At 69.5% G+C, this 45,949-nt stretch carries 25 protein-coding genes (1 of these 25 only partly in view); 16 read left to right on the top strand and 9 right to left on the bottom strand.

All coding sequences use genetic code 11. The features are described from left to right. From DAT35_RS47680 to DAT35_RS47655, 6 genes are all read left to right on the top strand, one after another. Positions 1 to 13,193: non-ribosomal peptide synthetase (locus DAT35_RS47680; RefSeq protein ID WP_108076009.1), on the top strand; the 13,193-nt coding region annotated here is incomplete at its 5' end. Next, complete coding sequence (locus tag DAT35_RS47675) at positions 13,190 to 14,833, top strand: cyclic peptide export ABC transporter (RefSeq protein WP_108076008.1); 1,644 nt, start codon at positions 13,190 to 13,192, stop codon at positions 14,831 to 14,833. The genes DAT35_RS47680 and DAT35_RS47675, both read left to right, overlap by 4 nt. Then, a complete protein-coding gene (locus DAT35_RS47670; RefSeq protein WP_108076007.1) occupies positions 14,830 to 16,350 on the top strand; it encodes a glycosyltransferase in 1,521 nt (506 codons plus the stop codon). The genes DAT35_RS47675 and DAT35_RS47670 overlap by 4 nt, the downstream gene beginning before the upstream one ends. 6 nt (positions 16,351 to 16,356) lie before the next feature. Beyond that, positions 16,357 to 17,700 carry a glycosyltransferase gene (locus DAT35_RS47665; protein WP_108076006.1) on the top strand — a complete coding sequence of 448 codons (1,344 nt, stop codon included), beginning with the start codon at positions 16,357 to 16,359 and terminating at the stop codon, positions 17,698 to 17,700. 74 nt (positions 17,701 to 17,774) lie between these two features. After that, positions 17,775 to 18,581 (top strand): aspartyl/asparaginyl beta-hydroxylase domain-containing protein, encoded by an 807-nt coding sequence (locus DAT35_RS47660; RefSeq protein ID WP_108076005.1) that lies wholly within the window; start codon positions 17,775 to 17,777, stop codon positions 18,579 to 18,581. 39 nt (positions 18,582 to 18,620) lie between these two features. Continuing rightward, a complete protein-coding gene (locus DAT35_RS47655) occupies positions 18,621 to 20,210 on the top strand; it encodes an MBL fold metallo-hydrolase (protein ID WP_108076004.1) in 1,590 nt (529 codons plus the stop codon). 7 nt (positions 20,211 to 20,217) lie between these two features. On the opposite strand, the gene DAT35_RS47650 is transcribed toward DAT35_RS47655, so the two are convergent. After that, a complete protein-coding gene (locus tag DAT35_RS47650; RefSeq protein ID WP_146210172.1) occupies positions 20,218 to 21,672 on the bottom strand; it encodes a hypothetical protein in 1,455 nt (484 codons plus the stop codon). A 48-nt stretch (positions 21,673 to 21,720) separates the two neighbouring features. Between DAT35_RS47650 and DAT35_RS47645 the strand changes: the two genes are divergently transcribed. The 6 genes from DAT35_RS47645 (at position 21,721) to DAT35_RS47620 (ending at position 32,067) form a co-directional block, all read left to right on the top strand. Further along, positions 21,721 to 22,569, top strand: a complete 849-nt coding sequence (locus DAT35_RS47645; RefSeq protein WP_146210171.1) for a hypothetical protein — start codon at positions 21,721 to 21,723, stop codon at positions 22,567 to 22,569. Between the two features lie 11 nt (positions 22,570 to 22,580). Next, entirely contained in the window at positions 22,581 to 23,486 is a 906-nt protein-coding gene (locus DAT35_RS62000) for a type VI immunity family protein (RefSeq protein WP_108076001.1), read from the top strand. 56 nt (positions 23,487 to 23,542) lie between these two features. Beyond that, complete coding sequence (locus DAT35_RS47635) at positions 23,543 to 24,646, top strand: alpha/beta fold hydrolase (RefSeq protein WP_233262132.1); 1,104 nt, start codon at positions 23,543 to 23,545, stop codon at positions 24,644 to 24,646. A gap of 220 nt (positions 24,647 to 24,866) precedes the next feature. Next, positions 24,867 to 29,690 (top strand): OmpA family protein, encoded by a 4,824-nt coding sequence (locus DAT35_RS47630; protein ID WP_108076000.1) that lies wholly within the window; start codon positions 24,867 to 24,869, stop codon positions 29,688 to 29,690. 353 nt (positions 29,691 to 30,043) lie between these two features. Next, a complete protein-coding gene (locus DAT35_RS47625) occupies positions 30,044 to 30,535 on the top strand; it encodes a hypothetical protein (protein ID WP_108075999.1) in 492 nt (163 codons plus the stop codon). A gap of 266 nt (positions 30,536 to 30,801) precedes the next feature. Continuing rightward, positions 30,802 to 32,067, top strand: a complete 1,266-nt coding sequence (locus DAT35_RS47620; RefSeq protein ID WP_108075998.1) for a hypothetical protein — start codon at positions 30,802 to 30,804, stop codon at positions 32,065 to 32,067. Positions 32,068 to 32,118: 51 nt separating this feature from the next. Here the strand turns inward: DAT35_RS47620 and DAT35_RS47615 are convergent, their stop codons facing one another. Together DAT35_RS47615 and DAT35_RS47610 are read right to left on the bottom strand one after the other, a co-directional pair. After that, positions 32,119 to 33,060 (bottom strand): phosphotransferase, encoded by a 942-nt coding sequence (locus DAT35_RS47615; RefSeq protein ID WP_158502172.1) that lies wholly within the window; start codon positions 33,058 to 33,060, stop codon positions 32,119 to 32,121. A gap of 38 nt (positions 33,061 to 33,098) precedes the next feature. After that, positions 33,099 to 33,707, bottom strand: a complete 609-nt coding sequence (locus DAT35_RS47610; protein WP_233262131.1) for a TetR/AcrR family transcriptional regulator C-terminal domain-containing protein — start codon at positions 33,705 to 33,707, stop codon at positions 33,099 to 33,101. 113 nt (positions 33,708 to 33,820) lie between these two features. On the opposite strand from DAT35_RS47610, the gene DAT35_RS47605 reads away from it, so the two are divergent. Further along, a complete protein-coding gene (locus DAT35_RS47605; RefSeq protein WP_108075995.1) occupies positions 33,821 to 34,801 on the top strand; it encodes an NAD(P)-dependent alcohol dehydrogenase in 981 nt (326 codons plus the stop codon). Positions 34,802 to 34,900: 99 nt separating this feature from the next. Further along, a complete protein-coding gene (locus DAT35_RS47600; protein ID WP_158502171.1) occupies positions 34,901 to 36,571 on the top strand; it encodes a WD40 repeat domain-containing protein in 1,671 nt (556 codons plus the stop codon). Positions 36,572 to 36,623: 52 nt separating this feature from the next. On the opposite strand, the gene DAT35_RS47595 is transcribed toward DAT35_RS47600, so the two are convergent. From DAT35_RS47595 to DAT35_RS47580, 4 genes are read right to left on the bottom strand one after another with little or no spacing between them, the layout of a single operon-like run. Then, positions 36,624 to 37,775 carry a VWA domain-containing protein gene (locus tag DAT35_RS47595; protein WP_108075993.1) on the bottom strand — a complete coding sequence of 384 codons (1,152 nt, stop codon included), beginning with the start codon at positions 37,773 to 37,775 and terminating at the stop codon, positions 36,624 to 36,626. After that, a complete protein-coding gene (locus DAT35_RS47590; protein ID WP_108075992.1) occupies positions 37,762 to 40,023 on the bottom strand; it encodes a DUF5682 family protein in 2,262 nt (753 codons plus the stop codon). Before DAT35_RS47590 ends, DAT35_RS47595 begins: the two co-directional genes overlap by 14 nt. Further along, positions 40,020 to 41,105, bottom strand: coding sequence for an AAA family ATPase (locus DAT35_RS62240; RefSeq protein WP_108075991.1), 1,086 nt, complete (start codon positions 41,103 to 41,105; stop codon positions 40,020 to 40,022). The genes DAT35_RS47590 and DAT35_RS62240 overlap by 4 nt, the downstream gene beginning before the upstream one ends. Next, entirely contained in the window at positions 41,102 to 42,619 is a 1,518-nt protein-coding gene (locus DAT35_RS47580; protein WP_233262130.1) for a DUF5691 domain-containing protein, read from the bottom strand. The genes DAT35_RS62240 and DAT35_RS47580 overlap by 4 nt, the downstream gene beginning before the upstream one ends. Before the next feature lie 214 nt (positions 42,620 to 42,833). On the opposite strand from DAT35_RS47580, the gene DAT35_RS47575 reads away from it, so the two are divergent. Continuing rightward, positions 42,834 to 43,376: a MarR family winged helix-turn-helix transcriptional regulator gene (locus tag DAT35_RS47575; RefSeq protein WP_233262129.1), complete on the top strand. Its 543-nt coding sequence runs from the start codon at positions 42,834 to 42,836 to the stop codon at positions 43,374 to 43,376. Between the two features lie 22 nt (positions 43,377 to 43,398). On the opposite strand, the gene DAT35_RS47570 is transcribed toward DAT35_RS47575, so the two are convergent. Beyond that, a complete protein-coding gene (locus DAT35_RS47570; protein ID WP_108075989.1) occupies positions 43,399 to 44,733 on the bottom strand; it encodes an SWIM zinc finger domain-containing protein in 1,335 nt (444 codons plus the stop codon). Between the two features lie 88 nt (positions 44,734 to 44,821). Between DAT35_RS47570 and DAT35_RS47565 the strand changes: the two genes are divergently transcribed. Then, positions 44,822 to 45,586: a thioesterase II family protein gene (locus DAT35_RS47565; protein ID WP_108075988.1), complete on the top strand. Its 765-nt coding sequence runs from the start codon at positions 44,822 to 44,824 to the stop codon at positions 45,584 to 45,586. Here the strand turns inward: DAT35_RS47565 and DAT35_RS47560 are convergent. Next, positions 45,583 to 45,949: the final stretch of a 4'-phosphopantetheinyl transferase superfamily protein gene (locus DAT35_RS47560; RefSeq protein WP_108075987.1), read on the bottom strand. Its footprint extends 422 nt past the window's final position; the window shows 367 of its 789 coding nt (coding positions 423–789); its start codon lies beyond the right edge, outside the window; it ends in the stop codon at positions 45,583 to 45,585. The two genes, DAT35_RS47565 and DAT35_RS47560, sit on opposite strands and share 4 nt — an antisense overlap.

Here is a 45,949-nt window from a genome sequence, read left to right as displayed (position 1 = left end):
TTCCCCTCGTCAACGCCTACGGCCCCACCGAGTGCTCCGACGACGTCACCCACGGGCCTCTCACCTCTCCTCCCGCTTCCTCCGTCGTTCCCCTCGGCAAGCCCATCTGCAACACCCGCCTCTACGTCCTCGACTCCCACGCCCGCCCCTGCCCCATTGGCGTCCCCGGTGAGCTCTACGTCGGTGGCTCCGGCGTCGGCCGTGGCTACCTCCTCGACCCTCGCCGCACCGCTGAATCCTTCCTCCCCGACCCCTTCTCCTCTCACCCCGGCGCCCGCCTCTACCGCACCGGCGACCGCGTCCGCTGGCTGCCCGACGGCACCCTCGACTTCCTGGGCCGCATCGACTTCCAGGTGAAGGTGCGTGGCTTCCGCATTGAGTTGGGTGAGATTGAGGCCACCCTCTCCCGCCTCCCCTCCGTGCGCGAAGTGGTGGTGGTGGTGCGCGAGGACTCTCCGGGCAACCAGCGTCTCGTCGCCTACCTCTCCGCTCGTCCGGGTCACTCGCTGGAAGTGGACGCTCTGCGCGCCCACCTCGCCCAGCACCTGCCCGAGTACATGGTGCCCTCGGCCTTCCTCGTCCTGGAGGCCCTGCCCCTCACTCCCAATGGCAAGGTGGACAGGAAGGCTCTGCCTGCTCCCTCCGGCTCTGACGACTCCCGCTCCTACGCTCCTCCTCGCACCCGTACCGAGGAGCTGCTGTGCGGCCTCTTCGCTCGCCTGCTGCGCCTAGAGCGCGTCGGCATCCACGACGACTTCTTCTCCCTCGGTGGCCACTCCCTGCTCGCCACCCGTCTGGTGGCCCAGGTGCGTGAGGTGCTCGGCCTCGAGTTGCCCCTGCGCGCTCTCTTCGAGGCCACCACCGCCGCCCGCCTCGCAGAGCGTCTGGACGCTCTGAAGACTCAGTCCCAGGGCTCCTCCTCCGCTCCGCCCCTGCGGCCCGCTCCTCGCGACAGCGCCCTGCCTCTCTCCTTCTCCCAGCAGCGCCTCTGGTTCCTCGACCAGTGGCAGCCCCACAGCTCCTTCTACAACATCCCCTCCGCCCTCCGTCTCCAGGGGGCCCTCGACGTCGACGCCCTTCGCCGCTCCTTCGACGAGCTCTTCCGTCGCCACGAAGCGCTGCGCACCACCTTCCAGGCCACGGCGGAGGATCCCCTCCAGGTCATCCATCCGCCGCAGCCCGTGCCGTTCCCCGTCATCGATCTGCGGCCGCTGTCCGGGTCCGATCGTGAGCGCGAGGCGCGTCGGCTCGCCAACGAGGAGGCCCAGCGACCCTTTGATCTGGCCACGGGCCCGTTGATGCGGGCCTCCCTGCTGTGGCTGGACGAACAGGACCACGTGCTCGTGGTCGTCATGCACCACATCGTCTCGGACGACAGGTCCATCGAGGTGCTGCTGCGCGAGGTGGTGGCACTCTACGGCGCCTTCACCCGGGGCGAGCCCTCGCCGCTGCCGCCCCTGCCCGTGCAGTACGCGGACTATGCCGTCTGGCAGCGCTCCTGGCTCCAGGGCGGAGAGCTCGAGTCGCGGGTCGACTGGTGGCGCAAGCAGCTCGAGGGGATGCCCCAGGCGCTGGAACTGCCCACGGATCGCCCGAGGCCCGCGCACCAGAGCTATCGCGGCGCCGTGCGGGAGCACCGCCTGCCCCGCGCCCTCTCCGACTCGCTGCGCTCCTTCCACCGCCGCGAGGGCGTCACCCCCTTCATGACGCTGCTGACGGCCACCCAGGTGTTGCTGCACCGCTACTCGGGCCAGGAGGACTTCGCGCTCGGCACGCCGGTGGAGGGCCGCGAGCAGCACGGGCTGGAAGGGCTCATCGGCTTCTTCATCAACACCGTGGTGCTGCGAGCCCGGCCCGAGGGCCGGCTCAGCTTCCGCGAGCTGATCGCGCGGGTGAAGGCGTCCACGCTGGATGCCTTCAGCCACCAGGAGGTGCCCTTTGAGAAGCTGGTCGAAGTGCTCCAGCCCCAGCGAGACCTGAGCCGCTCGCCGTTCTTCCAGGTGATGGTCGTCTACCAGCAGGGACTCGCGCTGAGGGGCGCCCTGCCCGGCGTCACCCTGCGTCCGCTCGAAGTGGAGAGCCACACCTCGCGGTTTGATCTCTCGCTGGCCTTCACCGACAGCCCCGAGGGACTGGGCGTCTCCTTCGAGTACAACACCGACCTCTTCGATGAGGCCACGGTGGCCCGCATGGCCGGGCATCTCGAAGTGCTGCTGAAGGGAGCGGTGGACCAGCCAGAGCAGCGCGTGGCCGAGCTGCCGCTGCTCACCGAGGCCGAGCGCCAGAAGCTGCTCGTCGACTGGAACGATACCCGCGCGCCGCTGCCGTCCGATGCACGGCTGCACGGGCTCGTCGAGGCCCAGGTCGATCGCACCCCGAACGCGCCCGCCGTCTCGTACGAGGGCACACAGCTCACCTACCGGGAGCTGGATGAGCGCGCCAACCAGCTCGCCCATCACCTGCGCTCGCTGGGCGTCGGCCTCGAGGTACCGGTGGCCGTGTGCATGGAGCGCTCGCTGGAGATGGTGGTGGGCCTGCTCGCCATCCTCAAGGCCGGTGGCGCCTACGTGCCGATGGACCCGTCCTACCCGGCCGAGCGCCTCGCCTTCATGATGGCGGATGCCTCCGCCCCCGTGCTCCTCACGCAGGAGCGCCTGAAGCCGGCGCTGCCCGCCACCTCCGCGCGCGTGGTGTGCCTCGACTCGGGCTGGGAGGACATCGCCCGTGCGCCCACGCACCGGCCCCAGGTGGCCGTGGCTCCCGAGGGCGCCGCCTACATCATCTACACCTCGGGCTCGACCGGCCGGCCCAAGGGAGCGCTCAACACCCACGTCGCCATCTGCAACCGCCTGGCGTGGATGCAGTCCGCCTACGGCCTGACGCCCGAGGACTCGGTCCTCCAGAAGACGCCTTTCGGCTTCGACGTCTCCGTGTGGGAGTTCTTCTGGCCGCTGCTCACCGGCGCGCGTCTCGTCATGGCCATTCCCGGGGGCCACCAGGACGGTGCCTACCTGGTGCGCACCATCGCCTCCGAGCGCATCACCACCCTGCACTTCGTGCCCTCCATGCTCCAGGTCTTCCTGGAGCAGCCGGGGCTGGAGTCCTGCACCCACCTCAAGCGCATCGTCTGCAGCGGCGAGGCCCTGCCCGCGGAGCTCGCTCAGCGCTGCCTCGAGCGGTTGCCGGCGAGCCTCTACAACCTCTACGGCCCCACCGAGGCCGCCGTGGACGTCACCCACTGGACGTGCGAGCGCGGGGACTCGCGACGCAGCGTGCCCATCGGCCGCCCCATCACCAACCTCCGCCTCCACATTCTCGACGCGAACCTGCGCCCGGTGCCCATGGGCGTGCCGGGTGAGCTCTACATCGGAGGCATCGGACTGGCGCGCGGCTACTTCCGCCGGCCCGACCTCACCGCCGAGCGTTTCATCGCCGACCCTCTGAGCACCGAACCCGGCGCGCGCCTCTACAAGACGGGTGACCTGGCGCGCTACCTGCCCGGAGGGGAGATCGAGTACCTCGGCCGCACCGACTTCCAGGTGAAGCTGCGCGGCTTCCGCATCGAGCTGGGAGAGATTGAAGCCTCGCTCGGCCAGCACCCCACGGTGCGCGAGGCGGTGGTGGTGGCTCGAGAGGACGTGCCCGGCGACAAGCGTCTAGTGGCGTACGTGGTACCGGCGGCGGGTCAGGTCACGGATGCGGCGGAGCTGCGCCGTCACCTCCAGCAGCGGCTGCCCGACTACATGGTGCCCGCGGCCATCGTCTCCCTGCCGTCCCTGCCCCTCAGCTCCAACGGCAAGGTAGATCGCCGGGCCCTGCCCGCGCCGTCGTCCACCGCGGCGGACTCGCGCGCGTACACGGCTCCGCACACCCGCACCGAGGAGCTGCTGTGCGGCCTCTTCGCCCGCGTGCTGCGCCTGGAGCGCGTGGGCATCCACGATGACTTCTTCGCGCTCGGTGGACACTCCCTGCTGGCCACCCGCCTGGTGGCGCGCGTACACGAGACGTTCGGCGTGGAGCTGTCCCTGCGCGCCCTCTTCGAGGCCCCCACCGCCGCCCGGCTCGCCGAGCGCCTGGACTCGCTCCAGACCCACGAGCACGGCGCCGTGCCGGCCCTGCGCCCCGCTCCCCGCGACGGCGAGCTGCCCCTGTCCTTCGCCCAGCAGCGCCTGTGGTTCCTCGACCAGTGGCAGCCGCAGAGCGCCCTCTACAACATCCCGGCGGCCATCCAGATGGAGGGCGAGCTCGACGTGGGCGTGCTCGAGCGATGCTTCTCGGAGCTCGTCCAGCGCCACGAGTCGCTCCGGACGACGCTCCGCCAAGGAGAGCACGGAGGTGAGCAGGTCGTCCACACCCAGGCCACGGTGCCCCTCACCGTGATGGACCTGGAGCCGCTGTCCGCCGAGGAGCGCGAGCGGGAGACGCGCCGGCTCGCCACGGAGGAGGCTCACCGGCCCTTCGAGCTCGCCCGCGGGCCGCTGCTGCGCATCACCCTGCTGCGCCTGGAGTCCCAGCGGCATGTGCTGCTGCTGACGATGCATCACATCATCTCGGACGGCTGGTCCGTGGAGGTGCTGCTGCGCGAGCTGGCCGCGCTCTACGACGCCTTCCGCCGGGGCGAGCCCTCGCCGCTGGCGCCGCTGCCGGTGCAGTACGCGGACTACGCGGCATGGCAGCGCTCGAGGCTCCAGGGTGAGGTGCTCGAGACGCAGCTCGGCTGGTGGAGACAGCAGCTCGAGGGGGCGCCGCGAGGCCTGGAGCTGCCCACGGACAAGCCGCGTCCGGCGCTCGTCACAAACCGGGGCGCGGTGGCCACCCGCCGCCTGCCGCCGGCCCTCTCCGAGTCCCTGCGTGCCTTCCATCGCCGCGAGGGCGTCACGCCCTTCATGACGTACCTGGCCGCGTTGCAGACGCTGCTGTACCGCTACTCGGGCCAGGACGATCTGAACGTGGGCACGCCCGTCTCCGGACGAGGGCGCCCCGAGCTGGAGGGGCTCATCGGCCTCTTCATCAACACGCTGGTGCTGCGGGCCCGCATGGGCGCGCGCACGCCCTTCCGCGAGCTGCTCGCCCGGGCGAAGGAGTCCGTGCTCGGAGCCTTCAGCCACCAGGAGGTGCCCTTCGAGCGGCTGGTGGAGGCGCTCCAGCCCGAGCGCGACCTGAGCCGCACGCCGCTCTTCCAGGTGATGCTCGTCTACCAGCAGGGGCTGGTGATGGAGCGGGCCCTGCCGGGGCTGACGCTGCGTCCGCTGCCGGTGGACGGACAGACGGCCAAGTTCGATCTGACCCTCTACGTCACCGACGGTGAGCAGGGCCTGGAGACGGCGCTCGAGTACAACACGGACCTCTTCGAGGCAGCGACCGCCGACCGGATGCTGGGACATCTGGAGGTGCTGCTGAAGGGAGTGGTGCAGCGGCCGGAGCAGCGCGTGTCGGAGCTGCCGCTGCTCGCCGAGTCCGAGCGCCGCCAGCATCTGGTGGAGTGGAACACGCTGCGCGACGGCTTCGCCCGAGGCCCGGCCCTGCATCAGCTCTTCGAGGCCCAGGTGGCCCGCACGCCGGATGCCCTCGCCGCGTCCTTCGAGGATCTCCACCTCACCTACCGCCAGCTCGACTCCCGCGCCAATCAGCTCGCCTGGCGCCTGCGCTCCCTCGGCGTCGGCCCTGACTGCCTCGTCGGCCTGTGCGTCGAGCGCTCCATGGACATGCTCATCGGCCTCCTCGGCATCCTCAAGGCCGGTGGCGCCTACGTCCCCATGGATCCCGCCTACCCCTCCGAGCGCCTGGCCTTCATGCTCCAGGACACCTCCGTCCCGGTGCTCCTCACCCAGTCCTCGCTCCAGGACAAGCTGCCCGCGCACCGCGCCTCGGTGCTGCTGCTGGATTCGCCCGACAACGGGCTGGACTCCGAGCCCACCCACGCCCCGGACTCGGGCGTCACGCCCACCAACCTCGCCTACATCATCTACACCTCGGGCTCCACCGGCCGGCCCAAGGGCGTGCAGATTCCCCACGAGCAGGTGGTCCGCCTCTTCAGCGCCACCGAGCACTGGTACCACTTCGACTCGCAGGACGTCTGGACCTTCTTCCACTCCTACGCCTTCGACTTCTCCGTCTGGGAGCTGTGGGGGGCCCTGCTCTACGGTGGCCGTGTCGTCGTCGTCCCCTACTGGGTGAGCCGCTCTCCCGACAGCTTCCTGTCCCTGCTGCGCCGCGAGCGCGTCACCGTCCTCAACCAGACGCCCTCCGCCTTCCGCCAGCTCATCCACGCCGACTCCACGTCCACCGAGCCCGGCGAGCTGTCCCTGCGCTACGTCATCTTCGGCGGCGAGGCGCTCGAGTTCGCCAGTCTGCGCCCCTGGTTCTCCAAGCACGGCGACAGCAAGCCGCAGCTCGTCAACATGTACGGCATCACCGAGACGACCGTGCATGTCACCTACCGCGCCCTGTGCGCCGCTGATGCCGAGGGCGCCTCGGGCAGCATCGTCGGCGTGCCCATTCCCGACCTCCAGGCCTTCGTCCTCGATGGCCACCTGCAACCGGTGCCGGTGGGCGTCCCCGGCGAGCTCTACATCGGAGGCATGGGCCTGGCTCGCGGCTACCTCCACCGTCCGGAGCTCACCGCCGAGCGCTTCGTCCCCCACCCCTTTTCGCGCCTCCCCGGCGAGCGCCTCTACAAGACGGGGGACCTGGCTCGCTTCCGTGCCGACGGCCACATCGAGTACCTCGGCCGCACGGACCTGCAGGTGAAGATCCGCGGCTTCCGCATCGAGCTGGGCGAGATCGAGACGGCCCTGGCGCAGCACCCCACCGTGCGCGAGGTGGTGGTGATGGCGCGCGAGGACTCGCCGGGCGTCAAGCGGCTGGTGGGCTATGTGGTGCCCGCGGTGGGTCAGGTGACGGACGTGGCGGAGCTGCGCCGTCATCTCCAGCAGCGGCTGCCCGACTACATGGTGCCCGCGGCCCTCGTCTCCCTGGACGCCCTGCCCCTCACCTCCAATGGCAAGGTGGATCGCCGGGCCCTGCCCGCGCCGGAGCTGGAGCGCTCGGCGAGGACGGCCTACGCGGAGCCACGGACGCCCGTGGAGCGAGAGCTCGCCAGCATCTGGGCGCACGTGCTGCGGCTGGAGAAGGTGGGCATCCACGACAACTTCTTCGCGCTGGGCGGAGACTCCATCGTCAGCCTGCAGATCATCGCCCGCGCGCACCGCGTGGGCCTGCGCCTCACGCCCAAGCAGCTCTTCCAGCACCAGACGATCGCCGAGCTGGCGCCCGTGGCGATGGAGGTCCGGGCCACGACGGGCGAGCAGGGTCCGGTGGTGGGCCCCGTGCCACTCACGCCCATCCAGCACTGGTTCCTCGAGAGGGAGCTGGAGACGCCGCACCACTTCAACCAGGCGGTGATGGTGGAGGTGCGCGAGCCGGTGGAGGCGGAGGTGCTGGAGCGGGCGCTGAACCACCTGGTGGAGCACCATGACGCGCTCCGGCTGCGCCTGACTCAGGCGGAGGGAGGCCGTCGGCTGGCATGCGCCGAGCCGGGTGGCGCGGTGGTGCTGCGCCGGCTGGACGCCTCGCGAATGGAGCAGGCCGCCGAGGAGCTTCAGCGCGGCCTCTCGCTGGAGAACGGCCCGCTGGTAGCGGCGGGCCTGGCGGAGCGAGGAGAAGGACGCACCGGGCGCCTGCTGCTCGTCATCCATCACCTGGCGGTGGACGGCGTCTCCTGGCGCACGCTGCTGGAAGACCTGGGCACGGCCTGCCAGCAGCTCCGTCAGGGGCAACCGGTGTCGCTGCCGCCCAAGAGCACGTCATTCAAGACGTGGGCGGATCGGCTGGTGGCGCATGCCCGCTCGCCAGCGGTGGCGGCGGAGCTGCCCTTCTGGCTGGACGAGGCCCGCACGCGCGTGCTCCCGCTCCCGAGGGACATTGCCGGCGGTGACAACACCTTCGCCTCGGCGAACGGGGTGACGGTGTCGCTGGAGGAGGAGGAGACCCGCCTGCTGTTGCAGGAGGTGCCGTCCGCCTACCGGGCCCGCATCGACGAGGTGCTGCTGGCGGCGCTGATGCAGGCCCTGGCACCGTGGTCGGAACAGTCCCGGCTGCTGGTCGATCTAGAGGGACACGGCCGCGAGGACCTCTTCGACGATGTGGACCTGTCACGCACGGTGGGATGGTTCACCTCGCTGTACCCGGTGCTGCTGGAGGTGCCCGAGACGGCCAGCCCGGGCGAGGCAGTGCGCGCCGTTCGCGACGAACTGGCGAGGGTGCCAGGACGAGGTCTCGGCCATGGCCTGCTGCGCTACCTGCGCGAGGACGAGACGGCACGGCGCCTGCGTGCCCTGCCCGCCGCCGAGGTCAGCTTCAACTACCTGGGCCAGTTCGACACCGGCGCGCGGGCCGAGGGTGCCTTCGCCCTGGTGCGAGAGCCCACCGGCCCCACCATCGGCCCTCGGGAGCACCGTCCCCATGTGCTGGAGGTGGGCGGCTACGTGCTCGCGGGCCGGCTGGATCTGCGCATTGGCTACAGCGAGGCGCTCCACACACGAGACACCGTCCAGATGCTCGCCACGCGCTTCCTCGAGGCGCTGCGGCACATCATCGCCGGCCGGGCCAGCGCGGACGCCGCCCGCCGCACGCCCGCCGACTTCCCCCTGGCGCGCCTCACTCCAGAGGGGCTCGAGCACATCCTCCGCGAGGATCCGCTCGTGCGGGACATCTACCCGCTGTCGCCCATGCAGCAGGGCATGCTCTTCCACTCGCTGTTCGCGCCGCGGGTGGGCATGTACCTCGAGCAGCTCACGTGGACGTTCGGCACACCGCTCCAGGTGGACGTCTTCCGCCGAGCGCTGGAGCGGCTGACGGAGCGCCACGCGATCCTCCGCACCGCCATCCACCGGGAAGGAGTGACCGAGCCCCTCCAGGTGGTACGCCCGCGAGCCGAGCTCCCCTGGCGCGAGCTGGACTGGCACGGCGTCTCCCCGGCGGAGCAGCAGACGCGGCTGGAGGCCTTCCTCCTCGAGGATCGCGCCGCGGGCTTCGACCTGGCCCATCCGCCGCTGATGCGCCTGGCGCTCATCCACCTGGACGAGCGCGCCGCGCGGCTGGTGTGGACGTACCACCACCTGCTGCTGGACGGGTGGAGCATGGGCCTGCTCGTCCAGGAGCTCTTCGGCACGTACCACGCGATGCTGCGAGGTGAGACGCCGCCCCAGCAGCCCGTGGCGGCCTTCCGCGAGTACATCGCCTGGCTGCAACGCCAGGACGACGCGAGCGCCGAGGTCTTCTGGCGGCGCTCGCTCCGGGACTTCACCGCGCCCACGCCGCTGCCGTTGGCCCGGCCTCCCGCTGTGGGCCAGGAGCACCTGCCTCCCGGGGAGCGGATGCTCCACCTGTCGGCCGAGCACACCGCGCGGTTGCAGACATTCGCCCGCGAGCACCAGCTCACGCTCAACACGCTGGCGCAGGCCACCTGGGGCCTGCTGCTCGGCCGCTACGCGGGCACGCAGGACGCGCTCTTCGGCACCACGGTCGCCGGCCGCCCGCCGGAGCTGCAAGGCGTGGAGTCCATGGTGGGCCTCTTCATCAACGCGCTTCCGGTGCGGGTGCGGCTGGAGCCACGGGTGCCAGTGCTCCAGTGGCTGAAGGAGCTGCAAGCCTGGCAGGTGGAGATGCGCCAGCACGAGCACAGCCCACTGGTGAAGGTGCAGGGCTGGAGCGAGCTGCCCCGGGGCACGTCCTTCTTCGACAGCTTCCTCGTCTTCGAGAACTACCCGGTGGACACCTCCGTCTACGAACGGGGGAGCAGCCTGGAGATTCGAGACCTCCGCTTCATCGAGCGCATCAACTATCCGCTGGCGGCGGCGGTCGTCCCCGGGCAGGAGCTGAGACTGCGGCTCGAATACGACGCGGCGCGCTTCACGTCCGAAGCCATCGAGCAGTTGCTGGAGCACTGGCGAGGCGCGCTGGAGGCGGTACTGGCCCGGCCCGAGCAGCCGCTGGGCGAGCTGTCGCTGCTCACCGAGGAAGAGCGGCACCGGGTGCTGGTGGAGTGGAACGACAGTCACGTGGACTTCCCGCGTGACGTCCTCGCCCATCAGCTCTTCGCGGCCCAGGTGGCCCGCACTCCGGACGCGCCCGCCGTGTCCACCGGCGACGCCACCCTCTCCTTCCGAGAGCTGGACGCTCGCGCCAACCAGCTCGCCTGGCACCTGCGCTCCCTCGGCGTCGGTCCCGAGACGCGGGTCGGCCTGTGCGTCGAACGCTCGTTCGATTTCATCGTGGGCATGCTCGGCGTCCTCAAGGCCGGCGGCGCCTGGGTCCCCCTGGATCCGACCTACCCCTCGGACCGCCTCGCGTTCATGATGGAGGACTCGGGCGTGCCGGTGCTGCTTGCCCAGGATCACCTGGTGGACGAGCTGCCCGCGCAGAGCGGATTCCTCGTGTGCCTGGACACGGACTGGCCGCAGGTGGCTACCCAGCCCACGGAGGCGCCGCCCGCGCGCGGCGTGCCGGACAACCTGGCGTATGTCATCTACACGTCCGGCTCCACGGGCCGGCCCAAGGGCACCCTGCTCACCCACCGCGGCCTGTGCAACACCGCCCTCGCCGCCGTCCGCGAGCATGGCTTCCGTCCTGACAGCCGCGTCCTCCAGTTCGCCTCCATCGGCTTCGACGCCTCCGTCTGCGAGGTCTTCGCCTCCCTGCTCGCCGGCTCCTGCCTCCACCTGGCTCCGCGTGAGCAGCTCATGCCGGGCGCGCCCCTGCATGGCCTGCTCCGCGAGCGCGCCATCACCGCAGTGACCCTCACCCCCTCGGTCCTCGCGCAGCTCGACCCCGAGGGCCTCGAGGGCCTGGAGACCGTCCTCACCGCGGGCGAGGCCTGCCCTCCTGAGACCGCCGCGCGCTGGTCCTCCGGCCGCCACTTCCTCAACGCCTACGGCCCCACCGAGGTCACCGTCTGCGCCTCCATCGAGTCTCGCGTCGACCCCCTCCAGCCCACCATCGGCAAGCCCTTCCCCAACGCTCGCGTCTACGTCCTGGATGAGCAGTTGCGGCCTCTTCCCGTGGGACTCCCCGGCGAGCTCTACGTCGGTGGCCCGGGCGTCGCTCGCGGCTACCTCGGGCGTCCCGAGCTCACCGCCGAGCGCTTCATCCCCGACCTCTTCTCCCCCGAGCCCGGCGCCCGCCTCTACCGCACGGGCGATCACGTCCGCTGGCTGCCCTCCGGATCGCTGGAGTTCCTCGGCCGCCTCGACGAGCAGGTGAAGCTGCGTGGCTTCCGCATCGAGCCCGGTGAAGTCGCCTCCGCGCTTCGAGAGCACCCCTCGGTGGAGGACGCCGTCGCCCTCGTCCGCGAGGACACGCCGGGAGTGCAACGGCTCGTCGCGTACGTGGTGGCGGACGAGCCCGTGCCCGAGGAGTCCACCCTGCGCGCCGCGCTCAAGGAGCGTCTGCCCGAGTACATGGTGCCCGCGGCGATCGTCTTCCTGAAGGCGCTGCCGCTCACGCCCAACGGGAAGCTGGACCGGCGGGCGCTGCCGGTGCCGGGCATGTCCGAAGCCCGAGCCGCGGACCACGTGCCTCCGCGCAACACGGTGGAGGAGCTGCTGGTGGGGCTGTGGGCGGAGCTGCTGGGCGTGGAGCGCGTGGGCATCCACGACGACTTCTTCGACCTGGGCGGACACTCGCTGGCGGCGACCCAGCTGGTGACGCGCATCCGCGCCGTGTTCGACGTGGACATCTCCCTGCAGGAGCTGTTCGACCTGCCCACCGTGGCCCAACTGGCCGAGCGGCTCGGGACTCCCCGCGATGGCGCGCCCGCGAGACCGCCTCCCGTCACTCCCATGCACGCGGACGGGGACGTGCCCCTGTCCTTCGCGCAGGAGGCCTACTGGTCTCCCGAGCGCCAGGGAGCGGGGAGCATCTACAACCGGGTCCTCACCCCGCTGCGGCTGGAAGGGCCGCTGGACGTGGAGGCCCTGCGGATGGCCCTGGAGGAGCTGGTGCGCCGCCACGAGCCGCTGCGCACCTCCTTCCCGGTCGTGAACGGCCAGCCCCTGCAGCGCGTGGCCCCACCCGATCGGTGGGAGCTGCCGGTGGAGGAGATCAGCCACCTGACAGAGGAGGCACAGGAGGCCGAGCTCCTGCGGCGGCTGAACGAGGAAGGCTGGCGTCCGTTCGACCTGGAGCAGGGGCCGCTCATGCGCACGCGCCTCTACCGCCTGTCGGACACGACGCACGTGCTGATGCTCGCCATGCACCACGCCGTGACGGATCTCGTGTCCGGCATGGTGATGCTGCGCGAGCTGGCGGCGCTCTACGAGGCCTTCAGCGAGGACGAGCCCTCACCGCTGCCCGAGCCCACGCTGAGCTACCGGGACTACACCCTCTGGCAGCGCGAGTGGATGCAAGGCGAGGTGCTGGAACAACACCGGGCGTACTGGAGCCTCCGGCTGGCGAAGCCACCGTCTCCGCCGCCACTGCCTTTCGATCATTCACGCCCGGAGACCGAGAGCTTCCGCAAGGGCAGCCACGGCTTCACCCTGTCGCGGGAGCTGTCGGATGCGCTCCGGACACTCGCCCGGCGCGAAGGCGTCACACCCTTCATGCTGGGACTGGCCGCGCTCGAGTCCTTCCTGTCACGGCGGACGAAGCACGAGGACATGATGGTGGGCTTCGTCCATGCCAACCGCCCCCGCCCAGAGCTGGAGCCGATGGCGGGCATGTTCGCCAACTACCTGCTGCTGCGCACGGACCTGTCCGGTGACCCGAGCTTCCGCGAGGTGCTGCGGCGCGTGCGCACGGACTACCTCGAGGCGTCCGAGCACCAGGCCCTGCCGCACGTGGAGCTGGTGAAACTGCTGCGTCCGGGGCAGGCGGACAGCCGCCCCTTGAGCCCCATCGGTTATGTCTTCCAGACGTTCGCGCCGCCCACCCCCTCGGTGGCCGGGCTCTCCATGAGCGTGGTGCAAGTAGACCTGGAGTTGATCCTCAACGACCTGCAGCTCGTGCTGGCGGACGGCCCGGAGGGGTTGGCGGGCCGCTTCGAGTACAAGTCCGAGCTCTTCGAGCCAAAAACGATCGCGGCCCTGGCGGAGGAATTCCAGGCGTTGCTGAAGCAGGTGGTGGAGGAGCCGGATCGGCCGCTGGTGGACCTGCCCGACCCGCCCGCGCGCGACGGAGAGGTGGCCGCATGAGGTTGCTCGCCCTGCTCTGGCGGCGCTCGCGGCTCCTCTTGTGCTTGGCCGTCCTGGGCGGGCTCCTGTCCGGTGCGGCGAGCGCGGGGCTCCTCGCGCTCATCAACCACGTCCTCGCGGGCAACCGCGAGCCCTGGCTGCTGCCCGGCTTCATCGGAACGTGCGTGCTGGCGCTCGTCTCGCGCATGGGCTCGCAGATGCTGCTCAACCATCTCCACGAGCGCATGGTGTACGAGCTGCGCGTCGACCTCTTCCACCGCATTCTCGCCACGCCGCTGCGGCGGCTGGAGGAACTGGGCCCGCATCGGCTGCTGGCCACGCTCGCGGACGACGTCATGGTGACCAGCACCGGCCTGCTGATCCTGCCCACCGTCATCAGCCACCTCGCGGTCATCATCGGGTGCCTGACCTATATGGCCTGGCTGTCGTGGCCCGCCCTGCTGGGATGCCTCGTCTTCATGTTCCTGGGCGTGCTCAGCTACCTGCTACCGGCCCGCTATGTCACTCGGCTCATCCGCACCACGCGGGATGTCCAGGATGTGCTCTTCAAGAACTTCCGTGCCCTCACCGAAGGCATCAAGGAGCTGAAGCAGCACCGGGAGCGGCGTGAGTCCTTCCTGGCGGAGGACCTGGTGCGCACGGCCGCGGAGCTGCGGCGGCTGCGAACCCACAGCAGCTACCTGGACTCCGCCACCAAGATCTGGGGCAGCCTGCTGTTCTTCGTGATGGTGGGGCTGCTCCTCTTCGTCCTGCCACGCTTCCTGGCGGTGGAGACCTCGACCCTGATGGGCTTCACCCTCACGGTCCTGTACCTGCAACAGCCACTGGACACCCTGCTCAACACCACCCACGTGCTGAAGCAGAGCAACGTCGCGCTGGAGCGCATCACCCACCTCGGGCTCGACGGGCAGGAGGCCCCGCGCCTGGCCGCATCCGCCGAGCACCCGGTGAGCACGTTCCGGGAGCTCGAGCTGAACGGTGTCACGCACACCTATCACAGCGAGCAGGAGGATCGGGCCTTCACGCTCGGGCCCCTCCAGCTGACGCTGCGGCGTGGGGAGATCATCTTCCTGGTGGGCGGCAACGGCAGCGGGAAGACGACGCTGGCCAAGCTCATCACCGGGTTGTACCTGCCCGAGCGCGGGGAGATCCGCGTGAACGGCGTCCCCGTCACCGGCCAGAACCTGGAAGACTACCGCCAGCACTTCTCGACAATCTTCTCGGACTTCTACCTCTTCGAGCGGATGGTGGGGCTGGCGCCGCCGGATCTCTCCGAGCGTGTGCGGGAGTACCTGCGGCGGCTCCAGCTCGATCGCAAGGTGCGGCTGGAGCAGGGCGTGCTGTCCACCACCGCGCTCTCACAGGGCCAGCGCAAGCGGCTCGCCCTGCTGACGGCGTGGTTGGAGGACAGGCCCTTCTACGTCTTCGACGAGTGGGCGGCGGATCAGGATCCCACCTTCAAGCATGTCTTCTACGAGGAGCTGCTGCCGGAGCTGAAGCGGCGCGGGAAGGCGCTCCTCGTCATCTCCCACGACGATCGCTATTTCCACCTGGCGGATCGCCTCATCCGGCTGGAGTCCGGCCAGCTCCGGGAGGCGCCACCCCTGCAAGCACATCCACGAGAGAGAGAGCTCGCATGAGTCGCAGTGCCCATCTGTTCCTGGAAGCCGAGCCCTACCAGAACGCCTCCGGGGCCATCAACGCCTGGGTGGAAGACGAGCTGCGAGCGCTTGGCTATGGCGTCGAGCGCCACAACCACCATCGTGTCAACGCGCCAGACGCGGGCATCCCCGTGGCCACCGCGCGGCGCCTGCTGGCCCTGCGCTCCCGGCCGCCCGCGGACCTGGCCGTCTACTGTGATCTCGGCCTGTGGATCTCTCCCCCCTCTCGGGAGCGGGCCCGGCGGACGTTCGTGTACTTCCACGGGCTCCACGGCGCGCCCACCACCTGGCTCGGCAACCCCGTCATCGACCTGTACGGCACGCTGTCGCCCTACATCCACGACACGCTCTCCGCGCTGCTGATGATGCCGGACTGGCGCCAGCGCCGGTGCCTGGAACCCCGCGGAGCCCAGGTGGTGGAGTCCATCGTCCCAACCCTGCCCTGCCTGGAGGCGAAAGATGGGGATCCCCGCCTGCCCGGCGGAGGATTGCCCTCGTCCGTGCAGGAGGCGCTCGATCGCGGCGAGGTGCTGGGCCATGCGCTCCAACCCTCGAAGGCGGACTGGGCGGCCGTCTGCCAGATCCTCCTGCACCTGCGAGTACTGACCCGGGAGCACGGTCATCCACCCGTGCGCCTGGTGGTGTCCGCCGAGGACTACTCCCTCATGCAGCATGTGCTCCGCTTCCGCCACCCCTTCGACGCATCCGCGCTGGTGGCGGCGCTCCAGGCCGCGGACCTACGGCTGGAGGATCTCCTGCTGCCTGTCGCACACCTGAGCCAGCCCGCGCTCTTCCAGCTCTTTCAAAAGGCCCGCTTCGGGCTCGTCTACAACACCGTCCCCGAGCCCTTCGGGATGTATGTGCTCGAATCGGTGCTCAACGGTTGCCCCATCTACACCAATGGGGCGGGCAACAATCGCCATGCGCTCCCGCCCGGCCACGGCATCGTCGTGCGCGAGAGCGCGGGCATGGCCTCGGGCACGCCGGGGGCCTACGCCACCGTGGCGGAGCGGATCCTCCAGGACATCCAGGCACCGGGCCCGCTCCGGGAAGCGTGTCAGCGAGGGGCCGCGCTCATCCGCCGCACGTTCACCCGCGAGACCTTCTCCGCCAGCGTCCGCGCCTGCGTGGCCCGGCTGGAGTCGCAAGCCGAGGCGCCGCGCTGGAGCTTCGACGATCTGGTGTTGCGCCTGAGCCCCATGGTGCGCCGGCTCGACGAGGCCAGCGGGCGGTTCAGCTCCGACTACGCGGGCGGCGTCCTGAGCGAGCGGGAACGCGAGTCACTCCCCGAGCTCCTGGGCCAGCCAGCGGGCCGGTTGGGACACGGCGAGGCCGAGCGCTCGCTGCTGGAGGGGCTCTTCGACAAGGGAGTGTTGTCCCTCACGCCGCCCGATGAATCCGCGCCGCCACGGCCCACCTGGGGCGCATGGCCCTGGTATCCGCCGCGCTCCGCGTTCCTGAACCCCTCCTTCCTCTTGGAAGCCGCCACCAGGTAGTCCCCCGTGTCCACCATCCTCTTCACCCCCATGCACGAGCGCGGGCACATCAACCCATCGCTCAAGCTGGCCCGGGCCCTCCAGGCGCGGGGCCACCGGATCGTCTATTGCGGCCTCCCGGACACGGAGGAGCTCATCCGGGGCGAGGGCTTCGAGTTCGAAAGCCTCTTCGCGGAGCTCTTCCCCAAGGGATTCCAGGCGGAGGTCATGGCCCGCCTCGGAGGGCTGAGTGGACTCGAGAGGATGGCCTATGTGCGCGAGCTGGTCCGCAAGCAGACGCGGATGCTCGAGTCCCTGCTCGACGGCGAGTTCGATCGGATCATCGCCCGGACGCGCCCGGACCTGGGCATCACCGACGTGCTGTTCCCCGAACGGTCCCTGATCCTCCACGGCCATCGAGTGCCCACCCTGCTGCTGAACACGAGCATCCCCTTGCGGTGGGAGCCCGGGACGCCGCCGCCCACCTCGGGCGTCATTCCCGACGGTCTGCTCTCCAGCACGCTCCGGGGCGCCCTGGACTGGGGGCGCATCCTGCTCGACTCGAAGCTGGCGTTCGCGCGCCACCAGGTGGGGCTCGATCCGAACGTGCTCAAATATCGGCACGCGCTGGCGCGCAAGCATGGCTATCCGCTCTCGGGCCTGGACTTCGCGGGCAGGCCCACGGGCGAGCACGAGCCCATGATCATCCTCTGCCCGCGCGAGTTCGTGGAGTTCCGCGGTGCCGGGCTGTCGATCGACTACCTCTACATGGGGCCCGCCATCGATCTCCAACGCCAGGAGCCGCCCTTCCCGTGGGAGCAGCTCGACGGGGAGCGGCCCCTCGTCGTGTGCTCCCTGGGAACGATGGCCATCCACCCCGATCGGGCCGAGCGCTTCCACCACTCGGTGATCGACGCGGCGCGGCGGCGCCCCCAGTGGCAGTTCGTGGTCGCCACCAACCAGTGGAAGGGCTCGGCGGCGACGAACGGGGACCCCCCGTCCAACCTCCTGTGCGTGCAGCACGTGCCTCAGCTCCAGATGCTGCGGCGCGCCTCCGCGATGGTCACCCACGGCGGCTTCAACAGCGTCAAGGAGTGCATCTATTTCGGCGTGCCCATGGTGGTGTTGCCCGTCCAGTTCGATCAGCCCGGTGTGGCGGCCCGGGTCGCCCACCATGGCCTCGGCGTGCGCTCGTCCATCGACACCCTGTCACCCGACACCCTCACGGGGTTGCTCGACGAAGTCGTGGAGAAACCCTCATACCGGCGCAACCTGGAGCGTATGCAGGCGATCTTCCAGGCGGCCGAGCAGGAGCAACTGATGGCGGACACCCTCGAGAAGCACCTGCGCACACGAGGCTCGGCTTCCTGAAGATTCCACGACCCGTTTGAAGTCCGATTTTGATATGTCTTTTCCCCTTACAGGCGTTCGCCAGAAGGTCAGACATGGAAACCAGATCGAACCGCTTGATTGACGAATTGAGGCAGCGCGCCCTGCGGACGGTGGGAGGCGCCGTCACGACGGGAGTCATCCACACCGCGAAGCAGGTCACCCGAGCCATCGATCAGAGGCCCGAGGCGCGGCGCACCTTCTTCCAGCCCCGGGAGTTCCCCTTCACGGCCCACCTGGAACGGGAATGGCGCACCATCCGCCAGGAATTGGACGTGGTCATGCGCGGGGTGGACATCATCCCCAACTTCCAGGACCTCCAGCACGAGCAGCGTGAGCTGACCACGGATGACAAGTGGAAGACGTTCGTCTTCTACGGCTACGGGGTGAAGATGGAGGAGAACTGCCGGCGCTGCCCGGAGACGACGCGCCTGCTGGAGAGCATCCCCGGCATGAGGACCGCCATGTTCTCCATCCTGCGCGGCCGTAAACACATCCCCGCGCACACGGGCCACTACAAGGGCGTGCTGCGCTACCACCTGGGCCTCCTCGTGCCCGAGCCCGACAAGTGCCGCATCCGGGTGGGCCAGGACATCTCCTCGTGGGAAGAGGGGCGCAGCCTCGTCTTCGACGACACCCATGATCACGAGGTGTGGAAGGAGAGCGACGGGGATCGCGTCGTGCTCTTCGTGGACTTCCTGCGGCCCCTGCCCCCGCTGCTCGACGGCGTCAACCGACTGGTGGTGAAGATGATCGGCCTGTCGCCCTACATCAGCCAGAGCGAGCAGAACATGCAGCGCTGGGAAGAGTATTTTGGCAAGGAGTTCGACCTCCGCCGCAATACCCCAGGCCAGGGCACCTGAAGCAGCCCCATCCCGTCCCTCTCCACCTCGAGTCTTCTCATGGCCGCCCTCCAGTACCTCAAGCCCAACGTCGCGATCGAACCGCTCTACAACCAGTGGTACGTGTGGTGGTACCTGCTGTCACCCGCGACGGCGCCGCTGTTCGTGACGAACCTGCACGCCAAGCTGATGTCCTCGTTCGTCACCAACCCGGAGGTGCACGTCGCGGCGCTGAAGAACCCGGCGCTGATGGGGGGACCGTTCCTCAACCACCCGGCCTCGCGCGCCCCCGAGGTCAAGGCACTGCTGGAGCGCACCACGCGCGAGCAGGCGCACATGGTGGCTTTCGCCAAGGCGGTGGCCGAGCTGGAGCAGTTGCTGGCCACCTCGGCGACGGGGACGTCGATCGAGGGCCTCTACCCCAAGGTGCCAGACATCCTGCGAGGCTACGTGGAGCTGACGTATGACATGGCCAACCACGCCAGCTTCCGCTTCATCGAGCCGCTGCTCTACCGGAGCCGCTACCACCAGGAGTCCGCGCAGAGCATCTTCCTGATGCAGGTGGAGGGAGACGAGCGCAAATACATCTACAGCACGCCGCGGCTGGAGGGGGACTCGCCGCTGTGGCTGAAGGTGCCCTACCGGCACGAGGGACTGGACGCACTGTTCCGCATGAGGACGACCCCGGGCTCACCGGGAGCGGTGGCGGAGATGCTGGGAGTGCCGTCCAGCGCCGCGGCGGACTTCGCGGCCCTCTTCACCGAGACGCCTCCGCGCCGGACCGAGCCCTGGTCCGGAGAGGGAGTGCGCGTGCGCTACTTCGGGCATGCGTGCGTGCTCATCGAGGCGGGCGGGGTCTCCATCCTGACGGATCCGGTCATCAGCTACGAGTTCCCCACGGAGCAACCGCGCTTCACGCACGCGGACCTGCCCGAGCGCATCGACTACGTGGTCATCACCCATGGCCACGCCGATCACCTGATGATGGAGACGCTGCTGCAACTGCGCCACCGGGTGGGCACGGTGGTGGTGCCGCGCAACAATGGCGGAGGGCTGGCGGATCCCTCGCTGCGGCTGATGCTGGAGAACACGGGCTTCCGCAACGTGGTGGAGCTGGACGAGTTGCAGCGTCTGCCGATTCCCGGCGGAGCCATCACCGGCGTGCCCTTCCTGGGCGAGCACAGTGATTTGTCCATCCACGCGAAGATCGCACACCTGGTGCAGATTGGAGGCAAGTCGCTGCTGATGGCGGCGGACTCCAACGCCATCGAGCCGAGGCTCTACCAGTACCTGCGCGAAGTGGTGGGAGAGATCGACGTGCTCTTCCTGGGAATGGAGTGCGAGGGAGGGCCGATGAGCTGGATGTACGGGCCGCTGCTCAGCCAGCCGGTGCCGCGCAAGGTGGACCAGTCGAGACGGTTGAACGGCTCGAACTGCGCAAGGGCCACGGAGATCGTCACGCACCTCAACCCCAAGGACGTGTACGTCTACGCGATGGGCCAGGAGCCGTGGCTGCGGCACGTGATGGTGCTGGCCTACGACGACAAGGCCCCGCAGATCGTCGAGTCCAATCGCTTCATCGAGCACTGCCGCGCCAAGGGAATCCGCGCCGAGCGCCCCTTCGTGCACATGGAGCGCGTCTTCACCTGACGTGGCGTCAGGGCAGCTCGCCCTTTCCAGCAAAGGCTTGCATCCACACGTGCTCGTTGCGAGCCCGAAGGACACAGGATTCCTCCTGCAAGGGAGCCAGGGGCCAGCGGTAAAAGGCCGCCCGTTTCAAGGCGTCCTCCCACGTCCCCAGCTCCCCCCACATGCCGATGCTGTCCACCCGTGTCGGGCTGTGCCCCGTCAACTCCGAACCAAACATCTGGAGCTGGAGTCCCAGCTCCAATTCCAGACGCGAACGCTGCTCGCGCAGGCGCGCCCCCACTTCCCACAGCAACCGTCCCAGCCACCGCTGCTCGTCCTCGGACAGGTGCGCCTTGCTGACCCGGGCCCGCTGCAGGAGCCACGAGCCGAGGGATAGGCCCTGAGCCAACGTCGCCATCGCGAAGGCATGGTGGCCAGGCGCGTACATCATGTCGATGAGCCCTCGCACCTCCAGGAAGAACTCCTCGCTGGAGGGCTGCTTCCACTCTGGCAGCGCGACGATCTTCTCGAGTGCTTCCAGATCCCGCCGCTCGAGGGGCACCTCGGGTGATTTGCCAGCCAGGAAGGGGACCAGCGCGAGCTGGAGGGTCCGCGGAGAAGGCCCGGCGAGCTGCCCGATCCGCTCCTCCACCGCGGACAGCAGGAAGCGGCGCAGCGGCGCTTGTACTTCGAGGGAAAGGAGTTGCTCGCGTAGAGCCATGAGCAATGGCACGGACTGACTGGCGCGAACCTGCTCGAGCATCCACTGCTGCTCCTGCTCCGCCGACGCTGGGTGCAATATCAGCACCGGGAAGCGCCAGGTCTGGTCGGCCGGGGAGCGGGTGAACCCGTTGGAGATCAGGTGATTCCACTCCAGGGGCTCGGGAAGCAGGGTGCTCTTGCTGAAATCGGGCCGTCCGAGCGCCTTCCAGGCGTCGAAGAAGGCATGGCGCCAGTCGGGAGCACGGGGCCGGCGCTCGGTGAGGTCCAGCAGCAGACGTGCCTCCGGAGTGTCCTGAACCGAAGGATGTGAGAGAACCCCCGGCACCAGATCCCACCGATCTGTCTGCATGAACCAGCATGCACCCATCACCCGGGCCAGCGCGTTGGAGGGAGAAACCTTGACGGCCAAGGCCAACCTGAGGCTCGCGCTCTGGCTGCCCGCGAAACAGGGCGCGGTGGCCTGCTGGGTCAACTGCACGGCCCAGGCCTCATCGCCCAGCCGCCCCTTGGCCGGTCCCCCCCTCGCCAGCCCCGCTTCCGCCTCATATCCATCGAGCGGCCCACCTTCCTCGTCCTCGACGCGCCGCTCGCGTTCGCCGAGCCACTTGAAGGCGGCCCATCCACCTCCCGCCGCGGCGGGCACCAGACCCAGTAGGGTCCAGCGCAACAGGTGGCGACGCGGCCAACGCTGCTCCTGCCCTCCAGCATCCGTCACCGGTTGCTCGGTGCCCGTCCCCTTCTCCGCTGTCTCGTCACTCATGGCGCCTCTATGCTGGGTTCCGTGCTTCATACCGCGAAGAGTGGCCCCGTGTGGGCGCTGGCTCTCCTGGCCGTGCTCCAGGCAGGGTGTCTGGCGGAGTCAGATCCCTTCGAAGGATTGGGGGAATGCGGGCAATGGGACCTGACCCCCGAGTGCTGTCTCAAGAAGCTCCCCGGACAGTGGGAGCGCTGCACCGGCTCATCAGAGATAGCGGAGGCGGCGCAGCGAGCCCACACCTTGGGAACGAAGGCGGTGGCCGTCGGCACGGCAGTGGCCATGACGGCGGCGGCTGCTGCGCCCCAGATCGGCTCGGCCGAGCGTCGGGGTGTGGAACTGGCCGCGGACCTGCGCTCGAAGATCGAGAGCGCCATCGCACAGTGCACCCGCAAGGCGGACCAGGAGATCAACGACTACCATTTCAAGGGCAAGAGCCCCAGCGCGGAGCTCTGTGGCCAGGTCAAGGTGGGCGAACGAACGACGTGGGCCGCGTACCTGGGACTCTTCAAGCATGAGCAGGCCTGGTCGTGCCTGCGCGAGGCACTGAACAAGTTGATACCTCCGGAGCGCTACCGGCTCTATCCCCGCTTCTACATCAACCCAGCAACGGGGAAATGGGAGTTCATGGAGGAGAATCTGATGAGCCAGATCGTGACGGAGCAGGGCTGGAGTGGTCTGAAGGGCACCATCGAGCCGGACATCATCATCCTGGATGAAAAGGGCATCATTGTCCGCGTGTACGATCTCAAGTTCCCGTGCCCGGAGAACAAACCGGCTTCTTGGGAATGGTACAAGGAAGGCCGCTGGCGCGATTTATCACAGGGCGATGTTTATAAGAGGATTCTCGGCGTAACCCCTCAGCTCGTCTCCCCACGGTGGGGAGTGGAGCAGATCAAGTAGGAAAAGTCCCCATGCGCTACCCGAGATTGCGGCACCACACCGAGCGCGGCGGGCTGGTCGCGAGCGATGCCCTGCTCATGTGCTTCTACATGCAGCATCCCAACGAGCGGATCGCCCCCGCCGTCTTGCGTGCCCTACAGCTCCTTCGTGAACGGATACACCCCTACCAACTCGCCTGGTATGACGCTGGTGAGGGACAAGCCGACCCACTCGATGACGCCGCATGGGAAAGACTCCGCATTCGAACATTGAATCCGGAGCCAGATACGTCGGCATGGTTTGTACTGGATGGCAAAAAATTCGAGGAAGTGGATGAGCTCCGCGTGCACTACAGAGGGTTGGATGCCTTCCCCTCCCCGTGGCCAGAGCAGGAGAACACCGTGAGCGTCCTATATGTGCGACTGCCCACGGAGTTCCTGGAGGAACGAGGCGCGGATCAGGTCCGTGCCCTGGCCCTCGATATGGCTGCGGAGCTCCCCTTCAACTCGGGGTATGTGGACTTCGCCCTCTGCTCGGACGGCTGGTATTTGGGCGAGGCCCTCCAGCACATCCGACCGCGCTACCCGGGAGTGCACCTTGCCTTGAGCAGGGCGAGACTTCGCATGAACACCTGGGTAGAGGGCGTGCACTGGATGAATTTTCTCGGGGAGCCCGTGCTCGGAAAGCTCGGCGGTGTGCCCGGTCTACGAGAACGCCTCGCACTCCCGGGTATCTCCCTCCAGGAAATGAGCGGAGACCGGGTGCTCATCACTCTGGGAGAGCATCCTGAGGTTGGAGACGTGGAGGCGGGCCAGACGCCCCCCCTGCACCGCGCGCTCGCCCGGCTCCTCGAGCCCCACCTGTATCGCAGTGACTTCGACGACTTCTACCCGATCACCGAGGAGCTACTCCGCTGGGAGCGCCGCTTCCTGGATTAAACTTCCCGCCCCACAACCCACACGCATTCCAACGCAAAGCCCGACAGGAGGCCTCGGTGAGTCTTCAGGTGAGAGGCACGACCGTTGTCCGCAACCTGCTCCTGATGGGAGCGCTGCTCGCGAGCAACGCCTGGGCTGTGGTCACACGCGCGGACCTCCGCGTGCCAGGCGAGCCGGGCATCGAGCTCTCCGTGCGTGAGGTGCGCGACACCGGGACGAAGGTGCCCGGACTTCCACCCGTCATCCTCCTTCATGGCGCTCGAGTCCCGGGCCGCGCCTCCTTCGACCTGCCTGTCGAGGGCGGCTCGCTCGCGGCGGACCTCGCGCGCGCGGGGCATGCCGTCTATGTCATGGATGCGCGAGGCTACGGTGGCTCCACGCGGCCCCAGGCCATGAGTGTGCCCGCATCGGGCCGGCCGCTCGTGAGCTCTCACGAAGTCGTCCGGGATCTGCATGCCGTGGTGGGTTGGGTGAAGAAGCGAACCCGTCAGCCGCGAGTCGCGATCCTGGGTTGGGCCACCGGTGGCCACTGGGCGGGCATGTACGCCAGCCTCCACCCCGAGGAAGTCAGCCACCTGGTCATCCTCAACGCGCTGTACGCCGGAAGCGCCGAGCACAAGATGCTGGGGCGCGGTACGGACTTCGAGGACCCGAAGCGGCCCGGCCACTTCAATGCCGAAGGGTTGGAGGCCTACCGGTGGAACACGGCGGCCTCGCTCCTCGGAGTCTGGGACCGGTCCATTCCCCTGGAGGACAAGGCCCTGTGGCGCGATCCGGCAGTGGCCGAGGCCCTCCAGCGCGAGGCGCTCGCGAGCGATCCGGCATCGGCCTCGCGCACTCCGCCGGCCTTTCGGGCCCCGTCGGGCGCGCTGGAGGACAGCTTCTACCTCGCCACCGGACGGCAACTCTGGGACGCGGCCTCCATCACCGCGCGCGTCCTCATCCTCCGCTCCGAGAACGACTTCTGGAGCCGGCCCGAGGACGTCACCCGGCTCCAGGAGCACCTGGACCATGCCTCCGAAGTGAAGGCCGTCGTGCTCTCCCAGGCGACCCACTTCGTGCACCTGGATCGTCCGGAGCGGGGGCGCGCCCTCCTCCTCGAGGAGGTCATCCGCTTCTTGGGGACGTCGGCAACCCCCGCGGCACGGGCCACGCCATGAACACGGGCCGCTGACACGTCAAAACGCGCTGACACGTCAAAACCAGTCGTCTGACACGCCGGGCGCCACCCCTTCCGTGGCGTCCCCAGGGGCATCCCCTCGTTGTTGATGGGTTGACAAGCACTGGCACCGCGCGTGCAGACCCCGCCTCGAATCCGCTTCCACGTGGAAGCCACTCGTTCGAGACGTCTTCATGCCACCGCTTTTCTTGAAAAGGTCCATGTCGTGGCTCGCCCTCACCGGCCTTCTGGCTGGGGGATGCGGACAGCCCCTGGACACCCCTTCCGAACACCTCGCTCCCGCCTCCAATACCGCGCCGCTCTTCGGCGATGATGGGGAGCTGACGGTCAGCACGGCCGGAACCGTGCTCAACCGGTACGCCGTCCTCGCCTCCGACGCCAGCGCGGGCGCCACCTCGCTCGAGCTGACCAACGCCACGGACCTGGACAGCTCGCTCTTCGGCCCACTGGCCGCGGGAGACCTGGTCCTCATCCTCCAGATGCAGGGCGCGGAGATCGACACCTCGGACACGGCGAGCTACGGCACCGTCACGACCCTGAACGGCGCCGGCCGCTACGAGTTCGCCTACGTGGGCTCTGTCTCCGGCAACACCCTGCGCCTGGCGTGCGCGGGCCTGCGCAACAACTACAGCGCCGCGGGGCACGTGCAGGTGGTGCGCGTCCCGCAGCTCACGCGGCTCACCGTGTCGGACGCGGCCAGCGTCGTCGCGCAGCCGTGGGATGGCCAGCGAGGCGGCGTGGTGGTGCTCCATGTGCAGGACACCACCACCCTCATGGGTGACATCGACGCGAGCGGCCAGGGCTTCCGCGGCGGGGCGCTCGACAACCAGTCGGCTGCCGCCGGCCAGACCGTCCTCGTCTTCGCGTCGGAGGACCCGACGCTCGGAGGCGAAAAGGGCGAGAGCATCGTCGGGAACGCGACCGCCTACGCCGGCCTGGGTGGGCGCTATGGCCGGGGCGCACCGGCCAATGGTGGTGGCGGCGGCAACAGCCACAACGCCGGCGGCGGTGGTGGCGCCAACGGCCATAATGGGAAGGCCTGGAGCGGCCAGGGCGTGATGAGCAGCACCGTTACCGGGGCGGCCGCCTGGGAGCTGGATCCGGCCTACATCGCCAATGGCGACGCGCTGACCGACTCCTCGGGCGGTGGGCGCGGCGGCTATACCTACTCGAGCACCAACCAGAACGCGCTCGCCGTGGGGCCGAATAGTGCCGCGTGGGGTGGCAACAACCGCCAGGAGGTGGGTGGGTATGGCGGGCGTCCGCTCGACCAGACCCCGTCGCAGCGCCTCTTCCTCGGCGGCGGCGGTGGCGCGGGCGATGGCAACAACAGCGCCTCGGCGCCTGGGGCCAACGGCGGCGGCCTCGTCCTCCTCATCTCCAACACGGTCGGCGGCACCGGCCACATCCGCGCCAACGGTGCCAGCGCGGCCAACACCATCAACACCCACAACGACGCGCCCGGCGGCGGCGGTGGCGGCGGCACCCTCGTCGTCGTCAGCGGCTCGCTCAGCGGCGTCTCCCTGGAGGCGAACGGCGGCAAGGGCGGCAACCAGCTCATCACCAGTGCCGAGTCCGAGGGCCCGGGTGGTGGTGGCGGCGGTGGCTTCATCGCCGTGCCGGACGGCACCGTGACGACCTCCGTGCTCGGCGGGACGGGGGGCACCACCTCGTCGAGCTCGCTGACCGAGTTCCCCTCCAACGGCGCCACCTTCGGCGCCACCGGTCAGACGGGAAGCGTGGCCCTGGACGCCCTCCCCTTGGCGGCATGCTCGCCGCTCGACCTGTCGGCCACCCTCGACAATGGCCAGAGCGCCTCCGTGCCGGGCTCGGCCGTCACCTACACCTTCACCGTGTCCAACACGGGCCCCCTCACCGCGACGAATGCACCCGTCTCCGTGCCACTGCCCCCGGGCGTCACGGGCCTCGAGTGGACGTGCGTTGCCTCTGGCGGGGCCTCCTGCCCGATGGCCAATGGAACGGGTGCTGTTGCCACGAACGTCACCCTGCCGCCCGGTGGCTCGGTCACCTTCACGCTGATCGCCACGGTGTCGCCCTCGGCCACGGGCTCCATCGCGATGACGGGCTCCATCGGCGTTCCGGCGGACGTGAGCGACTCCGCGCCAGAGAACAACTCGGCCACGGATACCGACACGCTGACACCCCAGGCGGACCTCTCCGTCTCCCTCACCGAGTCGTCTGATCCGGCCACCGAGGGCTCTCCTCTCACGTACACCGTGCACACCACCAACGACGGCCCGAGCACCGCCAGCAATGTCTCGGTCACCTTCTCCGTGCCAGCGGGCTCCACCTTCGTCAGCGCCGGGGGCTCGGGCTGGACGTGCACCCAGGCCGCGGGGGTCGTCACCTGCACCCGGCCAGACCTGGCCCCGGGCAACGCTCCGGACATCGCCATCAAGGTGGTGCCCACGCTCGACGGCGGCTCGCTCACTGCCTCCGTGAGCGTGGCGTCGGATACGGCCGACTCCGACACCAGCGACAACACCGACTCGGAGACCACCACGGTCATCAAGCTGGTGGACGACGACCACGACGGGCTCAGCAACGACGACGAGATCGCCCTCGGCACCAACCCGAACGATCCGGACAGCGATGACGACGGCATCCTCGATGGCATCGAGGTCCACATCGGCGGCACGAATCCGCTCGATGACGACTCCGACGACGACGGCCTGCTCGATGGCAATGAAGACGCGGACCACGACGGTGTGCGCGACCCGGGCGAGACCGACCCGCTCGATGCCGACACGGATGACGATGGCCTCCAGGACGGCACCGAGCAGCGCCTCACCACGCCCCAGGGCAAGGACACCAACACGTCTGTCTTCATTCCCGACGCCGACCCGTCGACGGGCACCGACCCGCTCGATGCGGATACCGACGATGGCTCCGTCCGCGACGGCGACGAGGATGCCAATCACAACGGCCGCGTCGATGCCGGGGAGACCGACCCCAACGTCGCCGCCGATGACACCGATGCCGATGGCGATGGCCTGAGCAACGAGTACGAGCGCGGCATCGGGACGGATCCGTTCAACCCCGACACGGACGGTGGCGGAGTGAACGACGGCGAGGAGGTCCAGCGCGGGAGCAATCCGCTCTCGGCCTGGGATGACCGGGAGCTCCGGGTGGTGGGCAGCGGCTGCAGCGCCACCGGCTCGGACACCGTGCCCGCCCTCGGCTTCTGGGCGGCCCTGGCGCTGCTCGTGTTCTCGCGCCGCCGCGGCCCCCGCGCTCCGGTGGCTGCGAGTCCGGCCGCCGGTGCCCTGGCGACGCTTGGCGCCGTGGCGGTGATGACCTCGGCCACTCCGGCCCAGGCCCAGCAGGGGGCGCCCTCCCTGTCCACCGCCATCGACGCCCAGCAGTTCAAACCCGCCCCCGGCAAGGACGACATCCTCGGCCTGCACGGCCCGGGCGTGCCCGGCCACCTGAACTGGAGGGCCGGTCTCTTCATCAACTACGCCGATGATCCGCTCATCATCATCAACCCCGCCAACGACGCCCTCGTCACCCGGCTCGTCGACAACCAGCTCGGCTTCGACCTCATCGGCGCCATCGGCCTCGGCGAGCGCTTCGAGCTCGGCTTCACCCTGCCCATCGCCCTCCAGCAGAACGTGACCAGCATCACCCCCACCGGCAACCAGGCAACCGCGTGGGGCGGGGGCTTCGGGGACCTGCGGCTCATCCCCAAGGCGCTGCTGCTCCAGAGCGGGGGCCTGCGACTCGGCCTGGCCGTGCCGGTCATCCTCCCCACCGGAGGGGCCAGCGACTTCCGTGGCCAGTCCGGGGTCGGCGTCCAGCCCCGCCTGTCCGCCGACTACACCTTCGACGGCGGTGTCCGCCTGCTGGCCAACGTGGGCGCCAACTTCCGTCAGCGCCAGGAGCTGCTCAACCTCTCCGTCGGCAACGAGCTGAGCTATGGGCTCGGCACCGCCATCCCGTTCGCGATCAAGGCCCACCGCTTCACCGGCCTGGTTTCGCTCGCGGGGGCCGCCGGCCTGGGAGCCTCCGGTGGCACCCAGAGGGAGGAGCTCCCCCTGGAGCTCCAGGGCGCGCTCCAGTACCGCATCACCCCCAAGCTCCTGGCGACCCTCGGCGTGGGCCGAGGCATCATCCGCGGCTACGGAATGCCCGACATCCGCGTCCTCGGCGGCATCGCCTGGACCGAGGAGGAGGAGCGCCAGAAGACGTCCGAGCCCAAGGCCGCGGTCGAGGTCGACAGTGATGGCGATGGCCTCGTCGACAACCGGGACCAGTGCCCGAACGAGCCCGAGGACAAGGACGGCTTCCAGGACGAGGATGGCTGCGCCGATCCGGACAACGACCAGGACGGCATCGCCGATGCTCAGGACAAGTGCCCGCTGAAGCCCGAGGACAAGGACGGCTTCCAGGATGAGGACGGCTGCCCCGATCCGGACAACGACCAGGACGGCATCGCCGATGCTCAGGACAAGTGCCCGCTGAAGCCCGAGGACAAGGACGGCTTCCAGGACGAGGACGGCTGCCCTGATCCGGACAACGACCGGGACGGCATCGCCGATGCCCAGGACAAGTGCCCCAACGAGGCCGAGGTCATCAACGGCCTGGACGACGAGGACGGCTGCCCCGACCAGGGCAAGGGCAAGGTGGAGGTGAAGGCCGGGAAGATCCTCATCCTCGAGAAGGTGTACTTCGCCACCAACAAGGACGTCGTGCTGGAGCGCTCCTTCCCGCTGCTGGAGCAGGTGGCGGCCGTGCTGCGCGCCAACCCGCAGCTCACCAAGGTGCGCATCGAGGGCCACACGGACAGCCAGGGTGACGACTCCTTCAACCTGGACCTGTCGCAGCGCCGGGCCAACAGCGTCCTGCGCTTCCTGGTGGAGAAGGCCATTGCCGCCGAGCGCCTCGACGCAACCGGCTACGGTGAGACCAAACCCGTGGACACGAACAAGACGGTCCAGGGCCGGGAGAACAACCGCCGCGTCGAGTTCACCATCGTCGAGACGGCGGAGGAGTCGCGGTAGGAGATAGGCACCACGTGAGGTGACGGGGTGGGGAGGCCGGAATGTCCGGCTCCCCCACCCCGTCCGCGTTTTCAGAGCATGGACAAACACGGTGCCCGGACCGTCCGTGTGTGGAAACGCTGGTTGGCCTCTGCTTCCTTGCTTGGCAGGCTGTTCCTCGGGACAGGACGCTTCTGGCGGCCCTACCGCCACACGTTCTAATGTCGGAGTTCGGACGGCTGTCCGAATCGCGGGACCTTCGAGAAGAACCCAGCGCCGGGCTCTTCCTCCCAGCTCCCTCCGGCGCTCGGCTTGCACTTGCGTCCCGGCTCCTGGCGGGACCGAGTGCTCCCGCCCTCACGGAGGAGACACGCATGCTGGGCGCTATCGAGAACGTCACGGAGGAGCCGCGCACGGGAGGACTCGGGCGGCGACTCCTGCAGGGAGCCCTCTACGGCGCGCTGTGCGGTTTCACCGCCGCGGTGGCGCTGGACCTGGGCCTGGGAAGAGGCCTCGACACCTTCGGTGGAGTCCCCCTGCTGCTCTTCTCGTGCGCGGCGGTACCCGGTGCCGCGCTCATGGGGGTGCTCATCGTGCTGTTCTCACGGCGCGGTGGCGAGCCAGCGCCCACGAGTTTGATGTTCGTCGCAGCCGTCGTCATTTCGCTGCTGGGCGGCGTCGTGGGAGGCGGTCTCTTCCTGGCGGCCCTGGACCTGTTCGTCGGGAAGCCTCATGAAGCCGTATCTTCTCTCCCCCAGGCGGCTGGTGCGGGGGCCCTCTGGGGCTTCCTCTTCGCGCTGTTCGCGCTTCCTGTTTCGGTTCCACTCTCGTTCCTGCTCATCTTCAAGTTGCAGCGGTTGAAATGAGCGGTGGGCAGCGGCGTCCCTCGCGAAGAGGGAGGCCACTGCCCGCTGACCGCAGGAATGGACGACGCACCCTCTCCACAGGGCCTCTATTCGTCCGCGACGAGTCTGGTGCTGGCTGGCCGATATGCCAGGGGACTTCGCCCGTTAAACACCCCGGAGCGGTCGAGCCAAGGGTTCTTCACGAATGAAGTACCCACGCTCGCACCCGGGATCGATCTGGCGCCATCCATGGTCGACCCACCGGCTCCGCCTCAGGAGGTTCCGCAATGTCTCGTCTTGGTCTCGCAATCGCCGTGCTCATCGCGTGCACGCCCGCATTCGCGTCCCCCCTCACCTCCACCGAAGCTGAACAGCTCGCGTCTGTCAGCGCACCGTTCGCGGTGACGCGCGAGCACGTCAGCGGCGACATCTATCACTACCAATTCGACCTCCGCGTCGGCTCCACGCCGAACGCACGCGTGCGCGTCCACCGCGTCGTCCGCGAGCTCTCGCCGTGGCGGCCTCGTCCGACCACGCACGCGGTGATGCTGCTGCACGGCGACTTCGCCAACTTCGTCACGAACTTCGTGCCATCGCTCGGCAATCCGGCGTCGTCGGCCCCGGGGCTAGCCCCGTATCTGGTGTCCCACGGCATCGACACCTGGGGCGTCGATCGGCGCTGGACGCTGCCCACCGCCGACGGGGATATCTCCGATCTGGGCGGGATGGGCGTCAACCAGGCGCTCGAGGACACCGCTGTCGCGCTCGCCTTCGCGCGGGCGACGCGAACCCTCACCGACCACGATTCAGGCCAGATTGTCCTCGGCGGATTCTCGCATGGCGCCCAGCTCACCTACGCGTACGCCGCCGCCGATGGCCGCCACATCTCGGCGATCGCCCCGCTCGACATCTACTACGACCTCGCACCCGAGGATGCCGACCTGCGGGCCTTCGCGTGCGCCAATGCCGCGGCGGAGCGCGACGCGCTCGCCCAGGGAGTGACCGACTCCAGCAACAGCCTCTTCATCACGGCGGGCTCGCTGGCTCGGAGCGCGCCCCTCGAGCCCTCGCCCGTGTTCCCGTCCTACACGAACCGCGAAGTGCTGTTCACGCTAGCGGGTCTGACCTGGTGGCTCGCTCCGTACACACCGCTGTACCACTTGAGTGCGCCGATCCTCGACGCCGAGGGCAATGCCACGGGGTTGCGCGAGTCGTCCGAGGACGACGTGAGCGCGTGGTTCGCAGGCGCGCCGCCGCACCAGTCCATGCGCGAGGCCGCGGATTTCGATGACATCTGGTGTGGCACTTCGCCGAGACCCGAGCTCGCGAAGATCCGCGTCCCGCTCTTCTATCTCGGCGCCGCTGGCGGGTTTGGCGACCGCGGGCTGTACTCGACGACGAGGGTCTCGTCGACCGACGTCACCACGCTCGTCATCCGTCGGTTCGGGCCGGATCGAGTCGCCGAAGACTTCGGCCACGGCGATCTCTTGTACGCGGAGGACGCGCCGGCACTCGCCTGGAGACCGTTCGCGGCATGGCTGGTGCGCCACTGACCGGTTGCTGGTGTGGATGAGAGGCCTTGGCTGGAGCGTGTCCCTGCACGCTCACAGCGCGAGGCTCTCCTTCAGCAGGGCGAGACCGAACCACCATTGGCCGTCCGCCGTGCCGAGCTTCAGCGCGCCGGCCCTCATCCGCTGATAGAACTCGACGAGCGAAGGCGTGGAGTCGAGCGTCTCCGCGCCGGTGACCCCCGCATGCTTCATCTGGCGGGCGAGGTACAGCGATAACGAGCCGGCGAGCGCCGCCGCCAGCCGGCGGATGTAGATGAAGCGGTGGGGAAGCCCGGCGAACGGCCTGCCCTCGTAGGCCGAGAGCAGACGCAGGCAGGTGCCCTCGTCCATGCGCAGGAAGACAGAGGGCACCGCGAGATCGTAGTAGGCGTCCATCGGCCCGGCGGTGGCCCAGTCGAGTATCAGGATCGCCTCGCCGTCATAGATGAGGTTGGAGGGGTTGAGGTCGTTGTGGCAGAGAACCAGGGCGCGTTCGCCAGGCGGTGGTTCCTCGGCGAGCACGCGCTGGATCACGCCGCTGGCGAAGTCCGGGAGGGCGAAGCCTGCCAGGAAGCCGTGCCAGACCTGGGCGAGGAACTCGCGGGGCTCGCGCATGCTCGCGTCCGTGGGCAGGGGGAGCGAGTGGATGCGGCGCACGGTGCGGCCGAGCTGGGTGAGCGCGGCTTCGTGGGTGCGCGGGTCCCGGTAGAAGGTCACGAACGAGCGGTCGACGACGAAGGCGGTCAGGACCGCGCGCCGCTCCTCATCGACGTGGACGATGCGAGGCGCGAGACCCGCGTCGGCGGCGAGCCGCTGGATGTGGAGCGCGTTGCGCCAGTCGGCGTCGCTCTCGGCCTCGCTGGCGACCTTGAGCACGAAAGACTGGTGGGCGGCCTCGACGCGGTAGACGCCAGCACCCGAGAGCCCGACGGCGATCCGCGTAATGGTGGTGGTGGGTCCTCTGAGGTCCGCGGGCAAGCAGTCTTCGACGCTCACGTTCGACTCCGGCGCGTGGGTTTCATGCCGGGACGACGCTAGGCTTTTGTCCTCAGCCTCTCCAGCCCGTCCAGGAGCAGCTCCAGTCCAAATTCGAACTGGTGAACGCCGCGGTGGGCGCCATCGGCCACCAACTGGGTGAGCTCCCGCATGTAGGGATACTGCTCGGCGGGAAGCATGGGGAGGAAGCCCCGCGCCGCACTCGCATACTCCGAGCGGTCGAGGGGGAAGTTCAGCTCCTGGAGCGTGAAGCCGTAGATGTGGCTGTCGATCGCGTTCCAGGCGCGATCGGCGAGCTGATACGAGAAGCCGGCTTCACGCAGACAGCCGAGGGTGGCGTTCACGTAGCGCAACATCGCCGGCCCGATGTTGAGGCGGGAGGCGATCAGCATCGAGGCCCAGGGGTGGCGCAGCAACACGTCGTGGGCAGAGTGGGCGCGCTTTCGCATCGCGATCTTCCAGTCACCGCCAATCGCGGGCAGCTCGATCTTGGCCACCACCAGGTCGGCGATGCCGTCGAGCACGTCGTCTTTGTTGGCGACGTGGTTGTAGAGCGACATGGCCTCCACCCCCAGATCCTGGGCGAGCTTGCGCATCGAGAGCGATTCGATCCCCCCCTTATCAGCGAGGCGGATGGCAGCGAGCAAGACCCGCTCCCGGGTCAAAGGAGTGCGTGGTTTGGCAGGTCGGCTTGACACGACTTACACCGTAAGCCTAGGGTTGGATCGAGTCAACTTACGGTGTAAGCCAGGAGAGCCCGATGAAGACCATGAACGCGATCGTCCAACCCGCCTACGGCTCGGTCGAGGTGCTCCGATTCGAGCAGGTGGAGCGGCCGGCGGTGGGCGACGGCGAGGTGCTGGTCCGGGTGCATGCGGCCTCGGTGTGCAAGGGCGACGTGCACCTGCTCACTGGCAAGCCGTACCTGTTGCGCCTGATGTTCGGCCTGAGCCAACCCAAGCGCCGCATCGCGGGGCAGAATGTGGCCGGAACGGTGGAGGCGGTGGGCTCCCATGTCACCGCGTTCAAACCCGGAGACGAGGTCTACGGCCAGACACCGGGGGGCGCCTTCGCCGAATACGTGTGCGCGTCCGCGGACATGCTCGCGCCCAAGCCGGCCAACCTGACCTTCGAGCAGGCGGCGGCGGTACCCGTTTCGGGAATGACCGCGCTGCAGGGGTTGCGCGATGCCGGGCAGCTCAAGCCGGGGCAGAAGGTGCTGATCAACGGCGCCTCGGGAGGCGTGGGCACCTTCGCGGTGCAGATCGCCAAGGCGCTGGGCGCGGAGGTGACCGCGGTCTGCAGCACGCGCCACGTCGACAAGGTCCGCGCGATCGGAGCCGACCGGGTGATCGACTACACCCGCGAAGACTTCGCACGGGGCGCGGAGCGCTACGACGTGATGCTCGATCTGGTGGGCAACCGCCCCCTCGCCGACTGCCGGGCGGTGCTCAAACCAGAGGGTGTGTTCGTCTCCTCCGCGGGCTCGCCGGGCGGAAACTGGATCGGGCCGATCGTCTGGATGCTCAAGGTGATGCTGGCGGGAATGTTCGGCCGCCAGAAGGTGGCCCTGCTGATGTCCACGCCTCGGCAGGAAGATCTGCTCTTCCTCCGGTCGCTGCTCGAAGCCGGAAAGGTGACGCCGGTGATCGAGCGGCAGTACGCGCTGCGCGAGACCGCCGCGGCAGTGGGTCACGTGGCCGAGGGACACGCACAAGGAACGACGGTGATCTCCGCCTGAACGTTGGAGCTACCACTGCCAGTCAGACGCGCCCGAGCCCATGTCAGACCCACGTGGATCATCCACGCCAGACCTCACAAATCCTGAAGGACTGGATTCATGGAACTCAAAGAGCTGCGTCGAAGCATCCGTTGGATGCCCCTCCTCCTGACCCTGGCGGGTCTGGGCCCGGCGGCGGCCACGCCGTTGCAGAGCGGCAACATCCTGATCAGCACCGGGAACACCCTCTACGAGTACACCCCCGCGGGCGCGTGGGTGCGCACCGTCCCCATCCCGTATCCCGGGGGGACGCGCCCCACCACGGAGACTGCCCGGGACGTGGTGGTCGACGCGAGCGGCAACCTCGCCCTCTACAACGGCACGTTCGATCCCTACGTGAGCCAGTACGACGTGGCCGCGGGGACCTGGACGCATACGACGCACACGGGCTGGAGCACGGCCAACAACGCGAGCTACGGAGGACTGGCGCGCTACGAGAGCTTCGTCTTCGCCACGGACATGCTCACGTATGGGACGGGGGACAGCCCTCGAGGCCTGGTGCGCTTCGACCTGGGGGGCTCGACCCCGGTGCGGTTCGCGGACACGGTGGACTTCATCGATGTCACGCTCGGCCAGGATGGTCTCCTCTATGCCCTGGCGAGCAACGAGTACACCGTCCAGGTCTACGACCCCTCCACCCTGGCGCTGGTGCGCACGCTCAACCTCCCCTTCGGCAAGTCGATCCGGGGTATCGCGGTCAGCCAGCAGGGAGAGATCTACGGCGCCTCCTGGGATGACAACATCTACCGGTTCAGCGCCGCCGGAGTGCAGCTCGGCCAGCTCTACAGTGGGGCGTACGATCTGATCGACATCGATCTCTCGGCCGAGGGTCTACTGGTCGTGAGCTCGCGCTTCGGCAACATCCTCTTCACGGACCTCCAGCTGAGCAGCCTGAGCTCCTTCACCGTGGGCAGCGCCCCTGCCTTCGTCACGTTCGTCCCGCAGGTGTCCGACAACCTCCTGGTCTCCTCGGATAACTCCCTCCTGGAGTTCACTGCGAACGGCCAGCTCGTCCGAACCACGGCCATTCCCTCGAACGACATCGCAAGGGATCTCACCGTCAGCACGAACGGGAGGATCGAGCTCTACAACGGCACGTTCGAGCCGTTGCTGAGCCGGTATGACAGCGCGACCGGGGCCTGGACGCACTGGACGCACCTGGGCTGGAGCACGGCCAACAACGTCAGCTACGGCGGAATCGCGAGTACCCAGCACCGCGTCTTCGTCACGGACATGGCCACGGCCGGAGCCGGAGCGCCCCGTGGGCTCGTCTACTTCGATCTGAACACAGGGTCGGCCCAGCGGTTCGCCGACACGGTGGACTTCATCGATGTCACGCTCGGCCAGGATGGGCTCCTCTATGCCCTGGCGAGCAACGAGTACACCGTCTACGTCTATGACCCGTCCTCGCTGGCGCTGGTGCGCACGGTGAACCTGCCCGCCGCGGTCCGGGCCATCACGGCCAGCACGACGGGCGAGCTCTACGGCGCCTCCTGGGATGACTTCATCTACCGGTTCAGCGCCGCCGGGGTGCAGCTCAACCGGGTCTACAGCGGGGCGGCTGATCTGATCGACATCGACATCTCCCCTGTCTCCCAGCAGGTGGCGGTGGGCTCGCGGTTCGGCACGGTCATCCTCACGGACCTGGCGCTGAGCACCCTCCGAGCCTTCTCGGCTGGGAACTCGGAGGCGTTCGTCTCCTTCACCACGCCGGCCTCCAAGTCGAACTGAGGCTCGGACGCGCCGCCGCTCGCGAAGTTCGGGCGGCGGCCGGCGACTCCCCTCACCCCGGGCGTGCGAGTTGTATGTCATTGCGCGCCGCCCAGGCGCGCAGGTCCTGCCGTTGGATGGCCGCGGCCATCATCTCCGGGAACAGGTCCGGCGTGCAGGCGAAGGTCGGCACTCCCAGTGCCGCCAGTTGCGCCGCGTTCTGACTGTCATGGGCCGGAGTCCCCTGGTCGCTCAGCGACAGCAGGCAGATGACCTTCACGCCGCTCTGCACCAGTGACGCGGCCCGCTGGAGCATCCGCTGTGCATTGCCCCCCTCGTACAGGTCCGTGATGAGCACGAGGATCGTCTGCGCCGGCCTCGTCACGAGCTGCTGGCAGTACGCGAGCGCCCGGTCGATGTCCGTGCCTCCGCCGAGCTGCGTTCCGAACAGCAGGTCCACTGGATCCGACAGTTGCTCGCTCAGGTCCACCACCGCCGTGTCGAAGAGCACCATCCGCGTGGACACCGCTCGCATCGACGCGAGCACCGCCCCGAAGATGCTCGAATAGACGACGGACGCCGCCATGGAGCCGCTCTGGTCGATGCACAGCACCACGTCCCTCAGGCTCGAGCGCCTGCGCCCATGGCCCACCAGCTTCTCCACCACCACCGACTTCCGCCCCGGCTGGTAGTTGCCCAGGTTCGCCCTCAGCGTCCGGTCCCAGTTGATCTCCGCGGCCCTCGGCCTCCTCGTGCGCGAGCTCCTCGACAGCGCGCCTCGCACGGCCCGCTCCGTGGGGGCCCGCAGCCGCCGCTCCAGGTCCTCCACCACCCTGCGCACCACCTTGCGCGCTGTCTCCTTCGTCTTCTGGGGGATGACTTTGCGCAGCGACAGCAGCGTCGCCACCAGCGACACGTCCGGCTCCACCGCCTCGAGCATCTCCGGCTGCAGCAACATCTCCGTCAGCCCGAGCCGCGTCATCGCATCGCCCTGCATGACGCGCACGACGGAGGCGGGAAAGTACTCGCGGATGTCTCCCAGCCAGCGCGTCACGTGGGGCGAGGAGGCTCCCAGTCCCGCCTTGCGCTCGGAGTCGTATAGCGCCGCGAGCGCTCGGTCCATGCGCAGCTCGGACTCCCCGAGCGATACGCCCATCGCATCCTGCGCCGGCTCGCCCAGGACGAGCCGCCAGCGCTCCAGCCGCTCCTCTTCAGCCTGCTTCATGGATCCTCACCCCCAGGAGGGTGGACAGCACCGGCAGCACCTTCGCCACGCGCTCGGGGTCCAGGTCCTCCGTGGCCGCCGTTGCACTCCCCGCCGCCGGGGCGGTGGTGAGTTGTTTGACCCGCTCGCCCATGGCCCGCCGCTCGGACGGGCTGAACCCGGCGAACGCGCGCCGTACCAGGGGGAGGTGCTCGACGAAGGCATCCCGCGCCAGGCCCGAGAGCCAGCCATCGAGCGCAGCCCACAGTTCCTGCCGGTGGAGCAGCAGGAGCGCGCTCCCCGAGACGAGCCCCTCCAGCCAGGCCGCCGCTTCAGCGGGAGGCACGGCCATGGACAGGGCCCGGCGGGCGAGCGTTCCCAGCTCCTCGTCCCCTACCCGCCCGAGCTCCACCCGCAGCCGCAGCGCGGTCCCCCGGACGAGCCCATGCACCGAGTCGCGGTGCACGAGCTGCCCCAGGGCCTCCGCCCATTCCTCCGAGCGCTCCCCGCCCTCCAGCAGTGCCACCGCCGCGTGCATGGCGCGCACCTGGTCCCTCCGCTGGCGCGAGGCCTCGTCATCGAGCGAGACGCACGCGCCGGGCAGCCCGATGACGATGCGCTCGAAGAGCCCGTCGGCGATGGCGAGGATGGGCGCGGTCGGCGTCTCGCGGACGCTGCCGTACCGGATCGCATGGGCCAGGGCCGGGAAGGCCTCGAGCAGCTTCGGGACATCCGCCGAGCGCGTCGAGAGCGCCTGCACATGGCGGAGCACGGTGTCGATGGCGGCGGGCAGTTCCGCGAGCAGCGAGGCCTCGAGCAGGGCCGTCAGCGTGCCGAGCTCGGTTGCCTCGGACGCACGCGCCACCACGCGCCCCGTTGCCGCGGAGTCCACCGTGTTCCCGAAGAAGCTCGCCTCGACGACGCGCACGGCCAGCTCGGGCTCCCACTTCAGGCGCCACACCTCGCGGAAGGTTCCCGTCGCGTTTCGCGGGTCCTCCTCCGGCGAGCCCCATGGAATGTCGAGCAGCCGCAACCGGTGCAGCAGCCGGCTCCGCTCCCGGTCCAGGTCCTTGCGCAGGTCCAGCTCCTGCAACTTGCTCTCGGACGAGGGCGGCAGGCGCAGCGATTTCTGAAGCGCCGCCAGATCGCGGGCGAGCGGGACCGAGGGCACCTCGGAAGGCACCGAGCCCAGTCCGGTGCCGACCTCCAGCTTCTCGTGGACGAGCGCCAGCGGCGTCGCGTCCCCGCCGCACATCACGGAGAGCGCGGCGTCCCGCAGTTCCCCCAGCCCCACGGTGGAGAGACCTCGCAGGGCCGCGAGCGCCTCGGCGAGCCGCACCGTCTCGATGACGTTCGCGGAGGAGGCATCCAGGCCCTCGTCGCGGAGCAGGTGCGCGATGCGCGCCGCCCACGACGTCACCGGACGCTGGGGCGTGAGCCACAGGTGCGCGTACCATCCCGGAGACTCCACGCCCGCGCCGTACCCGCTGCGCCAGCCGAGCCGATCGTACGTCCAGGGAATCCACGTGGCCGCCACCTTCGTCTTCGGCAGGCCCTTCAGCAGGGCATCGTCCTCCCGCGCGGGCCGCTGCCGCACGAGCGCCGGTGCGTGCCACGCTCCGCACACGACGGCGATCCGCTGGAAGCCGTCCTTCTTCGCCTGACGGATGCCGCGCCGCATGTGGGCCTCGCGCCGGGCCTCGTGCGGTGGCAGCTCGCCCTCTCCCTCCCGCAGGGCGGTCATCGCCTCCAGCACGGCGTCGAACACGCCCTCGGGGTCCCGGCGCTGCTCGATGAGGTGATCCCACCACAGCTCGCCGTCCTCGTAACCCGCCGCGCGTGCGAGCGCCCCGAGTGGATCCCCCCGAGGCGTCCCGGCCTCCTCCGCGGCCGTGGGCTTCGGCGCCTCACCCTCCTCGGTGCCCTCGTCCTCGGGGCCCATCTGGTGGGTCTGCGGGAGATCGATGAACCGCACCGGGAGGGTGCGCTCCAGGGCGTACTGGAGGGCCTGCCACTCGGGAGAGAAGACAGCGAACGGGTAGAAGACGGCCCGGGCCGGGCGATCCACCGCGTACACGAGCAGCGCCACCGGAGGCTTCATCTCCGCGTGGGCGGCCACGGGGAGGAGCGCGTCCGCGTCCGGCGGTCCCTCGATGAGCACCACGTCCGGCTGGAGCTTCTCGAGCGCGGCCCTCACGCTGCGCGCGCTGCCCGGGCCGTGGTGCCGCACGCCGAGCACGTGCACCGACGTGTCCGGCTCCCCGCTCACAGCACCTCCATGCACGCGCGGTAGAGGTCCTTCCACCCCTCGCGCTCCTTCACCACCGTCTTCAGGTACTCCAGCCACACCACCCGGTCCTGCACCGGGTCCTTCACGATGGCACCCGTCAGGCCCGCGGCCATGTCCGGCGCCCGGAGCACCCCGTCGCCGTAGTAGCCCGCCATGGCCAGGCCCCCGTTCACCACGGAGATGATCTCCGCCGTGGACAGCGCGCCCGAGGGCGTCTTGAGCTTCGTCGCCCCATCGGCCGTCGCGCCGCTGCGCAGCTCGCGGAAGAGCGTCACCACGCGGCGGATCTCCTCCAGCGCTGGCTTCTCCGCGGGCAGCGCCAGGGCCTGGCCCAGCTCGGCCACGCGCTTCTCGACGATCTCCACCTCCTGCTCCAGCGAGTCGGGCACGGGCAGCACCACCGTGTTGAAGCGGCGCATCAGGGCGCTCGACAGCTCATTCACGCCGCGGTCGCGGTTGTTGGCCGTGGCGATGACGTTGAAGCCCGCGCGGGCCTGCACCTCGGAGGACAGCTCGGAGATGGGCAGCGTCTTCTCGCTGAGCAGGGTGATGAGGGCGTCCTGCACCTCACCCGGCATGCGCGTCAGCTCCTCGATGCGCGCCAGCTTTCCCTCGCGCATGGCCCGCATCACGGGGCTGGGCACCAGGGCCTGCTCCGAGGGGCCTTCCGCCAGCAGCCGCGCGTAGTTCCAGCCGTAGCGCAGGGCGGCCTCGTCCGTGCCGGCGGTGCCCTGCACCAGCAGCGTCGAGTCCCCGGAGATGGCCGCGGCGAGGTGCTCGCTCAGCCACGACTTCGCGGTGCCCGGGACGCCGTAGAGCAGCAGGGCCCGGTCGGTGGCCAGGGTCGCCACGGCGATCTCCACCAGCCGCGCGTTGCCGATGTACTTGGCGCTCACCTTGAACCCGTCCGGAAGCTGACCTCCGAGCAGGTAGAGGCGCACGGCCCAGGGCGAGAGCTTCCAGCCCTGGGGTCTCGGCCGGTCATCGGCCCTGGCGAGCGCGGCCAGCTCCTCGGCGTACTGCTGTTCGGCGTGCTGGCGGAGGACGGTGGTGGCGGTCACGGTTTCAACTCCTCGTGCAGGATGCGGCGCAGAGAGACGGTCTGCTGGAAGCGGCGGAGCTCCTGGTTCCAGCGGGACAACGGAGTGGGCAGGTCGAAGGGTTCGGCGGCGGTGGCGAGGCACTCCGGGGGCAGCGCGAGGGCCGCCTGGCGGAAGACCCCGAGGAGCGCCGTGGCCCGGGTGCTCGGGTCATACAGCTCATGCAGCGCCTGGAGCCAGGAGTACCCGAGCTTCGCAGGCCACGGCGCGGGCGTCAGCGCGAGGGCGCGATCCAGCGAAGGCAGGGACTCGGCGCGCTGAAGGATGCGCAGGGTGCGCGCGGCGCGCTCCGCGGGAGGGAGCTGCTCGAGCACGGAGACGGCCAGGAGCTGGGCGCGCTCGGCCTCGAGCACCTTCGACTCGCAGCGGGACCACCAGGCGAGCAACGCCATCCCCCAGGAGGAAGACACGCCCAGACGAAGCGCGTGGGCCCAGCCCTCCGAGAGCGCGATTCCATGGTCCGTCCGTCCGGCGGCGGCCACGAGCTGCTCCGGAGTGACCTCGAACCACTCCTCCCAGGAGAGAAGGGGCACGCACTCCACGAGGCGGATGAGCCAGTGCTCGCTCTGGCCCACACCGGGAGGCGGCTTGTCCAGACCATCGCGCTCGGCCTCGGCGTCCCATTTCGCCGGGAGCTGGATGCGAAGCGTGGCGGGCTTCTCCCAGACGAGCACGGCGCGCGCCCTGTCGGCCATGCGTCGGGTGAAGGCGGAGCCGGGCAACCGGGCCAACAGGTAGCGAGCCACCTCGCGCACCGGGCCCGAGCGGTCCTTCCGGCCGAGTTCCAGCAGCGCCTCGTCCTCCGGAGAGAGCCCCATGTCGAGGCAGGCCAGGAACCGGGCGCGGTGCTCGGCCTTCTCCTGGGCCCAGGTGCCCTGCAACCAGGAGCGGGCACGCGCGGGCTCGAGACCCCGGGCCTGGGTGAGCACCGCGAGCCGCTCCTCGAGATTCCCTTCCGTCCACACGCGCTCGGCTTCCCCGGTAGCGGACGCCAGGGAGGCAGCGGAGGTGCGCCACTCGGGGTTCAACCGGGAGAGCCACACACCCCGCTCCCCGAGCACCGGCACCGCGGCCGCGCGCAGCGAGGGGTCCTTCAGCGCGAGCACCCGGGGAAGCAGCTCCGGCGGGAGGCGGCGTCGGGCGAGGGCCAGCCGCCCGAAGGCCTCGCGCAGCACGTCGCCGTCGTTCGCCACCAGGAGCTCCGTGAGGACGGCGCTCACACGAGGTGGGCAAAGCTCGAGCGTGTCCGATGGGGCCACGGTCTCGCGCGTCTCCAGCCGGGTGAGCGGACTCCCCGCGGCCCTCGCCACGGCGCGCACCCCGGCCGCGAGCAGGAGACGCTTCTCCGCGGGCACGCCCTCCAGAGCACGGAGGGCCTGGGCCTCCACTCCAGCCAGGGGTCCGGGTTCCGGAGAGCGCGCGGTGCCCAGCGTGGCGAGGCGGGTCAGCGCGTCGAGCTCATTCACTGCGGGCATCCTCCCAGCTCGGGGTGAGAGGGTGGAAGCATAGCGGCTCGTGTAGCGATTCGTGTCCCATTCTGCCCCGTCCCGGAGGCGACGGGGCGAAATGCCCCGTCCTGGTGATGCGCCTACCCCGTCCCCGCACGCTCGCTTCCGAGAGGAGCCGGGAGCGGCATAGGCCTTGCTCCGTGAGAAAGGCGCGGTGCGCGAGAGACAGGAGACGGTCGCAATGAAGGCCATTGGCGAGGCCAGCTTTCAACCCCACGCGGACGAGTATCAGAGGCCGCAACTGGGCGAGGTATTGGAGTTCATGCGCTTGCTATGGGCCGTGGATCATCAACTGAAATCCACCTCCAAGCTCATGGAGACCACGGTGGGGATCACCGGCCCGCAGCGGCTGGTGCTACGGCTCGTGGGACGCTACCCGGGCATCCCCGCGGGCCGGCTCGCGCAGATCCTCCATGTCCACCCCAGCACGCTCACCGGCGTCTTGAAGCGCCTGGAGAAGCGTGGCTACCTCGAGCGCAGGTCGGATCCGCTCGACGCGCGCAAGGCGCGCTTCTCCCTCACCGATACGGGCCGGGCGCTGGATGTCCCCTCCTACGGCACGGTGGAGGCCGCCGTGGAGCGAGCGCTCTCCCGCGTGCCGAAGACGCAGCTGGTGGGTGCCCAGGACGTGCTCACCGTGCTCGCCGAGGAGCTGGGCGTCGGCCACCCCCCGACCCCGACGAAGGAGCCCGTCGGATCCTCCTACCTGCCTCGAACCGGGTGAGTGCGAGCGCCCCGGGGCGCGATCACGGAGAGCCGCCCGCGAGTGGATGCAGACGTCCCTCAACGCGGGCGCTCAGGGGCCGGAATTGCTCTCCATCCCACTCGCCGAACACGTCGAGTGCGTGGCCTCCCGACAGCGCGAGCAGCCGCCACCGATCACACGGGCCGAGGCGGACCGCCGCGCCCGTGCCGTCCCGGAGCCACCAGCTCCGCCCCCCCTCCACCACGGGCACCACCCCTCCGAGCACCGCCGCCGTGCGCTCGCGGAAGGGTTGACGGGACAGCTCCTCGGCGAATCGCTGGGTGAGCCCGTCGAGCGAGAGTGAGGGCACGGCCGCCGTCCAGGGGTGGACCTCGCCCTTGCGCTCCCGGACCATCGCCCGGAGGGGGGCCGCCCCTGGCCAGAACACCAGCTCCGCGGGGAACGCGGTGCCGGGCAGGAAGCTCTCCGCGAAGCGCGCACCGGGGCCGGCCGCGAACTGGAGCACGAGCGCCATCCGGCCGGTGGTGGTGCCGATCAGGTATGTGCGCTGTGCCCGGACACGCTCCGTGTCCTCGAGCTCCTGGCCGATGACCATCCAGGTGTCCTCGACGCGCTCGCCCTGGACCAGCACGTCCTCCTCCCGCAGGGGAATGCCCACCAGGGAGCGGAGATCCGCCGCGAGGGGCGGCGGGAGCTGATCCAGCCTGCGCCAGGCCTCGGTGACGAGCGCGAGACGTCCGAGCCGATCCAGCAGCCGCCGGGGCCAGTCGGGGCCACTGCCCGGGAGCGCCGCGAGCTGGGCCACCTGCGACGCGAGCCCCGGCGCCTGTGCGTCCACCAGCCGCGCCGCCTGGGTGTTCCACATGGCGGTCTCCGACTCGAGCCCGGCGAAGCCCGTGCGGACCAGGTCCTCCATCCAGAGGGACAGCGCTTCCAGCCCCTTGCGCACACGCTCGTGGCGCTCGACCGAACGCTTCGTCTTGGCCTCCGGGTCCGCGGGGGCCACACCCTCCGCGCCAGCGGCCTCGCGCTTCGCCTTGCGCTCGGCGTTGGCGGAGCGCCGGGAGATCCACTCCTCCACCCAGGAGGGGGGCGTGCCCGAGGGAAGGCGCTCCGACGCGGTCAGCAGCAGCAGCCCGACGGCGTGCTTGCACGGGAACTTGCGGCTGGGGCACGTGCACTTCGTGGCGAAGTCGGAGAGGTCGATGCGCACCTGGTACAGCGCACTGCCCTTGCACTCGCCCCAGGCCGCGCGCCCGTCCCGGCCGAGCCCCTGCCAGGAGCGCTCCGTGGCCAGCTTCTGGCCGGCGGCCGCCACGGAGGAGTCCGGCGCGAGGGCGAGAGCCTGCTCTGTGCTCAGGAGGGAGGCGGACATGGTATCGGGCGAGGGAGCATAGCGTGCCCCCCGCCACCTGTTCACTGCTTGACGCTCCGCGGGTGAAGGGCGACAGTCCCTATTGGCGATGAGACCCGCGACGCCTCCCTCGAATCCCTGGTTCCCCACCCGGCAGCCCAACCCCCACGCGCGCCTGCGGGTGTTCTGCTTCCCGTACGCGGGCGGTGGTGCCTCCGTCTACAACGGCTGGGGCGCCGCGCTCCCGGCGAGCGTCGAGCTGGTTGCCATCCAACTGCCGGGCCGCGAGCGGCGGATCATGGAGCCGCCCTTCCGGAAGATCCCCGCGCTCCTGGACGCGCTGGAGCCGGTGCTGGCCCCCCTGCTGGACAAGCCCTTCGTCTTCTTCGGCTACAGCATGGGCACGCGGATCGCCCTGGGGCTCGCGCAGCGCTGGCAGGCCCGCGGCGCGCCGCTGCCGCTCGGGATGGTGGTGGCCGCCGGAGGTGCACCCCACCGCACCCGCGAGTCCCGCGACACGCTCGATGACCCGGCCTTCATCGAGCTGCTGCGCAAGTACGAGGGCACGCCCGCCGAGGTGTTCGCCCACAAGGAACTGCTGGAGATGGTGCTGCCGGTGCTGCGCGCCGACTTCGCCATCGCGGACGCCGTGATGCCCGCCGCGCCGGTGCGCTGCCCGATCTCCGCCTTCGGGGCGCTCGAGGATCCACACGTGCCCCTGTCGGATCTCGAGCTGTGGCGCGAGCTGACGACAGGCGAGTTCCGCACCCGTCACTTCCCCGGCCGGCACTTCTTCATGCGGACGGCGCGCGAGCCCTTGCTGGCGGCGCTGCGCGAGGAGCTCGTCCGCTGGTGCCCCGAGGTCGGCCCCTAGCCGCCCGGGACGAACCAGGGCAGACCATCCCCCGCCAGCGGCACGGTCCTCTGGCAGCGCACCGTCAGGGGCAATCCGCGCGCCCGGCGCACCGCCACCGCCGCCGGGTGCTCCGCGGACAGCCGCACCTGCACGAACTGCCACGAGTCCGGCTCGTCCATCAGCCGCGGATCAAAGGAGATGCGCGGCGGCTTCCCGGGCTCCAGGTGGAACGCGAACTGATCCAACGGCAGACTCAGCCCCGCGCCCCGCGCCTTGATATAGGACTCCTTGAGCGTCCAGTAGTCGAAGAAGCGCTCGCGCTGGCGCTCGGCCGGCAGGGACCTGAGGGCCACCACCTCCGAGGCCGCGAAGAAGGATTCG

Origin of the sequence: Vitiosangium sp. GDMCC 1.1324 (assembly GCF_003044305.1) — a bacterium.
In the GTDB taxonomy this organism is placed as follows: domain Bacteria; phylum Myxococcota; class Myxococcia; order Myxococcales; family Myxococcaceae; genus Archangium.
This window is presented reverse-complemented; position numbering and strand designations above follow the sequence as displayed.

What these genes read in the sequence shown, in the direction of transcription:
- DAT35_RS47625 (WP_108075999.1), top strand. Translation starts at nt 30,044, where the DNA reads ATGCTGGGCGCTATCGAGAACGTCACGGAGGAGCCGCGCACGGGAGGA.
- DAT35_RS47630 (WP_108076000.1), top strand. Translation starts at nt 24,867, where the DNA reads ATGTCGTGGCTCGCCCTCACCGGCCTTCTGGCTGGGGGATGCGGACAG.
- DAT35_RS47675 (WP_108076008.1), top strand. Translation starts at nt 13,190, where the DNA reads ATGAGGTTGCTCGCCCTGCTCTGGCGGCGCTCGCGGCTCCTCTTGTGC.
- DAT35_RS47605 (WP_108075995.1), top strand. Translation starts at nt 33,821, where the DNA reads ATGAAGACCATGAACGCGATCGTCCAACCCGCCTACGGCTCGGTCGAG.
- DAT35_RS47650 (WP_146210172.1), bottom strand. Translation starts at nt 21,672, where the DNA reads ATGAGTGACGAGACAGCGGAGAAGGGGACGGGCACCGAGCAACCGGTG.
- DAT35_RS47570 (WP_108075989.1), bottom strand. Translation starts at nt 44,733, where the DNA reads ATGTCCGCCTCCCTCCTGAGCACAGAGCAGGCTCTCGCCCTCGCGCCG.
- DAT35_RS47670 (WP_108076007.1), top strand. Translation starts at nt 14,830, where the DNA reads ATGAGTCGCAGTGCCCATCTGTTCCTGGAAGCCGAGCCCTACCAGAAC.
- DAT35_RS62000 (WP_108076001.1), top strand. Translation starts at nt 22,581, where the DNA reads ATGCGCTACCCGAGATTGCGGCACCACACCGAGCGCGGCGGGCTGGTC.
- DAT35_RS47620 (WP_108075998.1), top strand. Translation starts at nt 30,802, where the DNA reads ATGTCTCGTCTTGGTCTCGCAATCGCCGTGCTCATCGCGTGCACGCCC.
- DAT35_RS47600 (WP_158502171.1), top strand. Translation starts at nt 34,901, where the DNA reads ATGGAACTCAAAGAGCTGCGTCGAAGCATCCGTTGGATGCCCCTCCTC.
- DAT35_RS47580 (WP_233262130.1), bottom strand. Translation starts at nt 42,619, where the DNA reads ATGCCCGCAGTGAATGAGCTCGACGCGCTGACCCGCCTCGCCACGCTG.
- DAT35_RS47660 (WP_108076005.1), top strand. Translation starts at nt 17,775, where the DNA reads ATGGAAACCAGATCGAACCGCTTGATTGACGAATTGAGGCAGCGCGCC.
- DAT35_RS47595 (WP_108075993.1), bottom strand. Translation starts at nt 37,775, where the DNA reads ATGAAGCAGGCTGAAGAGGAGCGGCTGGAGCGCTGGCGGCTCGTCCTG.
- DAT35_RS47565 (WP_108075988.1), top strand. Translation starts at nt 44,822, where the DNA reads ATGAGACCCGCGACGCCTCCCTCGAATCCCTGGTTCCCCACCCGGCAG.
- DAT35_RS47655 (WP_108076004.1), top strand. Translation starts at nt 18,621, where the DNA reads ATGGCCGCCCTCCAGTACCTCAAGCCCAACGTCGCGATCGAACCGCTC.
- DAT35_RS47575 (WP_233262129.1), top strand. Translation starts at nt 42,834, where the DNA reads ATGAAGGCCATTGGCGAGGCCAGCTTTCAACCCCACGCGGACGAGTAT.